The organism is Methylobacterium sp. 142-1Y (assembly GCF_057747795.1).
On record NZ_CM173224.1, the window covers coordinates 2,990,001 to 3,037,500 of the forward strand.

30 protein-coding genes, 3 tRNA genes and 3 rRNA genes (2 of these 36 only partly in view) are annotated in these 47,500 nt (G+C 67.9%); 17 read left to right on the forward strand and 19 right to left on the reverse strand.

Going from position 1 to position 47,500, the window contains the following annotated elements; all coding sequences use genetic code 11:
• Window positions 1-1,320, reverse strand: a 16S ribosomal RNA gene (locus tag AC3AOF_RS13590); it reaches 164 nt to the left of the window's first position.
• A gap of 586 nt (window positions 1,321-1,906) precedes the next feature.
• On the opposite strand from AC3AOF_RS13590, the gene AC3AOF_RS13595 reads away from it, so the two are divergent.
• Window positions 1,907-3,670, forward strand: coding sequence for a methanol/ethanol family PQQ-dependent dehydrogenase (locus AC3AOF_RS13595; RefSeq protein WP_488348800.1), 1,764 nt, complete (start codon window positions 1,907-1,909; stop codon window positions 3,668-3,670).
• Between the two features lie 92 nt (window positions 3,671-3,762).
• Window positions 3,763-4,986 (forward strand): lytic murein transglycosylase, encoded by a 1,224-nt coding sequence (locus AC3AOF_RS13600; protein ID WP_488348801.1) that lies wholly within the window; start codon window positions 3,763-3,765, stop codon window positions 4,984-4,986.
• A gap of 433 nt (window positions 4,987-5,419) precedes the next feature.
• Here AC3AOF_RS13600 and AC3AOF_RS13605 read toward each other — a convergent pair whose 3' ends face one another.
• Window positions 5,420-5,818 (reverse strand): MAPEG family protein, encoded by a 399-nt coding sequence (locus AC3AOF_RS13605; RefSeq protein WP_236990273.1) that lies wholly within the window; start codon window positions 5,816-5,818, stop codon window positions 5,420-5,422.
• Between the two features lie 11 nt (window positions 5,819-5,829).
• Complete coding sequence (locus AC3AOF_RS13610; protein ID WP_488348802.1) at window positions 5,830-6,948, reverse strand: catalase family protein; 1,119 nt, start codon at window positions 6,946-6,948, stop codon at window positions 5,830-5,832.
• Between the two features lie 333 nt (window positions 6,949-7,281).
• On the opposite strand from AC3AOF_RS13610, the gene AC3AOF_RS13615 reads away from it, so the two are divergent.
• Window positions 7,282-7,440 (forward strand): hypothetical protein, encoded by a 159-nt coding sequence (locus tag AC3AOF_RS13615; protein WP_236990275.1) that lies wholly within the window; start codon window positions 7,282-7,284, stop codon window positions 7,438-7,440.
• Window positions 7,441-7,713: 273 nt separating this feature from the next.
• Here AC3AOF_RS13615 and AC3AOF_RS13620 read toward each other — a convergent pair whose 3' ends face one another.
• On the reverse strand, window positions 7,714-8,166 hold the full coding sequence (locus tag AC3AOF_RS13620; protein ID WP_236990276.1) for a MarR family winged helix-turn-helix transcriptional regulator: 453 nt from the start codon (window positions 8,164-8,166) through the stop codon (window positions 7,714-7,716).
• Window positions 8,167-8,344: 178 nt separating this feature from the next.
• Between AC3AOF_RS13620 and AC3AOF_RS13625 the strand changes: the two genes are divergently transcribed.
• The 3 genes from AC3AOF_RS13625 (at window position 8,345) to AC3AOF_RS13635 (ending at window position 11,280) form a co-directional block, all read left to right on the forward strand.
• On the forward strand, window positions 8,345-9,298 hold the full coding sequence (locus tag AC3AOF_RS13625; RefSeq protein ID WP_488348803.1) for an MBL fold metallo-hydrolase: 954 nt from the start codon (window positions 8,345-8,347) through the stop codon (window positions 9,296-9,298).
• A gap of 81 nt (window positions 9,299-9,379) precedes the next feature.
• Window positions 9,380-11,035, forward strand: coding sequence for an FAD-dependent oxidoreductase (locus AC3AOF_RS13630; protein ID WP_488348804.1), 1,656 nt, complete (start codon window positions 9,380-9,382; stop codon window positions 11,033-11,035).
• Entirely contained in the window at window positions 11,035-11,280 is a 246-nt protein-coding gene (locus tag AC3AOF_RS13635) for a DUF2783 domain-containing protein (protein WP_236990279.1), read from the forward strand. Before AC3AOF_RS13630 ends, AC3AOF_RS13635 begins: the two co-directional genes overlap by 1 nt.
• A gap of 235 nt (window positions 11,281-11,515) precedes the next feature.
• On the opposite strand, the gene AC3AOF_RS13640 is transcribed toward AC3AOF_RS13635, so the two are convergent.
• The 8 genes from AC3AOF_RS13640 to AC3AOF_RS13675 form a co-directional block, all read right to left on the reverse strand.
• Window positions 11,516-12,442, reverse strand: coding sequence for an N-carbamoyl-D-amino-acid hydrolase (locus AC3AOF_RS13640; protein ID WP_488348805.1), 927 nt, complete (start codon window positions 12,440-12,442; stop codon window positions 11,516-11,518).
• A 333-nt stretch (window positions 12,443-12,775) separates the two neighbouring features.
• Window positions 12,776-14,434, reverse strand: a complete 1,659-nt coding sequence (gene nikE / locus AC3AOF_RS13645) for a nickel ABC transporter ATP-binding protein NikE (RefSeq protein ID WP_488348806.1) — start codon at window positions 14,432-14,434, stop codon at window positions 12,776-12,778.
• Window positions 14,434-15,300 (reverse strand): ABC transporter permease, encoded by an 867-nt coding sequence (locus tag AC3AOF_RS13650; RefSeq protein ID WP_488348807.1) that lies wholly within the window; start codon window positions 15,298-15,300, stop codon window positions 14,434-14,436. The genes nikE and AC3AOF_RS13650 overlap by 1 nt, the downstream gene beginning before the upstream one ends.
• Window positions 15,301-15,327: 27 nt before the next feature.
• Window positions 15,328-16,359 (reverse strand): ABC transporter permease, encoded by a 1,032-nt coding sequence (locus AC3AOF_RS13655; protein ID WP_488348808.1) that lies wholly within the window; start codon window positions 16,357-16,359, stop codon window positions 15,328-15,330.
• A gap of 1 nt (window position 16,360) precedes the next feature.
• Window positions 16,361-17,959, reverse strand: coding sequence for an ABC transporter substrate-binding protein (locus tag AC3AOF_RS13660; protein WP_488348987.1), 1,599 nt, complete (start codon window positions 17,957-17,959; stop codon window positions 16,361-16,363).
• A gap of 124 nt (window positions 17,960-18,083) precedes the next feature.
• The gene (locus AC3AOF_RS13665) at window positions 18,084-19,472 is read right to left on the reverse strand and encodes an NAD(P)-binding domain-containing protein (RefSeq protein WP_488348809.1); all 1,389 of its coding nucleotides are present in this window, start codon (window positions 19,470-19,472) and stop codon (window positions 18,084-18,086) included.
• Window positions 19,473-19,481: 9 nt separating this feature from the next.
• Window positions 19,482-20,228: an SDR family oxidoreductase gene (locus AC3AOF_RS13670; RefSeq protein WP_488348810.1), complete on the reverse strand. Its 747-nt coding sequence runs from the start codon at window positions 20,226-20,228 to the stop codon at window positions 19,482-19,484.
• On the reverse strand, window positions 20,225-21,211 hold the full coding sequence (locus AC3AOF_RS13675) for an NAD-dependent epimerase/dehydratase family protein (RefSeq protein ID WP_236990286.1): 987 nt from the start codon (window positions 21,209-21,211) through the stop codon (window positions 20,225-20,227). Before AC3AOF_RS13675 ends, AC3AOF_RS13670 begins: the two co-directional genes overlap by 4 nt.
• A 559-nt stretch (window positions 21,212-21,770) precedes the next feature.
• Between AC3AOF_RS13675 and AC3AOF_RS13680 the strand changes: the two genes are divergently transcribed.
• The 4 genes from AC3AOF_RS13680 to AC3AOF_RS13695 all read left to right on the forward strand — a co-directional run bounded on the left by AC3AOF_RS13680 (window position 21,771) and on the right by AC3AOF_RS13695 (window position 27,237).
• Window positions 21,771-23,981 carry a type I secretion system permease/ATPase gene (locus AC3AOF_RS13680; RefSeq protein ID WP_488348811.1) on the forward strand — a complete coding sequence of 737 codons (2,211 nt, stop codon included), beginning with the start codon at window positions 21,771-21,773 and terminating at the stop codon, window positions 23,979-23,981.
• Window positions 23,978-25,489, forward strand: a complete 1,512-nt coding sequence (locus tag AC3AOF_RS13685) for an HlyD family type I secretion periplasmic adaptor subunit (RefSeq protein ID WP_488348812.1) — start codon at window positions 23,978-23,980, stop codon at window positions 25,487-25,489. Before AC3AOF_RS13680 ends, AC3AOF_RS13685 begins: the two co-directional genes overlap by 4 nt.
• A gap of 358 nt (window positions 25,490-25,847) precedes the next feature.
• A tRNA-Glu gene (locus AC3AOF_RS13690) sits at window positions 25,848-25,924 on the forward strand.
• 14 nt (window positions 25,925-25,938) lie between these two features.
• Entirely contained in the window at window positions 25,939-27,237 is a 1,299-nt protein-coding gene (locus AC3AOF_RS13695) for an FRG domain-containing protein (protein WP_488348813.1), read from the forward strand.
• A 314-nt stretch (window positions 27,238-27,551) separates the two neighbouring features.
• Here AC3AOF_RS13695 and garD read toward each other — a convergent pair whose 3' ends face one another.
• The 3 genes from garD to AC3AOF_RS13710 all read right to left on the reverse strand — a co-directional run bounded on the left by garD (window position 27,552) and on the right by AC3AOF_RS13710 (window position 31,183).
• Window positions 27,552-29,135 carry a galactarate dehydratase gene (garD, locus tag AC3AOF_RS13700; protein WP_488348814.1) on the reverse strand — a complete coding sequence of 528 codons (1,584 nt, stop codon included), beginning with the start codon at window positions 29,133-29,135 and terminating at the stop codon, window positions 27,552-27,554.
• A 104-nt stretch (window positions 29,136-29,239) separates the two neighbouring features.
• Window positions 29,240-30,181, reverse strand: a complete 942-nt coding sequence (gene kdgD, locus AC3AOF_RS13705; protein WP_488348815.1) for a 5-dehydro-4-deoxyglucarate dehydratase — start codon at window positions 30,179-30,181, stop codon at window positions 29,240-29,242.
• 96 nt (window positions 30,182-30,277) lie between these two features.
• Window positions 30,278-31,183, reverse strand: coding sequence for a LysR family transcriptional regulator (locus AC3AOF_RS13710; RefSeq protein WP_488348816.1), 906 nt, complete (start codon window positions 31,181-31,183; stop codon window positions 30,278-30,280).
• 120 nt (window positions 31,184-31,303) lie between these two features.
• Between AC3AOF_RS13710 and AC3AOF_RS13715 the strand changes: the two genes are divergently transcribed.
• Both AC3AOF_RS13715 and AC3AOF_RS13720 read left to right on the forward strand, forming a co-directional pair.
• Window positions 31,304-32,257, forward strand: coding sequence for a methyltransferase domain-containing protein (locus AC3AOF_RS13715; protein WP_488348817.1), 954 nt, complete (start codon window positions 31,304-31,306; stop codon window positions 32,255-32,257).
• A gap of 578 nt (window positions 32,258-32,835) precedes the next feature.
• The gene (locus AC3AOF_RS13720) at window positions 32,836-35,106 is read left to right on the forward strand and encodes a TonB-dependent siderophore receptor (RefSeq protein WP_488348818.1); all 2,271 of its coding nucleotides are present in this window, start codon (window positions 32,836-32,838) and stop codon (window positions 35,104-35,106) included.
• 31 nt (window positions 35,107-35,137) lie between these two features.
• Here AC3AOF_RS13720 and AC3AOF_RS13725 read toward each other — a convergent pair whose 3' ends face one another.
• The 4 genes from AC3AOF_RS13725 to AC3AOF_RS13740 all read right to left on the reverse strand — a co-directional run bounded on the left by AC3AOF_RS13725 (window position 35,138) and on the right by AC3AOF_RS13740 (window position 41,126).
• Window positions 35,138-38,839: a glycosyltransferase family protein gene (locus AC3AOF_RS13725; protein ID WP_488348819.1), complete on the reverse strand. Its 3,702-nt coding sequence runs from the start codon at window positions 38,837-38,839 to the stop codon at window positions 35,138-35,140.
• Window positions 38,840-38,850: 11 nt separating this feature from the next.
• Complete coding sequence (locus AC3AOF_RS13730; RefSeq protein ID WP_488348820.1) at window positions 38,851-39,786, reverse strand: CgeB family protein; 936 nt, start codon at window positions 39,784-39,786, stop codon at window positions 38,851-38,853.
• Between the two features lie 264 nt (window positions 39,787-40,050).
• Window positions 40,051-40,641, reverse strand: coding sequence for an IS630 family transposase (locus tag AC3AOF_RS13735; protein ID WP_236993125.1), 591 nt, complete (start codon window positions 40,639-40,641; stop codon window positions 40,051-40,053).
• On the reverse strand, window positions 40,554-41,126 hold the full coding sequence (locus AC3AOF_RS13740) for a helix-turn-helix domain-containing protein (RefSeq protein ID WP_236990882.1): 573 nt from the start codon (window positions 41,124-41,126) through the stop codon (window positions 40,554-40,556). Before AC3AOF_RS13740 ends, AC3AOF_RS13735 begins: the two co-directional genes overlap by 88 nt.
• Window positions 41,127-41,328: 202 nt before the next feature.
• Here AC3AOF_RS13740 and AC3AOF_RS13745 point away from each other — a divergent pair, with 202 nt between their 5' ends.
• From AC3AOF_RS13745 to AC3AOF_RS13765, 5 genes are all read left to right on the forward strand, one after another.
• A complete protein-coding gene (locus AC3AOF_RS13745; protein WP_488348821.1) occupies window positions 41,329-44,160 on the forward strand; it encodes a PAS domain-containing protein in 2,832 nt (943 codons plus the stop codon).
• A gap of 763 nt (window positions 44,161-44,923) precedes the next feature.
• A 16S ribosomal RNA gene (locus tag AC3AOF_RS13750) occupies window positions 44,924-46,406 on the forward strand.
• Window positions 46,407-46,557: 151 nt separating this feature from the next.
• A tRNA-Ile gene (locus tag AC3AOF_RS13755) sits at window positions 46,558-46,634 on the forward strand.
• Window positions 46,635-46,672: 38 nt separating this feature from the next.
• Window positions 46,673-46,748 (forward strand) — tRNA-Ala (locus AC3AOF_RS13760).
• Between the two features lie 267 nt (window positions 46,749-47,015).
• Window positions 47,016-47,500, forward strand: a 23S ribosomal RNA gene (locus tag AC3AOF_RS13765); it runs 2,332 nt beyond the window's last position.

The following is a 47,500-nucleotide window of genomic DNA, read 5'->3' on the forward strand; positions in this document are numbered from 1 at the left end:
GTATTCACCGTGGCGTGCTGATCCACGATTACTAGCGATTCCGCCTTCATGCACCCGAGTTGCAGAGTGCAATCCGAACTGAGACGGCTTTTGGGGATTCGCTCCAGGTCGCCCCTTCGCTGCCCATTGTCACCGCCATTGTAGCACGTGTGTAGCCCATCCCGTAAGGGCCATGAGGACTTGACGTCATCCACACCTTCCTCGCGGCTTATCACCGGCAGTCTCCCCAGAGTGCCCAACCGAATGATGGCAACTAGGGACGTGGGTTGCGCTCGTTGCGGGACTTAACCCAACATCTCACGACACGAGCTGACGACAGCCATGCAGCACCTGTGTGCACGCCTCCGAAGAGGACTGTGGATCTCTCCACATCGCATGCCATGTCAAGGGATGGTAAGGTTCTGCGCGTTGCGTCGAATTAAACCACATGCTCCACCGCTTGTGCGGGCCCCCGTCAATTCCTTTGAGTTTTAATCTTGCGACCGTACTCCCCAGGCGGAATGCTTAATGCGTTAGCGGCGCCACTGACCTGCATGCAGACCAACGGCTAGCATTCATCGTTTACAGCGTGGACTACCAGGGTATCTAATCCTGTTTGCTCCCCACGCTTTCGCGCCTCAGCGTCAGAACCGGACCAGACAGCCGCCTTCGCCACTGGTGTTCTTGCGAATATCTACGAATTTCACCTCTACACTCGCAGTTCCGCTGTCCTCTTCCGGTCTCAAGCCAACCAGTATCGAAGGCCATTCCGTGGTTGAGCCACGGGCTTTCACCCTCGACTAAATCAGCCGCCTACGCGCCCTTTACGCCCAGTGATTCCGAGCAACGCTAGCCCCCTTCGTATTACCGCGGCTGCTGGCACGAAGTTAGCCGGGGCTTATTCCTCCGGTACCGTCATTATCGTCCCGGAGAAAAGAGCTTTACAACCCTAAGGCCGTCATCACTCACGCGGCATGGCTGGATCAGGGTTGCCCCCATTGTCCAATATTCCCCACTGCTGCCTCCCGTAGGAGTCTGGGCCGTGTCTCAGTCCCAGTGTGGCTGATCATCCTCTCAGACCAGCTACTGATCGTCGCCTTGGTGAGCCGTAACCTCACCAACAAGCTAATCAGACGCGGGCCGATCCTTCGGCAGTCAAGCCTTTCCCCAAAAGGGCGTATCCGGTATTAGCTCAAGTTTCCCTGAGTTATTCCGAACCGAAGGGCACGTTCCCACGCGTTACTCACCCGTCTGCCGCTGACCCCGAAGGGCCCGCTCGACTTGCATGTGTTAAGCCTGCCGCCAGCGTTCGCTCTGAGCCAGGATCAAACTCTCAAGTTGAAGAGCTGATCATAGCTGATCACAACATAAACGGAGGCTCACGACCGATCGGCGTTTCCGCCTGATCGTGTGAGCACCGAAACGTTAAGACCAGCATCATCCTACTCGTGATCCCACCCGAAGGCAGGATCCGCAGGGACGACGCCGTCCACGCTTCTCTTTCTCGTATGCACTTGTCAAAGAGCGGGTCGGGCCGGGAGCCAGACCTTGTACCCTGGAGAACAGAAAGCCGAGCCGGGTTTCCCTGGCCTTTGCTTCACCGTCTCTGGGGAAGTCCTTCGCGGCGGCCAGTTCGTCGGCGCCCCGTCGGTGAGCGGCTGTCTAAGGGTAGCCGGCTCGCCTGTCAACACAGCCCTATCCGAGGATCGCGGCCGCGGCCACGGGGCGGGCGGGAGGTTGCCCAAACTGGCGGTTACCTCGAAGAGACCTGGATGCCCGCTTTCGACAGGGGGGGGCATCGGCCATCCCGCGAGCGACCGACGCCCCGGTCGTCCTCCGCGCGGCCCGTCCGGGACGCATGGCCCGTCGCGCCGCGTCCGCTTATGACGGGCGGTGCGATACCGGGGCGGCCGGGGAGGGGACACGCATGAGGACAATGGTGCTGGCGGCTCTGCTGCTCGGCCTCGGCCCGGCTCTCGCGGCAGAGGACGTGGCGCTGCCGACCGTCGATTATGCCAACACGCGCTATTCGACGCTCGACCAGATCACGCCGGAGACCGTCGGCCGGCTCAAGGTGGCTTGGACCTTCTCGACCGGTGTGCTGCGCGGGCACGAGGGAGCGCCGCTCGTGGTCGGCCACATCATGTATGTGCACACGCCGTTCCCGAACACCGTCTATGCCCTCGACCTCGATCAGGATGGCAAGGTCCTGTGGCGCTACGCGCCGCGGCAGGATTCCGCGGTAGTCGCGGTGATGTGCTGCGACACGGTCCATCGCGGGCTCGCCTACAAGGATGGCCGGGTCTTCCTGCAACTCGCCGATACGAGCGTCGTCGCGCTCGATGCCGAGACGGGGCGGGTGCTGTGGTCGGCGCGGAACGGCGATCCGGCGAGGGGCGAGACCAACACCGCGGCGGTGCTGCCGGTGCAAGATAGGCTGATCGTCGGCCTGTCGGGCGGCGAGTACGGGGCGCGCTGCCACGTCACCGCCTACGACCAGGCGACGGGGCGGCGCCTGTGGCGCGCCTTCGCCACCGGGCCGGATGCCGAGATGCTCGTCGATCCCGACAAGACCACGGAGCTCGGCCGGCCGATCGGACAGGATTCCTCGCTGAAGAGCTGGGACGGCGAGCAGTGGAAGACCGGCGGTGGATGCGCCTGGGGCTGGTTCTCCTACGATCCGGAGCTGAATCTCGTCTATTACGGCACCGGCAATCCCTCGACCTGGAATCCGGTCCAGCGCCCGGGCGACAACCGCTGGGCGATGGCGATCGTCGCCCGCGACGCGGATACGGGGATGGCCCGCTGGGTCTACCAGATGACGCCCCACGACCAATGGGATTATGACGGCGTCAACGAGATGATCCTGACCGAGCAGGAGATCGACGGCCGCAAGCGCCGTCTGCTGACCCATTTCGACCGCAATGGCTTCGGCTACACCCTCGACCGGGTGACCGGCGAGTTGCTGGTGGCCGAAAAATTCGATCCGAGCGTGAACTGGGCCAAGCGGATCGAACTCGACCGCGCCTCCCCGACTTACGGCCGCCCGGTGGTGGACGAGCGTTACGCGCCGGGCACGACCGGAGAGGACGAGACCGTGTCCGGCATCTGCCCCGGGGCCCTCGGCGCCAAGAACCAGCAGCCTGCCGCCTACTCGCCCGTGACCGGCCTGTTCTACGTGCCGACCAACCACATGTGCATGGATTACGAGCCGTTCCACGTAACCTATACGCCGGGTCAGCCCTATGTCGGCGCGACGCTGACGCTGCATCCGCCGCCGGGCACCGACCGGACCGGCGCCTTCATCGCGTGGGACAACCGTTCGGGCCGGATCACATGGTCGATCCCGGAGTCGTTCTCGGTCTGGTCGGGGGCACTCGCCACCGCGGGCGGCGTGGTGTTCTACGGCACCCTCGAAGGCTACCTGAAGGCGGTCGATGCCGTGACGGGGAAGGAACTCTATCGTTTCAAGACACCGTCCGGGATCGTCGGCAACGTCACGACCTATATGCATGGTGGGCGCCAATACGTGGCGGTTCTGTCCGGCATCGGCGGCTGGGCCGGAATCGGACTCGCGGCCGGGCTGACCGATCCGGCCGAAGGCTCGGGTGCGGTCGGCGGCTATGCGGCTTTGTCGCATTACACCGCCGCGGGCGGGCAGCTCACGGTGTTCGCCCTGCCGGAGCGATGATACCATTTCCGGACGGGATCGTCCGGACTTCGCATGACAAGGTCCCGGCTTGGCCGCTTCCCTTCCCGAATCGCCATCACGGAGGCTCTTCGATGCGGGTGCCGATCGTGCTCCTGTGGTTGCTCGCGGCGCCGGTCGCATGGGCGCAGACCCCGCCGGCAGCGAATGATCCGGCGATGGCCGCCTGCCTCCTCGACCTCGTCGCCCGGGCGAAGGAGCAGGGGGTGACGCCGGCCCTGGCCGAAGCGCAATTGTCCGGGCTCACCCCCGATCCGGAGGTGCTGGCGGCGACGCACAAGCAGGCGGAGTTCGAGAAGCCGGTCTGGGCCTATCTCGATTCCGCGGTGAGCGACGAGGCGGTGGCCGACGGCCGGGTGAAGCTCGCCGCGGAGGGGAGCCTGCCGGCGATCGAGGCGGCCCATGGCGTCGACCGGCACGTGCTCGTGGCGATCTGGGGCATCGAATCGGGCTATGGCAGCGTCCTGACCGATCCCCGCAAGGTGCGGCCGGTCCTGCGCTCCCTCGCCACCCTGGCCTGCTCCAGGGACAAGCGGGTCGCGCTCTGGACCGAGGAACTGGTTGCGGCCCTGCGCATCCTCGATCTCGGTCGCACGACGCCGGAGCACCTGACCGGCTCCTGGGCCGGCGCGATGGGCCACACCCAGTTCATGCCGACGACCTATCTGCGCCACGCCGTGGATTTCGACGGCGACGGACGCGCCGACATCTGGACCTCGGCGCCGGACGCCCTCGCCTCGACGGCGCATGACCTGCGCAGCTTAGGCTGGCGCCCCGGCGAGGGCTGGGGCGGCGAGGTCGTGCTGCCGGCGGGCTTCGATTATCGCCTCGCCGACGAGACGACCGTTCGGACGCTGGCGGAATGGCGCGGCTTCGGCGTCACGCCCGCCGGCCGGACGATCGGGGCCGACGCCGACACGGCCCGCCTGGTGCTGCCCGCTGGCGCCCGCGGGCCGGCCTTCCTGCTGCGCCCGAACTTCCAGGCGCTTCTCGGCTACAACGCCGCTTTCTCCTACGCTCTGGCTGTGGCGCATCTCGCCGACCGGCTGCGCGGGGAGCCGGGCTCCGTGCAGGGATTCGTGCAGGCTTGGCCCCGGGGCGACCGGCCGCTCGGGGCCGACGAGCGGCGGGAAGTCCAGGCCGCCCTCGAGGCGCAGGGACATCCGGTCGGCGGCGTCGACGGGCGCATCGGTCCGCGAAGCCGCGCGGCGATCCGGGCGTATCAGGCGAGCGTCGGGCTGGTACCGGACGGTTACGCCGATTCCGCACTGCTCGACCGCTTGCGAGCCGGTGGTTGATCCCCCGCGGGCGCCCGATCCGGGGGGCCGTCCACAGCCTGACGGGGAAGGACCCGGTGGCGTTCGGGATGGATGCCGATCTCTGCCTCTCGGACCCCGACAAGTGCGTCACCCTCTCGGACGACATGGTCGACGACCGCACCGGCTTCACCCCCTATGCCGGCCGGATCGTGACCGGCTGCCCTGATTCGGTCCTGTGCCGCGGAAGGGTCGTCTCCGAGGGCGGTGCCGTGACGGTGGAAGCCTGTAGCGCCGCACCGATCCGGCGGGGCCTCCGGACGCGCGAGGGGACGGCGCTGGTCCGGGGCAAGGAGGCAGCCGGGTCGTCGGGACGCCGTGGAGGTGCCCGCCGGCGCATCGGGCGGGGGGCCGGCGCCGGTGATCCCCGGCGCCTGAGGGTGCCGACGACCGCGTCGCGGCCGACCGGGTGCGGTCAGGCGAGCCGCAGCAGCAGCGCCAGCGCCGTCACGATCAGCACCGCGAAGGTCGCCAGGATGCCGCCGCCCCGGCAGGCGAATTGCCGAGGCGAATTCGCCGGCGCCGTCATGCCGAACGGATGCAGCACCCGGCCGACCAGGAGCGCGAGGAGCAGGCCGTGGACCAGGGCCCGGCTCGCCCCATGCGCCTCGAGCAGGCCGACGAGGATCAGGATGAACGGCACGTATTCGGCGAAATTTGCTTGCGAGCGGGCGCGGTGCAGCAGCACGGCGTCGCCGCCGTCGCCGTGCAGCACGTTGGCGGAGAGGCGCCGGGCCATCACCCAGCCGGAGAGCCCGGCGAAGAGCAGCGCCAGCACGGCTCCGTAGGCGGCGGTGAGGGAGGGGAAGATCATGAGAACGTCCTTCAAGCGCGGATCGGGCCGTGGATCGAGGGCTCTTGGATCGAGGGCTCTTGGATCGAGGGCTCTTGGATCGGGCAGCCGTTGTGCCTGGCCCGGAATCCGGCCGAGCGCGGATAGACGGCGCGGCGCGCCCGCATCACCGAGCCGAGGGGCCGGTGCGCCGCGATGCCGTGCCACGGGCTGAAGGCGAGGCCGTCGTCGAGGTCGCGGACCTTCGCGTCGCTCCAGCTCTCCTGCGGCGCAACGGTGATCCGGGCGACCGGACGGTAGGGGCTCCGATCTTCCGGCCAGGGCTGTGAAGCGTCCTCGACCGGCATCGTCGCGCGGTCGGTGAGAAGCTGGACGCGCAGCTCCCACACGCCCTCATGGCCCGAGAAGAAGTCTGCGACCGCCTCGCGCAGGCCGTTCGGCTTGCCATCGATGTCGAGCGACGCGCCGGTCAGCGCGGTGAGTGCCGGCGAGGCCGGGGCGAGGGCGACCTTCGCGACGTAGTCGCCCCAGCGCAGGGCGGCCTGGCTGTAGAAGGTCTCGCCGAGGATATGCGTCTCGGGATGGCCGCCGAGGCCGATCAGCGTTGCGCTCCTGGCGCCCACCGCCTCGAGGGCGGTCTCGACGCCGCGGAGCGCTGCGGAAAGCACCTTCTTGAAAACCTGCGGCGTGTCGGTGGTGGCGGCGAGCGGTTTCAGGCTCTTGAGGAACGCCTTGGCGTCCGGTGCCGTGAAGGCGGGGGCGTTCGCCATCACGAAGTCCTGCGTGTCGCCCTCCGCCCCGGGCAGGCGCTCGCCGGGGACGCCGATCACCTTCAGGGCGAGGCCGCGGGGCGTCGACACGCTGTCGTCCAGGATGTCGCCGGGATTGGTCGAAAGCCGCAGCACCGCGTCATACGTGCCGGGCGTTGCGAACATTCCCTGCGCCAGCGGCACGGGGAGGTCCGGCAGCACGGTGAGACGGCCGGTGAGCAGGCCGTGGCTCTTGGCGTGGACCCCGCGCACCGCGTGGCCGTAATCCTTCAGCGTCGTCTGCTGGATCGTTTCGAAGACCCGGATCATCTCCGCCTGCACCTCCTCTTCGTCGGGCTGCACGCTCTCGAGGGAAGGATCGAAGCGGATCGGCGCCTGCATTCGGGGAGTGACCTTGCTCGTCTTGAGGACGCGGGGGCGCGTCGCTGCGTCAGCGTCAACGGCGCCGCTCCGCCGGTGTTCCGGCGTGCGTCGCGCCACCTCACGGCGGTACGCCGGCTCGCAGGCGACGGGCGGGGATGATCGTTCCCCCGCCACGCGCCGTCGCAGCAATTTCTTCTCGGGTCGATCGGTACTTTGGGAGGCGCGTTCATTGACGGTCGAGCGCAGGCGGGCTTGAATGTGTCCGAGGCGCGACCGGATCGCACGGCCGCCCGCGCCTCCGCGACACCACGCAAGCGGGCGCCGCTCGCCCCTCACCGAGGAGCCCTGACCATGCCCGCCGCCGCCAAGACCCGCACTCTGGTCGCCCGCACCCTGGTCGACCGTAGCCTCTACCTGGCGTGGAATGCGCTCACGGTCCTCGTCTTCGTGATCCTGACGGCCTACGTGGCGCGGGCGGACGCGCCGGTACTCGCCGTCGTCGGGGGTTGAGGCGGCTCGGCCGATCCGAGCGCCTGTTCTATTGTTTTGGTTATTGTCATCCCTCACGCAGCCTCATCCTGAGGCATGAGAGTATTTTCCGGCGAAGTGGATGCCGGTTCGTCGTAGAAAATGCGGCAATATCGAAGACCTGGAGAGCTTCAGACGTCTCGGTGCCCTCTGGAGCCCTCCTTCGACGCTGATTCCGTTCGCACCTCAGGATGAGGTCGTGAATGGGGTGGACGTGCCGTGCTCTGCGGCAAGCTCCTCACTCCTCCAAGCTCCTCACTCCTCTTGGCATCCCACCATCCCGAGCGATGCTTCCAGCACCCCCAGCAGCCGCTCGAAATCCCGCCTCTGCACCTCGCTGAAGCCCGACAGGAGTTGGGCCTCCCGGGCGAGCAGGATCGGCACCAGTTCGGCATAGGTCGCCCGTCCCTGCACCGTGAGCTGCAGCATGATCTCGCGCCGGTCGTCGCCGCTCTCCTGGCGCTCGACGAGGCCGAGTTCGATCAGGTGGCTCACCGCCCGGCTGATCCGGGACTTGTGCGTGCGGGTGCAGCGCACGACATAGGCCGCGCTGCGCGGCCCGTCATGCTGCCCCAGCGTCGCGAGCACCCGCCATTCCGGAATATCGATGCCGAACCGCGCATAATCGGCGGCGAGCGCCTGGCTGAACTCGGTGGCGAGCCGGTTGAGCCGGAACGGCGAGAAGCTGAGCAGGTTCAGGCGGTCCATCGGTGCGAGGCGCGGCCCCTTGACGGTTGCGATCGCAACATCTTACATCAAGTTGCAAGTGCAACAAGCACCGCGCATTCCCGGGGATGCGCCGCACGATGCCGCGCTCGACCGGCACCGGCAAGATGACAGCCAAGATCATTGTCAAGGCAAGATCATTGCCAAGGGAGGCAACCGCATGAGCAAGGGCTTCGCCAGCCAGGGCGACCTCGCCGAGAAGCAGGAGACCTTTTCGGAGTTGGCGCCGGGCGTCTACGCGCTGACCGCCGAGGGCGATCCGAATTCCGGCATCGTGGTCGGCGACGATTCGGTGCTGGTGATCGATGCCCGCGCCACGCCGCGCATGGCCGGCGACTTGGTGGGCAAAGTCCGGGAGGTCACCGACAAGCCGATCCGGCACATCCTGCTCACCCATTACCACGCCGTCCGGGTGCTCGGCGTCGCCGGCTATCCGGACCGGGTCAACGTCATCGCCAGCGACGTCGCCCGGGCGATGATCGTCGAACGCGGGCAACAGGACATGGACTCGGAGATCCAGCGCTTCCCGCGGCTCTTCCGCGGGCGCGAGGAGATCCCGGGCCTGACCTGGCCGACGCTCACCTTCCACGGCGAGATGACCCTGTGGCTCGGCGCGCGCGAGGTGCGGATCGTCCATGCCGGGCGCGGCCACACCGCCGGCGACACCATCGCGTGGCTGCCGCGTGAGAAGGTTCTCTTCTCCGGCGACCTCGTCGAGTACGGCGCCACGCCGTATTGCGGCGACGCGCATTTCCAGGACTGGCCCGCCACCCTCGATCGGCTGGAGGCCCTCGGGCCCGTCGCCCTGGTGCCGGGCCGCGGCGAGGCGCTGACGACGCCCGACCGGATCCGCGAGGGCCTGGAGGGCACCCGCGCCTTCCTGCGCGACCTCTACGCCATCGCCCGTGAGGGCGTGGCGGCCGGCCACGACCTCAAGGCCGTCTACGATCGGGCGATGAGCGAGATGCGGCCCCGATACGGGCACTGGGTCATCTTCGAGCATTGCATGCCGTTCGACGTCAGCCGCGCCTATGACGAGGCCAAGGGCATCGACACGCCGCGGATCTGGACCGCCGAGCGCGACATCGAGATGTGGCGGGCGCTGGAGGGCTGACCTTCCGCCGGACCCGAACGAGAGCGCGACGCCCGGACCAACCGGGCGCGTCCGAAACGAGGAAACCCCGAGAGGCCGCCGATGAGCCCACCCCGCTACGCCTCGGCACCGGCACCGGAACTCGCTGGTCGCGGCCTGCACCGGCCGGTCGTGGTGATCGGCGCCGGGCCGGTCGGCCTCACCTGCGCCATCGACCTCGCGAGCCGCGGCGTGCCGGTCGTCGTGCTCGACGACGACGACACCGTCGCGACCGGCAGCCGGGCGATCTGCTGGGCCAAGCGCACCCTGGAGGTCTGGGACCGGCTCGGCGTCGGGAGCCGCATGGTCGATACGGGCGTGACCTGGAACACCGGCCGCGTCTTCCACGGCGCGCGGGAGCTGTACCGCTTCGACCTCCTGCCGGAGGGTGGGCACCGGCGCCCGGCCTTCGTCAACCTGCAGCAATACTACGTCGAAGAGTTCCTGGTGGACCGGGCCGGCGACTTCCCGGAACTGATCGACTTGCGCTGGAAGAGCACGGTCACCGACCTCGCGCAGGCCGACGACGGCGTATGCCTGACCGTCGAGTCTCCGCACGGTGCCTACGCCGTCGACGCCGCCTGGGTGATCGCCGCGGACGGCGCCCGGTCGCCCACCCGCACCCGGATGGGCCTGCCCTTCCCGGGCCAGTGCTTCGAGGAGCGCTTCCTGATCGCCGATGTGCGGATGCAGGCCGGCTTCCCGACCGAGCGCCTGTTCTGGTTCGAGCCGACCTTCCATGCCGGCCAGAGCGCGCTCATGCACCGCCAGCCCGACGACGTCTTCCGCCTCGACTTCCAGCTCGGACCCGACGCCGATCCCGAATTGGAGCGGCAACCCGACCGGGTGATGCCGCGGGTGCGGGCGGTGGTCGGCGCGGACACGCCCGTTACCCTCGAATGGTGCTCGGTCTACAGCTTTCGCTGCGCGCGGCTGGAGCGCTTCGTCCACGGAAGGGTGATCTTCGCCGGCGACAGCGCCCACGTGGTGAGCCCGTTCGGGGCGCGCGGCGGCAATGGCGGCGTGCAGGATGCCGACAACCTGGGCTGGAAGCTCGCCCTGGTGCTGTCCGGCCGGGCGCCGGAGTCGCTGATCGCCACCTACGACGAGGAGCGCGGTCGGGCCGCCGACGAGAACATCCTGCATTCGAGCCGCACCACCGCCTTCATGACCCCGCGCACGGGCGCGGAACGCACGCTCCGCGACGGCGTGCTGGCACTGGCCGCCGAGGTGCCCTTCGCCCGCGCCCTCCTCAATGCCGGACGCCTCTCGCGGCCCTGCAGCCTCGCCGGCCTGTCGTTGCAGACGCCCGATGCCGGGCCGTTTCCCGGCGGTCCCGAGCCCGGCACCGCCTGTCCCGATGCGCCGATCATCGATGTGGAGGGCCGGCCCGCCTGGCTGCTCGACCGGCTCGGCGGCCCGTTCACGCTCCTGCTCTTCGCCGGAGAGGATGTGCCGGATCTGGCGCCTCTAGCCGGGCTCGACCTGCGCCTCGTCGTGGTGAGTCGCACGCCCCTTGCCGTGTCGAGCGCCGAGACCGTCCACGACCCGGACGGCCTGGCCGCCGCCCGCTACGCCGCCGCGCCCGGCACCGCCTACCTGATCCGACCCGATGCCCACGTGGCGGCGCGTTTCGCAACTCCCGATCCGGTGGCCGTCGCGCAGGCCCTCGCCCGGGCTGCCGGCCGCTCCGCTGCGACGATCCGGGAGGCCGCGTGATGGCGCTCCGGCCGGATGACGGCTTCCGCGGCCGGGCCGACGACGTCTACGAGATCCTGGTCCGCGCCCATCGCGACCTCGACGAGGCCGAGAGCGCGGCGCTCACCACACGCCTCGTCCTGATCCTGGCGAATGAGGTCGGTGACCTCGACGTGATCCGGGAGGCGGTCGCGCTGGCGCGGCGGACGTTGCAGAAAGAGGCGATCGCGGGTTCGGGTTCGGCGAGCGGTCGAGAGCCCGTTTGACCCGATCGACAGTCTTCGTGCCCCAGTGTCATACCAACGGTCGTTGGAAACGACCTTTGGTTCCGCTCTCGAATTTTCGCCAAGCCTCTGGCTTGAAATCGAAAATTCGAGATGGACCAATGGCCCGATGCATCAGCATCTCGGGCCATTGGTATCAGTCCAGGGCCGCGCAGCGGAGCCTGGCGTGACGCGGCTGGTCCGAAATCCATAGGATTCGATCGAACCGGTTCCGACATCACGCGGGTGGCACCGCGCCGGTCTGGGCGGTGATGCGGCCGTAATGCTCGATGCGGCGGTGGCGGGCGAAGTCGAAGATCGTCTCCTTGCCGAACCGGGTCTCGTCGAGGTCGCAAGGCACGACGATGACCCCGTCGGCCTCGCCGGGCAGTTCGGCCACGATCTTCCCGTTGGGATCGCAGATCAGCGTGCCGCCGGTGAGGTGATGGCCGTCTTCCGCTCCGGCCTTGGCCACCGCCACCACCCAGGTCGCGTTCTGGTAGGCACCGGCCTGAACGGAGAGACGGTGGTGAAAGAGCCGCTCCTCCACGCCCTCGGTGCCGCGCTGCGCGTTGACCGACGGGGTGTTGAAGCCGAGGACGATCATCTCGACGCCCTGCAGCCCCATCACCCGGTAGGTCTCGGGCCAGCGCCGGTCGTTGCAGATGCACATGCCGAGGATGCCGCCGAGCATCCGCCAGACCGGGAAGCCGAGATCGCCGGGCTCGAAGTAGCGCTTCTCGAGGTGCTGGTGGCTGCGCTCGGGGTCGAACTCGTCGTGGCCGGGCAGGTGGACCTTGCGGTACCTGCCGACGATGGTGCCGTCGCGGTCGACCAGGATCGAGGTGTTGAAGTGCCGGCCCTCGGGGGTCAGCTCGGCATAGCCGAACGACATCGCCATGCCGTGCTCGCGGGCCCGGTCGAAGAGCGGGGCGGTGGCCGGTCCCGGCATCTCGCGCTCGAACCAGTGATCCGCTTCCGAACGGTCCTCGTGGTACCAGCGCGGGAAGAAGGTGGTGAGCGCCAGTTCCGGATAGACGATCAGGTCGGCATCCTGGCGCTTCGCCTCGTCCATCAGCGCGATCATCCGGGCGACGACGCTGTCCCGATCCTCGGCTTTCTGGACCGGCCCGAGCTGGGCGGCGGCGGTGCGGATCACGCGCATGGAGAAAATCCTACTGAGCCAAGTGATTGAATTTTTCGAACCGTGGATTGCGACAGACGTGTATCCGAAACTCCACCTCATCCTGGGGTGTCATACGGTTTCCGGATTGATCGCTTCGCGATGCGGAAAGCGGCTTCGCTCAGGCGTCGCGCGGGCGGGTGATACGGCTTCCGGAAGCCGTATCAGTCCATCTGATGATGGACTGATCTCGAAGGAGGGCTCCAGGGATCGCGAGACTTCTTGAGCCCTCCTTCGAGGTCGGCCGATCTTCAATCGACTGACACCTCAGGATGCGGTGGAGGGTGGGATGGCTGCGTCTCCGCTGCGTCGACGTCACGCCGCCGGCTCCGCCGTGAGCCCCCGTGTCGGCCCTGGCCGGAAATGCGGGATCGCCGCCAGCAACTCCCGCGTATAGGCGGTGCGCGGCGCCCGAAAGAGGTCGCGGCTGGCGCCCTCCTCGATCACCCGCCCGCCCTGGAGCACCAGGGTGCGCTCGCACATCATCCGCACCACGTTGAGGTCGTGGCTCACGAACAGGAAGGCGAGGCCGTCCTGCCGGCGCAGGTCGTCGAGGAGGCGCAAGACCCCCGCCTGGACCGAGACGTCGAGGGCCGCCGTCGGCTCGTCGAGGACGAGGAGCCGCGGCTTCACGGCGATCGCCCGGGCGATGCCGATGCGGGCCTTCTGGCCGCCGGAGAGCTGGTGGGGCAAGCGGTCGAGGAGGGCGGCGGGCAGGCCCGCCCGCTCGGCGCTCTCGATCACCCGAAGGCGCAACGCCTCGCCGCGGAGAGGGGTCAGGCGCTTCACCGGATGGGCGATGCAGTCGAAGGCGGAGAAGCGCGGGTTGAGGCTGTCGGTCGGGTCCTGGAACACGATCTGGATCGCGCGCCGATGGGCCGAGCGGTGGAAGTCGCGGGCGGGAATCGTGCCGATCGATTCGCCGTCGAACAGGATGCGTCCGGCACTGGCATCGAGCAGCCGGCAGATCATCCGCGACGTGGTGCTCTTGCCCGATCCCGATTCGCCGACGAGGCCGAGGCTCTCGCCCTCACGGAGCGAGAACGACACGTCCTCCACCGCCATGGCACCGCCGAAGACCTTTCCGAGCCCCTGCACCTCGAGGAGCGGCGGGGTGCCGGGGGCGGGCGCCTGGCGCGGCAGGGCTGGCGGGCGAGGGCCCTCCGGCACGAGGTCGGAGAGCGTCGAGGTCGGGGTCGGCGAGGCGGCGACGAGGCGCTTGGTGTAGGGGTGGCGGGGCGCGGAGAACAGGGCGCCCGGCTCGCCCTCCTCGACGAGACGGCCCTGCTCCATCACGGCGATGCGGCTGCAATACTGCGCGGCGAGGCCGAGATCGTGGGTGATCAGGATCATCGCCATGCCGCGCTCGGCGGTCAGCCGGGCGACGAGGTCCATCACGGTCTTCTGGGTCGTCACGTCGAGGCCGGTGGTCGGCTCGTCGGCGATCAGGAGCGCCGGGCGGCAGGCAAGCGCGAGCGCGATCATCACCCGCTGGCACATACCGCCGGAAAGCTCGTGCGGGTAGGCGTCGAGGCGCTTAGCCGCGTCGCGGATGCGCACCGCCTCCAGGCTCTCCAGTGCTCGCTCCCGCGCCTGACTTGTCGAGAGCCCGCCCACCACCAGCACGTCGGCGAGCTGGCGGCCGATCGGGCGGATCGGGTTCAGCGCCGCCCGCGGGTTCTGGAAGATCATGCCGATGGCCTGGCCGTGCGCCGCCCGCAGGTCCGCGGCCGAGAGCCGGGTCACGTCCTGGCCGCGGAAGCGCACTTGGCCCCCGACGATCCGGCCGGCGCGGTCGAGCAGGCGCGCCGCCGCGAAGGCGGTGACGGACTTGCCCGAGCCGGATTCGCCGACGAGGCCGAGGCTTTCGCCGGCTGCGACCGCGAGAGAGACGCCGCGCAACGCCTCGACCGGGCCGCGTCGGGTCGCGAAGGTGACCTTCAGGTCCTCGATCGAGAGAAGGGGGGGCTGCATCAGGTCCGCATCCGGGGATCGAGGATGTCCCGCAGGCCGTCGCCGAGCAGGTTGAAGCAGAGCACCGCCAGCATCAGGGCGAGGCCCGGGAAGGCGACGAGCCACCATTTGCCGGTGGTGATGAAGCGCGCGCCTTCCGCGACCAGGATGCCCCATTCCGGCGTCGGCGGGCGCACGCCCAGCCCGATGAAGGACAGGCCCGCCGCGTTGAGGATCGCCCAGCCGAGATTGAGCGAGATCTGCACCGCCATGGCGGGGAGCACGTTCGGCAGCAGGAAGCGCAGGACGACCGCGAGATGGCCCTCGCCGCCGGCCCGCGCCGCCTCGACGTAGCCGGCATCGCGCCGCACGTTCACCTCGGCCCGGGCGAAGCGGATGTAGAACGGCAGGTTGATGATGGCGGTGGCGATGACGATGTTCTCGACCCGGTTGCCGAGGGCCGCGACCAAAGCCATCGCCAGGACGAAGAGCGGGAAGGCCATCAGCACGTCGACGAGGCGCCCGACCACCCGGTCGAGCCGCCCGCCGGCATAGCCGCTCATCCCGCCGATCACCGCGCCGAGCGCGGAGGACAGCCCGACCGCCGAGAGCGCGATGGCGAGATCGAGCCGCGTCGCCGCGATGATGCGGCTGAGCACATCGCGGCCGAGCTGGTCGGTGCCGGCCCAATGCGCCGCGCTCGGCGGCTGGAGCGCGACCGAGACGTCGGAGGCGACCGGATCGTAGGGAGTGAGCCAGGGGGCGAAGAGCGCGACGAGGCAGAGCAGCGACGCACCTGCCGCCGCGACCGCGGTCAGGGGATTCTCGCGCAGCACGTAGCCGGCATGCCGCAGGGCGCTGGGCGGAGGCGCGAGGGTGGGGGACACGGCATTCATCGGGTGACTCGCATCGGCCTACTCGATCGAGACGCGCGGGTCGGCGAGGCCGTAGAGCACGTCGACCGTGAGGTTCACGACGACGAACAGGCTCGCCATCAAGAGCACGAAGCCCTGGACCGGCGCGTAATCCGAGGCGAGCAGCGCGTCGAGCGCGTAGGAGGCGACCCCCGGCCAGGAAAACACTTTTTCGACCAGCACGTTGGCCCCGAGCATGGTGGAGAACACGATGCCCGCGATGGTCAGCACCGGCAGGATCGCGTTGCGCAAGGCGTAGGTGACGATCACCCGCCGCCGCGGCAGGCCGAGCGACCGGGCGGTGCGGATGAAGTCGCTGCCGAGCACGCCGAGCATCGCCGCCCGGGTGATGCGGGCGAGCGGCGCCAGCACGAACAGCGCCATGGTCAGTGCCGGCAGCACCAGCTGCCCGGCCGCGGCGCGCCAGCCCTCCCAGTCGCCGACGAGCAGAAAATCGATCAGCAGGAAGCCGGTGATGTCCGGCGGGCTCGCGGCGAACACGTCGATGCGGCCGGTCGGGTCGGGCGCGACGCCGAGGAGGTAGTAGAACACGTAGATCAGGAGCAGCCCGGACACGAAGGTCGGCACGCAGACCCCGAGCGCGCACAGGAAGCGCACGGCATGGTCCACCGCCGAGCCCGGCCGGAGCGCCGCCGCGATCCCGAGCGGGATCGCCAGGAGGAGCGCGATGGCGAGCGCCGAGACGGTGAGTTCGAGGGAGGCCGGCAGGCGCTGGCGCAGATCCGTCAGCACCGGCTGGCCGGTGGTCATCGAGCGGCCGAGCTGGCCCTGCGCCACGTCGCCGAGATAGCGCACGAGCTGCTCGGGCACCGGCTTGTCGAGACCCATCTGGCGGCGGATCTCCTCGATCTCCGCCTTGCCGGCATTGGGCCCGGAGGCGAAGAACACCGCCGGGTCGCCGGGCAGCACCCGCATCAGCAGGAAGGTGAAGACCAGGACGCCGAGAAGCGCCGGCAGCGAGGACAGGAAGCGCCGCCCGGTGCGCCGGGCGATGCCGCTGGCGGAGGCCATCCTACTTCCTCGACAGGTCGCGGTAATCGACCTGGCGGTGGAACTGGTAGGTGTAGCCATCGACCGATTGCGCCATCACGGCATCCTGGTTCGGCTGCCAGATCGGGATCTGCGGCATCAGGGCGAGGTGGCGCCGGTTCAGGGCGCGGGCGTCGTCGTCGTATTTCGCCGGATCACGCTCGAACCGTGCCTTGGCGGCGAGTTCGTTGATCTCGGGATCGTCGATCGAGCTGTAGTTCCAGCGCTGGTTGCCGGTGTAGAAGTTGCGGTAGAAGTAATCCGGCGAGGGCAGCCAGGCGACGATGCCCTCGGTGAAGAACGGCAGCTTCTTCTCGCTCACCTGCGTCGACATCTGCGCGTCGGGCAGCTTCTGGATTTCGACCTTGACGCCGATTTTTTCGAGCGATTCGCGGATCAACGCGGCCATCGGCTCGGCGGTGGCGGCCTGGCCGACATTGAAGCTGAAGGTGGTCGAGAACCCGTCCGGCAATCCGGCCTTGGCGAGCAGCGCCTTGGCCCTCGGCAGATCGAGGGTGACCGGCTGCGCCACGGGGAAGACGGGGGCAGGGTCGCCCTCGCCCCAGGTCGCGCCGAAGAGCGGCTTGCCGCGGCCGAACAGGGCGGCCTTGAACATCGAATCGTAGGGCAGGGCGTAGGCGAGCGCCTGGCGCACCTCGACCTTGTCGAAGGGCGGCATCTTGGTGTTGAAGGAGATCAGCGTCACCGCGTTGAATTGCGGCGTGGCGATCACCTTCAGCTTGCCGCGCTCCTTCAGCGCCAGCGCGTCGTTGGCCTGGAGGTCGATGACGATGTCGGCGTCGCCCTTCTCGACGAGGTTGGCGCGGGTCGCCGGGTCGGGGATGGTCTGGGCGATGATGCGCTTGAAGCCGGCGGGCTTGTCCGGCGCGGCGCCCGTCCAGTCGGCATTGCGCTTGAGCACCACCTGCTCGCCGGGCTTGAACACGTCGACGCTGTAGGCGCCGCTGCCGACGGCGTGGTCCTTGAGCCAGGCTTGCGCCCAGGGGTCTTCCGGCGTCGCGTGCGACTTGGCGACCTTGGAATTGATGACGATGGCGTAGACGGTCGCGAGGTTCGGCAGCGCCAGCCGGTCGGGCTTCGGCAGCGTGACCTTGAAGGTGTGGGGATCGACCACCGTGAACTGGTCGGGGCTGGTGAGCGAGCCGGTGAGGAGCTGCGGTGCGGCGAGCGACTTCGCCGAGACGGCGCGGTCGAGCGACCACTTCACGTCGTCGGCCGTGACCGGTGTGCCGTCCTGGAACTTGGCGTCCTTGCGCAAGTAAAAGGTGAGGGTCAGGCCGTCGGGGCTGACCTCGTAACGCTCGGCCAGCTCGCCGCGCACCGAATCAAGGTCGAACACCCAGTTGTCGCCGAGCTTCTTGCGGCCGAAGGTGACGAGGCGGTCATACGTGCTGAGGCTGATCGCGAAGGCCTCGCGGGTGGTGCCCGGCATGGTCGGGTCGAGGGTATTGACCGCGGCTCCCGTGACGTAGCGCAGGGTCTCGGCCCGGCTCTGGGCCCGGGCAGGCTCCGCCACGACGAGGGCCGTGAGCAAAGCCGCCGCGAGGCCGGCCGTCCGCATGCTGGTCTTCGTCACGCCGCTTCCTTCCCTGCATCCCTGATCGGTCGGCCTTCTAGCAAGGGCCGTTCCAGCGGGTGCCATTCGAGACCAGGGACGAGCCGGGGGCAAGAGCTAACGTGAAGGCTCAACGCAGCACCGCCTGGGGCACGTCGTAGGCCCGGAAGTCGGCCCAGTGCCGGTCGAGGTCGGCGGTGAACAGCCCGCGGGTGAGGCCGGAGACGAGGCGGGGCACGGCGGTCGTCATGGCGTTGATCGACGAGCCGGAGGGGCCGTGGCTCACCGTCGAGGCGATGCCGAACAGGTGGATGTCGCGGATCCACGGCGTCAGGCCGGGCTCGCGCTCGGTGAAGGCGTAATCGTCGCCGAGATACGGATAGGCGGCCAGCCGATCGTCGCGCTCCTCGGGCGGCGGGGCGTAGCGGTCGCCCCAGGTGGCGATGTTGTGGGCAAACGCTAACAATTCGGGCCGCGCGGTGTAATCGACAGCGATGCCGGTGGCGGCGATCACGAGGTCGGCGCTCACCACCCCCCGCGGCGTGTCGAGGACGACCGCGCCGCCCTCCATCCGCGCCGCGCCGACGGGGGCGCCGGGGAGGAAGCGGAAATTCGGGTGCCGGGCGCAGCGGTCCCAGGTCGCCTGCGGAAATCCCTCGCGCAGGCCCATCACTGCGCTCATGAAGCGCCAGCGCCAGGCATCGTCGAGATCGCCGAGATGGCGCAGGAAGCCCGCGAAGGTCAGCCAGCGATAGGGCTGGACCACCTGCGCCTCCGCCCGCCGGCACAGCAGGGTCACCGCGGCGGCGCCGGCTTCCAGCGCCGTGGCGGCGTTGTCGAAGGCCGAGGCGCCGGCGCCGATCACCGCGACGCGTTTCCCGGCGAGGCCCGCGACGTCGATCGCGTCGTCGGTGCGGGCGACGCGCTCCGGGGGAAGGTCGCAGAGGGCTTCGGGCAAGGCCCAGCGCCCGGCGCCCTCCTGGCCGGTGGCGAGCACGACCTTGCGGGCATGGCGCACGCTGCCGTGCGAATCCGTCACCGCCAGGAGGCCATCGGCCGGCGCGATGCGCGTGACGGTCACGCCGTTCTCGACCGGCACGCCGGTCGCCTCGCGCACGAAGGCGAGATACGCGGCCCAATCCTCCCGGGGGATCAGGTCCAGCGCCTCCCAGGCGGCCTGCCCGTAGCGGGCCTCGTGCCAGGATTGATAGGTGAGCGCCGGCAGGCCGAGATCGGGTCCCGTAAAATCCTTCGGGCTGCGTAAGGTCCGCATCCGCGCATAGGTGAGCCAGGGGCCTTCGAGGCCCTTACAAGCCCGATCGAGAACCAGGATATTGGTCACCTGCGCCCGCATCAGCCCGAAGGCGATGGCGAGGCCGGATTGGCCGGCCCCGACCACGATCACGTCGTGGGCGGGTCGGCCGTCCGGGCCGGTGCGGGGCGTGAGCCAGGGCGCGCGGGGATGGGCCGTGCGGGCGATTTCGTCGCGGACGCGGAGCAGAAGAGCGTCGAGGGACATGCGGGTCCTTCAGGCGGAGAGCCAGCCGCCCTCCACCGGCAGGGCGGCGCCGGTGGTGAAGGAGGAAGCGGGACTGGCGAGGTAGAGGATGGCCCGGGCGACCTCCTCGGGCTGTCCGAGGCGTCTCATCGCGTGCCGGGCTTCGGAGGCCGCGCGGGCTGCGGCCGGGTCGGGGGCGCGCCGGAAGCTGCGGGCGAGGAGCGGCGTCTCGATGGCGCCCGGCACCACGGCGTTGACCCGGATGCCGTCGCCGGCAAAGTCGAGCGCCATGGTGCGGGAGAGGCTGATCACCGCGCCCTTGGCGGCGATGTAGGCGCTGTTGCCGCGCCCGCCGGCGAGCGCCAGCTGCGAGGCGACCGTGACGATGGAGCCGCCGCCGCGTGCCCGCATCAGGGGGATTGCTGCCTTGGCCCAGAGCCAGGTCCCGCCGACATGGGCGCGGAACACCGCGTCCCAATCTTCGGGCGCGGTGGTCTCGACGGTGCCGCCGACCGAGAACCCCGCCGCCGTTACCAGCACGTCGATGCCGCCGAGGGACGCGACGATGGCCGCCGCATCCTCCGCCACGGTCGCAGGATCGCCGACATCCGAGGCGCGGGCGAGGCCGCCGATCTCGGCCGCGACGGCTTCTGCCGCCGGGCCGTCCCTGTCGATCACCGCCACCCGGGCGCCGGATTCCGACAGAATCCGCGCCGTCGCGGCACCGATGCCGGAGCCGCCCCCTGTCACCACCGCCACCTTGCCGTCGAGCCTCATCGCGGATCCTCCCGGACTTGTGTCTGCCAGGCCAGGAACGCGTCGGCAGATGAATCGAGGCCGTGCGCCGCCTCCCAGCCGAGTTCGTCGCGCAACCGGCCGGTGGCGAGCGGCGGCCGGTCGCGGTCGCCGTGGAGCGACACCGTCGGGGTTTCGCCGGCTTCCGCGAGGCGGCAGACGAAGCCCGGCCGCACCAGATCGCGATTCGCCGCCAGCCGCTCGCCCCAGGCCAGGACCGGCCAGATCGTGGGGCTCGACACGTTGTAGAGAGGATGGGCCGGCCGCTCCGCCGCGATCAGCCGCGCGACCGCTTGCGCCGCGTCCGGCGCGTAGAGCCAGTCGCGCCAGCCCGGCCGCGGCAGCAGGGCCGGGGTGCCTCCTTGCGCGGCCGCCCAGATCTGCGCCTGCGGGCTCAGGGTGTCGCGCAAAGCGGTGTCGCGCTCGAACGGCCCGAACACGGCGCTCAGGCGCACGCTCACCCCGTCGAGGCCCCAATGGCCGCAGAGTCGCGACAGGACTTTCTCGGAAGCGAACTTGGTGGCGGCGTATAGGCTCTCCGGCTGCACGGGCAGATCCTCCGACAGCACCTCCGCCGGCACCGCGCCGTACGCTGCCGCCGAGGACAGGTTCACCACCCGGCGCACCCCTGCCCGCCGGCAGGCCTCGAGGATCGGCACCATCGCGCCGAGATTGACGGCGAGGATCGAGCCCGGATCGGCAGCCTCGCGGGCGGCATCCGCCGTCACCGCGGCGGCGATCACCACCGCGTCGGTGCCCGGCCGGATCGCCGCGGCGAGGGCGCCCGGGTCGGTCACGTCGCCGATGTCGAGGGAGAGGGGGCCGGGCCGTGCGGCGAGTGCCCGCAGGAGCGGCACCGGGGGCGGGGCCCGGTCGAGGACCCGCACGGCGAGGCCGCGCCCGAGCAGGGCATCGGCGAGGTTCAACCCGACGAAGCCGGCACCTCCCAGGATGACGGTGCTCACGCCGGCATCTTTGCGAATGCGTCGTCGTGGTGGGGAGATGCCGGCACGCGCTGTCCTCGTGGTCGATCCGTCACGGCATCATGCACGAAGTGGGCCGGCGAGCAGCCTGCAACCTGTGGGTTCGTCTCTCGATCAGGCGCGGGGTGGGAATTGCGGAAAATCCCGGAAACACCGAGCTGCGTCGTTCTGATATCGAGATGGGACCTCGCCCGACGCTTCTGAGCCTGCGCGACGTTTCGTCCGCGGCCGGCCGCCGCGTTCGTCGCGTCCGCGGCTTGCCCACAGGCCGGCGGATCGCCGCAATTGCGGGAGAGGCAAGTTGCCGGCGCGGCCCGCCGCCGGATTGTCATGAAACCATCACCCGCCCCGGCCAAGAGATTTCCCGACGCAGCCGGCGTGAAACAATCGCGGCCCGCGAACCGTGCGGAACTGTGCCGCCTCGGGCGACTCCAAGCTGGTCACGAACGGTCGGATTCTCGTATACGTTGCGGTCCGGGATGGAGCGCGGCATGAAGCTGGCGTCGGCACGGCCGCGCCGCGGAGCTTGAGGGGACGGGACATGGTGCAAGACGCGGCCGCACAGGCCGGCCCCGGCCAATCGGGTCCCGGACCCGGGGAGCTACCGGCGGCCCGGCCCGATTCCGGTCTCGGCGCCCTCGCCCTCGTCGCCTCGTTCCATCAGATCCCGTGCGAGCCGGCGCAGGTCCGCCACGATCTCGGCCTCGGCCAGAACCCGATGGGCGGCGTCGACATCGTACGTGGGGCGCGGCGGCTCGGCCTCAAGGGCCGCCTGCTGCAGAAACAGAAGCCCGCCCGTCTGGAGAGCATCCCGCTCCCGGCGATCCTCGAGGTCGATGACGGCCATTTCGTCGTCCTCGGCCGCCGCTTCGAGGACGGCAAGCTCCGGATCATCGATCCGGTCGCCCGCACGGCCGAGCATGTCGAGGCCGAGGCCTTCCTGCCCCGCTGGACCGGCACCGTCGTGCTCGTCGCACGCCGTGCCAACATCCAGACGGCACTGCACAATTTCGGCCTGACCTGGTTCGTCCCCTCGGTCTGGCGCTACCGCAAGCCGCTCGTCACGGTGCTGGTCGCCTCGCTGTTCATCCAGCTCTGCGCCCTCATCACCCCGATCTTCTTCCAGATCACCATCGACAAGGTGCTGGTCCACCGCGGCTACTCGACCCTGACGCTGGTCGCGGTCGGCCTCGTGGTGCTCGGCCTGTTCCACGTCGTGCTGCAATACTTGCGCGGCTATATCCTCACCCATACGGCGAGCCGGATCGACGTCGAGCTCGGCGCGCGGCTGTTCGACCACCTGATGCGCCTGCCGCTCGGCTATTTCGAGACCAGGCCCGCCGGCCAGACCGTCGCCCGCGTGCGCGAACTGGAGACGGTGCGCAACTTCCTCACCGGCCAGGCGCTCACCTCGGCGATCGACGTCCCCTTCACCCTGCTCTTCCTCGCCATCCTGTACTTCTATTCGCCGCTGCTCGCGCTGATCGTCACCCTGTCGATCCCCTGCTACATCCTGGTGGCGGTGCTGCTGCGGCCGATCCTGCGCGACAAGACGCTCGAGCGCTTCAACCGCTCGGCCCTGTCGAGCCAGTTCCTGATCGAGTCGGTGGTCGGCATCCACACCATTAAGGCGCTCGCCGTCGAACCCACGCTCAAGAGCCAGTGGGACGAGCGGCTCGCCGCCTACGTCAAGACCTCGTTCGTCGCCGGCCTCATCGCCAGCATCGGCCAGAACGCGATCCAGTACATCTCCAAGGTCACGACCGCGCTCGTGCTGTTCTTCGGCGCCTACGCGGTGATGAACGGCGAGTTGACCGTCGGCAGCCTGATCGCCTTCAACATGATCATGGGGCAGGTGACCGCCCCGATCCTGCGCCTGTCCCAGCTCTGGCAGGACTTCCAGCAGGTCAAGGTGTCGCTGGAGCGCCTCGCCGACGTGCTCAACTGCCCGCCGGAGACCCGGGCGCTCGCCCAGGCCCACCTGCCGCCGGCCAAGGGCCAGGTCACGGTGCGGGGCGTGTCGTTCCGCTACCAGCCCGGCACCCCGGAGGTCCTGAAGGACGTCAGCCTCGACATCCCGGCCGGCCAGGTCATCGGCATCGTCGGGCCCTCGGGATCGGGCAAGTCGACCTTCACCAAGCTGCTCCAGCGCCTCTACGTGCCGGAGAAGGGCCAGGTGCTGGTCGACGGCGTCGATATCGCCCAGGTCGATCCGGCCTGGCTGCGGCGCCAGATCGGCGTCGTGCTCCAGGAGAACCTCCTGTTCAACAAGACGGTGTTCGAGAACATCGCGCTCGCCAATCCCGGCCTGTCGCGGGCGCAGGTGATGCAGGTGGCCCGTCTCGCCGGCGCCGACGAGTTCATCAACCGGCTGCCGCTCGGCTACGACACGCCGATCGAGGAGCGCGGCGCCAATCTCTCGGGCGGTCAGCGCCAGCGGCTCGCCATCGCGCGGGCGCTCGCCACCAACCCGCGCATCCTGATCCTGGACGAGGCGACCTCGGCCCTCGACTACGAGAGCGAGCGGATCATCCAGGAGAACATGAAGCACATCGTGCGCGGGCGGACCGTCATCATCATCGCCCACCGCCTCGCGGCGGTGCGGATCTGCGACCGCATCATCGCGGTGCAGGAGGGGCGCATCGTCGAGGACGGCACCCACCGTGAACTCGTCGAGCGGCCGGCCTCGCTCTACGGCCGCCTCTGGCGCCTGCAATCCGACCACGGCAACGCCCAGGGAGAGGCCGCGTGAGCGCCAACCCGCAACCCGCCGCCAACCTGCCGACGCCGCGGCGCCAGCCCCCGCCGCCGGCCCGCTTCAGCCCGCGCGGGCTCAGCGACCGCGTGCGGCGGCTCGCCGACGATCGCTCCGACCAGGAATTCCTGCCGGCGCATCTCGAGATCCTCGACACCCCGCCCTCTCCCTACGCGGTGGTGTTCACCTGGGTCATGTGCCTGATGTTCGGGGCGGCGCTCGTCTGGAGCATCTTCGCCCAGATCGACATCCACGCGGTGGCGACCGCCCGCATCCAGCCCTCCGGCCGCTCGAAGGTCGTGCAGCCCTTCGACACCGGCAAGGTCCAGACCATCGCGGTCGAGAACGGCAGCCGGGTCCAGGCCGGCGACGTGCTCCTGACCCTGGAGCCGACCGAGGCCGAGGCCGACCTGTCCTCGCGCCAGGGCGACCTCGCGGCGTTGGAGGCCCAGATCGCCCGGCGCCGCGCCACGATCGAGGCGGTGGAGAAGAACCTGCCCACCATCAAGGTCGGCTTCCCGGCCGACATACCGCCGGCGGTGCGGGCCCGCGAGGAGGGCGCGATGCTGGCCGAGATCGGACAGTACATCACCACCCGCGAGGCGTTCGAGGCGCAACTCGCCGAGAAGGTCGCGACGCAGGAGCGCTTCACCGCCAGCATCGCGGCCCGGATGCGCCTCCAGGCGGTGTTGAGGGAGCGTGCCGACATGCGCGAGACCCTGGTCGCCAAATCCGCCGGCACCCGGGCGGCGGTGATCGACGCGGTGCAGCAGGTCGAGCAGGTGGCGGCCGACCTCGCGTATGACCGCGGACAGCTGACCGAGGCCAAGGCCGGCGCCGTCTCGCTCCAGCGCCGCATCACCCAGCTCACCAGCGAGACCGTGGCGCGCCAGTACCAGGCCCTGACGGAAGCGGCGCAGAAGCGCGACGCCCTGGTGCAGGACGTGGTGAAGGCCACGCTCAAGCGCGAGCGCACCACGCTCAAGGCACCGATCTCCGGCACGGTGCAGCAGCTCGCCGTGACGACGCTCGGCCAGGTGGTCACCGCCGGCCAGCCCCTGATGGTGGTGGTGCCGACGGACGGGCCGATCGAGGTCGAGGCCCAGGTCCAGAACAAGGATATCGGCTTCATCCTGCCCGGCCAGGAGGCGGTGGTGAAGATCGACGCCTTCCCGTTCACCCGCTACGGCTCGATCGAGGGCAAGGTGGTGAGGGTCTCGCGCGACGCGGTCGACGACCGCGAGGCGGGCGGCGGCAGCGACGCCTTGTCGGTGGCGCGCGGTCAGGGCGTGAACCCGGTGACGGGCACGCAGAAGACCCAGAACCTGATCTTCCCGGTGACGGTGGCGCTCTCCCAGACCTTCATCAAGGCCGACGGCAAGGAGGTGGCCCTGACGCCGGGCATGACCGCGACGGTGGAGATCCGGACCGGGCGGCGACGGGTGATCGATTATCTGCTGTCGCCGGTAAGGGAGACGACCTCGACCGCGGGGCATGAGCGATAAAGGGAGATAATAAAAATTCATCGCGAAGTCCTTATCATCACAACGATTTGTCTAATTTTCTATTGACTTTACTCATTGTAATTTACTAAATCATATTGCTAATTACTAAATTAAGTATAATGAATTTTGATTTAACGGCAAATAAATAAAATGTATTGTATAATAAATTTGAGGTATTGTGTTATTATCGATTTTTATCAATATCCAGCACGTAAAAGATGTTCTTGCAAGAATTTTTACTTTATGCATGATGCTATTATATCTGCCTTAAACGAGATTTGATTTAATTTGTTCTCATCGTCGGTGTCCGTTAGAAAGCCCCTTTTCATATGCATTTGATGTGATAACGTAGGGATGTGGGCCTGTAGCTCAGTTGGTAGAGCGCCGGAATCTCTAATCCGGAGGGCAGTGGTTCGAATCCATTCAGGCCCACCAGCATAGGAGATTTTGTGATTACTCCTGGCAAGTTCGAGTGGGCAGATTTTTTAGAAGATGTCGACACGGCTCGACGAGAGCTTCGTTGCTCGATATCTAGTGCTTGGTATAGAGGACATCAAGATATTAATTGGCTTCTCTATCCGACTTTGATTAGGCATTTCGTATCATACCCTGAAAGTGTTGAAATAAAAAACAAAGATCGTGAAATCATTATTTATAAATTAACAAAATTAATAAATCCACATTCTCCCGCTTATTTAAATCTTACACTTAGGCAGATCAATCAGGCGGCAGATATCATTGCAGATTACGAGCGGCTAAAAATTGAAGCGAAGGCTTTGAAGCGTGATTGTGATAATATTAGTCGCATCCGTAGCGAAGCAGGCCAGGCCAGTCGCGACCAATCATATATTTCTTACCTTAAATACGACGAATTTTCAGCAATGTGTCAAAAGAATAACTTGTTATGTCGCCCCTTCAGCAACGACAAAATTTCTATTACGGAGGCCATCAAATCTATTAAGAAAGATGACATGGATAAGGCAGAAGATATAAATAGGAAAAAAATATTTCAACTCGATCTTTCTTTAAGTAAAAACATCAATAAAATAAAATCGATCGTATCAATTATTCCCGGAGAGAAAGAAGCTTTTATTGATTTTAATTTTCGTTGGAAGAGTGATTTAGGAAATTCATGGCAAGTTCTCGCTCGGATGCAGCACTATGGCGTTCTTACGCGGTTGCTTGATTGGTCGGAAAATCTTTCTGTTGGAATTTGGTTTGCGTTAGAAAAATATATTGATTTGTATAATAAATTAAAGGATAAATCAAAATCTTTGTCTGACCTAATGGAAGAAATGAATTTTAAGGCCGAATCTCTAGAAATCCCCTGCCTCTGGGTTATGAACCCGTATCGATTGGCGGAGGAATCAACTGGCCGGGATAGCATTATGGACCTTTCTCTAGAGAAAGATTTTGACTATTTTAAAATTTTTCATCAATCAAAATGGCCTTTCAAGAAGCCGGTTCCGATTTATTCTCCTTGGAGGGATGATCGTATAGCTTCACAAAGTGGGATGTTTACTGTTCATGGTGCAAATTTGACAGATTTATACTATCAAGTTGCGGAACGAAGAGAAACTAAATCAAGAGCTGTTATAAGAAAAGTCGAAATAAGCAAGTTCGCAGCGTGCTATGGAGCATTTTTCATATCGACAATGATTCCGTTCGATAAATTCAGCTTGTTTAGAGATATGGATAGTTTGGGGAAATCAATCAATAAAAGGTTTTTGTTGCCAAAAAATTATTAAAATATTGTTATTTAGACAATTTTTGTAACGATATGCACTTATAATTTATCATATTGCAAGCAATTCACTAGTGGCAGATGGTATATATTTCCATATTCTTGAAATATTATTTGATAAGTCGGCGCACACATTATAAATATTGCGTTATTTAAAAATTTTGCAGCATAGTATGGGATCTACAAACGCAAGTGAAAGATAATGAAGCAGAGCGAGAGGCGCTCTGTTCTGAACCATTCGCGGTTCTGAGTTCCTAGCTCCGCTGTGCTATAATGACGAAGAGGGTGTAAATACTGTTGACCAGCTCAAACAGGCTCTCAAGTGATCGGCGCCGGGTTGAACAACGTCAGGTCGTTGTATAGCCCCCAATGATCCGACCACGGCTTCTTGGCGCCGCTCGCCACGTCGAGGATCAGGCGAAACAGCTCCCAGCCGGTCTCCTCGATCGTCGCCTCGCCGGTGGCGATCTTGCCGGCGTCGAGGTCGATCAGGTCGGACCAGCGCTGCGAGAGTTCGGTGCGGGTCGCGACCTTGATCACCGGCGCCTCAGCCAGCCCATAGGGCGTGCCGCGGCCGGTCGAGAAGACCTGGAGGGTGATGCCGGAGGCAAGCTGCAGCGTGCCGCAGACGAAGTCGCTCGCCGGGGTCGCGGCGAAGATCAGGCCCTTCTGGCGCACCCGCTCGCCCGGGGCGAGCACGCCGCGGATCGCGCTGGTGCCGGATTTCGCCACCGAGCCCAGCGCCTTCTCGACGATGTTGTTGAGCCCGCCCTTCTTGTTGCCGGGGGAGGGATTGGCGCTGCGGTCGGCCCCGCCTTGGGCCAGGTAGTCGTCGTACCAGGCCATCTCGCGGATGAGCGCGCGGGCCACCGCCTCGGTCTCGGCCCGGGGGGTGAGGAGGTGGATCGCGTCGCGCACCTCGGTGACTTCCGAGAATAGTACCGTGGCGCCGGCCCGCACCAGGAGATCGGCGGCAAAGCCCAGGGCCGGGTTGGCGGTGACGCCCGAGAAGGCGTCGCTGCCGCCGCATTGCAGCCCGACCACGAGGTCGGCGGCGGGGCAGGTCTCGCGGGTGCGCCTGTTCAGGATCGCGAGGCGGGCTTCCGCCATCGCCATGATGCTGTCGAGCATCATCCCGAAGCCCTGGTGAGCCTCGTCCTGAAGCCGTACCACGCCGTCGCCTTGCCCGGCCGGCAGCAGCCGCTCGGAGACCAGCTTCTCGCAGCCGAGTCCGACCACTATCACCTCGCCGCCGAAATTCGGGTTCCGGGCCAGGCTCTGGAGGGTGCGGATCGGGATCACCGCCTGCGGCGCGTTGATGGCGACGCCGCAGCCATAGGCGTGGGTCAGCCCGATCACGTCGTCGACATTGGGAAAGCGCGGCAGCAGCTCCTGCTTGATCCGCCGGATCGCCACTTCGAGGGTGCCGGCGACGCATTGCACGCTGGTCGAGATCGCCAGGATGTTGCGGGTGCCGACCGAGCCGTCCGGATTGCGATAGCCCTCGAAGGTGTAGCCGTCGAGCGGCGGCAGGGGGGCCGGCACGCGGGTGGCGAGCGGCAATTGGTCGAGGGCGGGCGCGAGCGGCGTCTGCACCCGCGATTCCTCGACCCAGGACCCGCGGGGCAGGGACTGGAGGGCGGTGCCGATCACCTCGCCGTAGCGGCGGATCTCCCCGCCCTCCGGAATGTCCCGGAGCGCCACCTTGTGGCCCTGCGGCACGAATTCCCGCAAGGTGAGGCCGTCGGGAAAGGCCGTGCCGGCCGGCAGCCCGAAGGCATTGACCACGATGGCGACGTTGTCGGCCTCGTGGAGGCGGATCGTGCGCGGCGCATCGCCCCGCGGCGCAAGGGCGGCCTCCGGGGTGGCATGCCCCTCAGGCGTCCGCGGCTCGTCCGGCATCGGCTCCCTCCCGGTGTTGCCGGCGTCGGGTGCGCCGGTTCTTCGCGACGAAGGACGGTGCCGCCCGTCGAGGATGGCACCGCCCGGTTTCTGTCTTTTTAGTCCTACTCGGCCGCGAGCGCCTGCGCCCGATCGATGCGGGCGACGAGGGCGGCGAGGTCCGCCTGCTCGGCGGCGGTCAGGTCGGTGAGGGGGTGGCGCACCGGGCCGGAATCGCGCCCGACCACCCGCATGCCGGCCTTGATGATCGAGACGGCGTAGCCCTTGCGGCGGTTGCGGATCTCGATCAGCGGCAGGATGAAGTCGCGCAGGCCTTTCGCCACCGCCGCCCGGTCGCGCCGGCGCACCGCGGCGTAGAAGTCGAGCGCGAAGCCCGGCACGAAGTTGAACACCGCCGAGGAATAGGTGGTCACGCCCATCTCGAGATAGGGCAGGGCGAAGGTCTCGGCGGTGGGCAACCCGCCGACATAGGTCAGCCGGTCGCCGAGCCGCGAATAGATCCGGGTCATCAGCTCGATGTCGCCGATGCCGTCCTTGTAGCCGACGAGGTTCGGCAGCCGCTCGCAGAGCCGCGCCAGGGCGTCGGGGCCGATCACCGCGTTGTCGCGGTTGTAGACGATGACGCCGAGGCCGGTCGCGCGGCACACCGCCTCGATATGGGCCGAGAGGCCGTCCTGCTCGGAGCCGACGAGATAGGGCGGCAGCAGCAGGAGGCCGTCGGCACCGGCCTTCTCGGCCGCCTGCGCCATCTCGCAGGCGATGGCGGTGCCGTAGCCGGCCCCGGCCAGCACCGGCACCCGGCCGGCGGTCTCGGCCACCGCGACGCCGACGACGCGGGCGACCTCGGCCGGGGTGAGGGAGAAGAACTCGCCGGTGCCGCCGGCCGCGAACAGGCCGGCCACGTCGTAGCCGCACAGCCAGTCGAGGTTGCTGCGGTACTGCGCCTCGTCGAAGGCGAAATCGGCGGTGAAGGGGGTGACGGGGAAGGAGAGCAGGCCGGCGCCGAGGCGCTGGGCGACGTCGACGGGCGAGAGCGCGGTGGCCATCGGGGCGTGTTCCTCATGTCTAGGTCGGGGCTGTCCCCGCTCATCGCGAGGTCTATGCCCGCGCACCATGCCGCTCCAGCACCATGTCGGCATGGTTCAATCCAATTCCGGCATCGATCCGTCGAGCGTGCCGGCGAGCTCGGCCAGGATCAGGATCAGCGGGTTGTCGTTGCCGCGGCGCCAGACGAGGTAGAGTTCGACCGGCCGGCGCGGAGCGGGCACCAGGGGCCGGAGCGTCACGCCGGCGACCCGCAGCGAGGCCGCCGATTCCGGCACCAGGGCGAGGCCGAGGCCCGAGCGCACCAGCGACAGGATGGTGTGGATCTGCGCCAGGTGCTGCACCGTCCGGGGGCTCAGATCGGCCTCCGCGAAATAGTCGCCGACGAGGTCGTGGAAGTAGCGCGCCTCGTCCGGCGCGTAGGCGATCAGCGGCTCGGCGGCGATGTCCTGCGCCGTCACGCTCTCGCCCGCCGCCAGGGGGTGGTCGTCGGGGAGCGCCGCCACCAGGGTCTCGCGGGCGATGCGTAGCCTCCCGTCGGCCGCCGGTGGCAGGGGTGGGCGCATCAGGCCGAGATCGATGCCGTGCGCGCCCAGCGCCTCGGCCTGGGCGGCGCTGACCATCTCCTTCAACAGGATGTCGGCCTCCGGCAGGCGGGTGCGCGCCGCCCGCACCAGGTCGGGCAGGGTGCGGTAGGCGGCGGCCGCCGTGAAGCCCAGGGTGACGCTGCCGGCCTGGCCCGCCGCCACCCGCCGGGCGGTCGCCGCCGCCTCGTCCGACAGGCGCAGGATCCTTCGCGCCTCGGTGAGGAAGCGGCGCCCGGCCGGGGTCAGGCGCACGGCGCGGCTGGTGCGGTTGAGGAGCGCGACGTCGAGGACGCGCTCCAACACCTGGATCTGCCGGCTCACCGGCGGCTGGGTCAGGTGCAGCCGCTCGGCGGCGCGGCCGAAATGCAACTCCTCGGCCACCGCCACGAAGCAGCGCAACTGGCTCAGTTCGAACATCGAAGCCTCCGCGCCTCGGCTCCTGGCGCCTGACCCTGGGGGATGAAGGCCGGGTGCTTGCGCGTTCCACTCCTGTGGTCCCGGTTTTCCGCCGACGGCCCTCCGACACGAAGGCCGCCGATGACCTCGCCGCTCCACCTCGTCCGCCACGCCTTACCCTTTACCCGCTACCCGTACCGGGGCGAGGGGATGGCGTGCAATCTCTGCGGCGGCACCGAGACGCTCGTCGTGGCCGAGACCGACCGGCGGCTGAAGCGCCTGCGCTCCGTCGCCTGCACCGGCTGCGGGCTGATCCGCACCGACCCGATGCCGAACGCCGCCGAGCTCGACGCCTATTACGCTTCGGCCTACCGCGCCGCCTACCAGTTCGCCCTCGGCCGGCGCCCGCCGCGCCATCACTTGAATCGCTCCCGGCGCGAGGCGGTGTTCCGGGCGGACCTGCTGGCCCCCGCCTTACGGCCGGGCGCCCGGGTGCTGGATTTCGGCGCCGGATCGGGCGAGTTCCTGGCCGCCGCGCGGGGGCGGGGCTGCGATGCGACCGGGATCGAGCCCGGCCGCACCTATGGGGCTTACGCCCGCGCCGAGCACGGCGCGCGGGTGCTCGACCGGCTCGACGACCTCGCGCCCGGCGAGAGCTTCGACGTCGTCACGGTCCATCACGTGCTGGAGCACCTGCGCGACCCCGTCGACATCCTGGTCCGTCTGGCCGGCCGGCTCGCGCCGGGGGGCGTGCTCTACGCCGCGGTGCCCAACATGGCGGCGACGGGCAAGCCGCCGCACGAGCGTTTTCACTTCGCCCATGTCCACGGCTTCGTCCGCGAGACCCTCGACCGCGCCGCCCGCCGGGCCGGGCTGGTGCCGCACCCGGCCTATCGGCGCGAGGACACGACGGTGGTGTACCGGCAGGCCGACGCGTCGGACGGGCCGGACCTGCCGACGACCGGTCTTGCCGAGGATCTCGCCGCCGCCCTCGGGACGGTCCGGCCCGGCGCCTATGTCGCCTCGGGTGCCTGGCTCCGCCCGATGGTCCGCCGCAACGCAAAGGCGATCCGGGATACGTTTGCCGCGCGGTAGGGCCGATCCGGCGCGATGGAGCGCCGACAGGCGGCAGATTTCTGCTCCCTGACTGGTTCTCTCGAAGAAAGACTCGGCGCGGATTCTCCTCTCCCCGCGGGTGCAAGGCTATCCGGGGAAAGAGAAAAAGCGCGGGTTTCCCCTCTCCCCGCGGGCGGGGAGAGGGCCGATGACACCTTGTCGTGTCGTCGGCAAGCGGAGGCGGAGCCGGAGCGAGGGTGAGGGGGTGTTTCCGGGTGTGGCTCCTCTGGAAACACCCCCTCACCCTCGCGGCGAACCTGCGGTTCGCCGCTCCCTGAGCCCCTTCGGAGCTCAGGCCTCTCCCCGCCCGCGGGGAGAGGGGATGTCCTGCGCCGCGTCTTCCCCGATGCCGGCCCCGCACCCGCCCCCCGTCGTTGCGGATATGACACGGGCACTAACATCCACCGCGCAATCCGGGCTTCCACCTTCGCACGCCGATCGGACGTGATAGAAAAAATCGAACGATCTCAACAGGTTAGTTTCATTCTAAAGAACGGCGTCAGCCTGGGTGGCCCTGAGCCCCCGGGGCAGGCGAGCCGTTGCCCGAAGGTCACGCCATGCGTCCCCATCCCCGCGTCTCCACCTCCTCCCGCCGCCTCGTCGCCGCGCTCGTCGGCGGTGTCTCCCTGCTCGGCCTGGCCGCCGCGGCCCAGAATGCGGCGGCGCAGGAGGCGACGCCGCCCCGCCAGGGCGCCGCGGCCGGCGGCACGATCCAGCTCGAGCAGATCGACGTCGCAGGACGCGGTACGCCCGCCGGGGCTGCCGTCGCCGCGGCCCGCCCGAAGGAGGACCCGCGCGGCCCGATCGAGGGCTACGTCGCCAAGCGCACCCTGACCTCGACCAAGACCGACACCCCGCTGATCGAGACGCCGCAATCGATCACCGTGATCGGCCGCGAGCAGCTCGACGCCCTCAAGCCGCAGCAGCTCGGCGACGCGATCAGCTACTCGGCCGGCGTCTTCGGCAACGTCTTCGGGCCCGATCCGCGGGTCGACTTCTTCCTGATCCGCGGCTTCACGGCGAACGATACCGGCCTGTACCGGGACGGCCTGCAGCTCTTCAACTACGGCTTTGCCGCCTACAAGGTCGACACGTTCGGCCTCGAGCGGATCGACGTGCTGCGCGGGCCGGCCGCGGTCTTGTTCGGTCAGGGCGGCCCCGGCGGCCTCGTCAACATGATCAGCAAGAAGCCGCCGCTCGAGCCCCTGAACTATATCGAAACAGGCGGCGGCTCGTTCGGCCAGAAGTACCTCGCCTTCGATCTCGGCGGGCCGGCCGACAAGGACGGGAAGTGGTTCTATCGCCTGACCGGCATCGGCCGGCAGGGCGGCACGCAGATCGACGGGCTCGACGAGAACCGCGGCACCATCGCCCCGGCCTTCACCTACAAGCCGGACGGCGCCACCACCTTCACGCTGCTGTCGAGTTTCCAGTACGACGATACCGGCCGGCTCAACGCGTTCCTGCCCTATTACGGCACGGTGCGGCCGACCGTGCTCGGGCTGCGCATTCCGCGGCACGACAACGTCTCGGATCCGTTCAACAACACCTACCGGCGGACCCAGGCCAGCGTCGGCTACGAGTTCGAGCACGTCTTCGACGACACCTGGACCTTCCGGCAGAACCTGCGCTACGCCTTCAGCGAATCCCTCGACGATGCGTTCCTGGGCGGCCTGTTCGGCCTGAACGGGCTCGGCTACGCCGATGTGAACCAGACGGAGATCGCCCGCTATCGCTTCCGCGCCTCGTCGCGGGCGCGCCTGTTCAACGTCGACAACCAGGCGGTGGCCCGGTTCGACGACGGCCTGTTCAAGCATACCTTCCTGATGGGCCTCGACTACAAGAACTTCCAGCTCAACGACAACCAGGCCACCGGCGGCTTCGTCGGCCCGACGGTCGCGAACTTCAATATCATCACGCCGAATTACGGCAGCCCGAGCGTCCCGGTCGCGCCGTACCTCGTCAATTACGACGTGTTCCAGCAACTCGGCCTCTACTTCCAGGACCAAATCAAGCTCACGCCCGAGCTGACCCTGGTCGTGTCCGGCCGCGGCGACTTCACCTCGAACGAGGTCAACAACCGGCTCGCCAGCACGCAGACGCGGCAATCGGCCAATGCCTATACGCAGCGCTACGGGCTGATCTACAATTTCGATTTCGGCCTGGCGCCGTACATCAGCTACTCGACCTTCTTCAACCCGCAGGTCGGCACCAATTTCTACAGCCAGCCGTTCAAGCCGACCACCGGCGACCAGTACGAGGCCGGCGTCAAGTACGAGATCCCGGGCGCGAACGCCTTCCTGACGCTCGCCGCCTTCGACCTGGCGCTGGCCAACACCCTGACGGCGGACCCGACCAACGCCCTCAACCAGCTCCAGCTCGGCGAGACCCGCTCGCGCGGCTTCGAGGCGCAGCTGGTGGCCAACATCACCAAGGACTTCAACGTCGTCGCGTCGTTCACGAGCTACAACCTCGAAGTCACCAAGGGTGATGTCGGCGTGATCGGCCGGACGCCGACCAACACCCCCGAGACCCTGGCCTCGGTCTTCGCCGACTACACCATCCCGACCGGCGACTGGGCCGGCTTCGGCTTCGGTGCGGGCGTGCGCTATGTCGGCCGCTCGTTTGCCGACGTGAACAACACCCTGACGGTGCCGGAACGCGCCCTGTTCGACGCGGTGATCCATTACAGCCGCGACAACTGGCGCTTCGCCATCAACGCCGCCAACCTCGCCGACAAGCGCTTCGTCTCGTCCTGCCAGTCGGTCACCGCCTGCTTCTACGGCGAGCAGCGCCGCATCACCGCGAGCCTGAGCTACAAGTGGTGAGAGGAGGGGCGGGGCTTGGCTCCCCGCCCCTTCATCCCGGGATCATCCCGAGGACGTGGCGCGGAAAATCCGGCAGGGCGACCGCGCCGCGCTCGTAGACCTGGAACACCCGCAGGCTCCCGTCCCGCAAGGCGGCGAGGGGGACCTGGATCTCGAAGCCGGCGGTCAGCGCGTCGGCATCCTTCAGATGCGCTGCCACGTCCTGGCGGGCGAAGCTCTCGGCGATCATGAAGCGGCGCTGGCCCCGCTCGCCCCAGCGGGCGATCCAGGCGAGCGGCCGGCCGCGCCCGGGCGTGAAGCCCCAGCCCGAGACCGTGACGGGAGTACCGAGCAGCGCCGAGGCCTCGCCGAGCGTGACGGCGTCGAGGCTCGGGCGGCTGCGCACCCGCGTGATCCAGGCCCGGCGCAAGGCGGGCGGCGGCACCGCCGTGACCAGGCAGGGGCGGGCGGTGGGCGCGACGAAGAGCGTGGCGCCGGTTTCGTGCAGGTCCGCCCCGGCCTTGGGTAAGTCCGCCCCGGCCTTGGGTAAGTCCGCCCCGGCCTTGGGTGAGTCCGCCCCGGCCTTGGGTGAGTCCGCCCCGGCCTTGGGTGAGTCCGCCCCGGCCTCGTCGCCGATCAGGGCGCTGATGCGATAAGGTCCGGGCGGGATGTTGCGGATCTGCGCTTCGGTGCCGATCCGCTCCGTTCCGTTCTCGTCGTGCCACACGGCGCGGGTCCAGGCCGTGCCCGCCTCGCCCTCCAGGACCAGGAAGGCCGGTCCGCGCCGCGTCCCGGGCGGCAGCGCCACCGCGAGGCGGGTGAGGCCACCCTGGCGCGCCACCGGCACGCCCTCGATCACCTGCAACCCGTGGCCGGCGAATCGGGCGGGCGCCGCGCCCCTGCGGACCGCGCCCTCCGGCACCGGCAGGCCGGCCCGCCACGGCGTGACCGGCCCCGGCGCCGCCAGCTCGGGCGCGACGACGTGCGCGATCTCCTGGGCCACCGCGACATGGTCGGGAAAGACCTGGAGCAGGTCGATCGCGTAGCACCCCCCCGGCAGGTCCGCCATGCGCAGTTGCGCCGCGAAGCCGGCCTGCTCGGCCCGTCCGCTGCCGAACCGGCCGGCGAGCTCGGGGCGGCGCTCGGGGAGGGCTGTGACGAAGCGGGTAACGCTGCTCGAGCGCAGGCGCAGCCAGGTCCGGGCCGGCCGCCCGGCCTCCGGTCGCCAGATCCAGCCGCGCAGCGAAAGGCTGTCGCAGGCCGCGCAGGCGCCGATCCGGCCGGGCAGCCGCTGGCCGTCGACGACGAGATCGGCGATCTCCCAGGACAGGCCCGGCTCGTTCGGCGCCAGCACCCGCTCGGGACGTTCGGCGACCGCGGGCGGCAGGCCGTCGGTGATCGCGCTCGTCTCCTCCGTCCCGTCCCAGACGATCGCCGGATCGGTCCAGTCGGGATGGTTGAGGCGGTAGCCGAGTTCGAGGGCCGAGAGGGTGAACGGGGCCGCCGGCTCGTCCGGCGTGGCATGCGGCGCGGGGCGGGCCGCGATCAGGTCGCCGTAGAGCGCCGCCATCTGTGCGGCATGCCCGGCCACGCTCGGCAAGGTCTTCCGGGCGATTCCCGCGCGCAAGGTGGCGATGAGGCCTGGATCGTGGCTCAGCCGCCGCAGGGCCTGGCGCACGGCGCCCGATTCGCCGGGTTGGACCTTGAGTCCGTCGACGCCCTCCGTGACCCGCTCACCGGGCGCGCCGAGATCGGTGACGATCGGGATCAGGCCGGCCCGCCACGCCTCGGTCAGCGAGATCATGTAGGTCTCGGGCCAGAGCGAGAGATGGAGCGACACGTCGCAGTTGCTGAGCAGGGCGGGCACCTCCTCGCGGGTGTAGCCGCCGCGCAAGCGCAGCCGCTCGCCGGCCTGCGCCTCGAAGGCCGCGACGAGGTAGGTCTCGATGTAGCCGAACACCTCGAAGACGAAGCCCTCGCCCTCGGTGGTGCGCACGAGTTCGAGCAGGGTCCGGGCGCCCTTGTGATCGACGACGTTGCCGAGCACCGCGACACGCAACGGGCGGCGCGGCTCGGGCGCGCCCGTCTCGGCGGCGTCCGGGGACGGGAGGGCCGCCGGCTCCGCATCGACCATTTCGATCACCGCCACCCGGGCCCTCGCCTCGGGGTAGAAGGCCCGGACGTAGTCGGCGGTGGCGGGCGTGCTGGTCACGAAGGCGTCGACGCTGCCGAGCATCCGCGCCACGAACCCGTCACGCCGCGCCTTGGCGCCGGCGGGCCGCCCCTCGGTGGTGGCAAGGCAGCCGTCGCACTGCGCCTCGCCCCGGTTCACCACGTCGCAGAACCGGCCGTGCTGGTTCATCAGGGTGTAGCGGTGGCAGATCAGGAAGAAGTCGTGCAACTGGGCCACCACCGGCACGCCGTGGGCCCGGGCGATCGCCGGCAGGCTCAGGGGCAGGCCGAGCAGGTGGTGGACGTGGACGAGGTCGACCCGGCGCCCGACCAGGATGCGTTCGAACAGGGCCTCGATCTCCGGGCTGGCGAGCAGTGTCTCGGCCGGAGGGATCGGCAACGATTCCGATGTCTCGCCCTCGTCGAGGCGCAACACCCAGGAATCCTCCTCGAAGGAGGGATAGAGGAACAGGGGTTCGAACCCGTCGAGCGCCTCGGCCAGCTGTTCCTGGTAGAACTCCACCCCGCCGCCCTGGCGCCGCCCGGCCCGATTATGGGCGACGAAGAGGATTCGGGGTTTGGTGGCGGCGGGCACTGGCGCCGCCGGAACGGTCTCGTGCTCCATGACCGCCCGCACGATCACGTCGACCCGGTGATCGTAGAGGTGTTCCGCGAGGGTCCGCACCCGCGCCCGTTCGGCCATGGCGATGCGCTCCTGCGGATCGGCGAGCATCGCGGCGACCGCGGCGACGGCGTCGTCCTCCGAGCAGGCGCGGATTTCCCGGTCCGCCTCGTAATAGTCGAAGGTTTCGGGATCGGTGCCGACCACGAGCTGCGCCCCGCCGGCCAGCGCGACCTCGAACAGCCGCGGCGGCGGCGTCGTGCCCGACGGCGTCTCGCCGGCGCCCGCGGTGAAGACCCGCGGCAGTGTCAGCACCACCCGGCTGGCATTGGCGAACCGGGCGAAATCCTCGTTGCCGCAGCGCCAGTCGACGATGAGGTCGTCGCGCACCGGCACCGCTTGCGGCAGGTAGGCATTGGCCGGCAGCGCGATCTTCACCCTCAGGTCGCGCGGAAAGGCCGACACGATCCGATTGAGCGTCGCGACCCGGTTCGGCCAGGCCGTCCCGACGAACAGGAGATCGTAGCGGTACTCGGCATCGTCCGGCCGGACGGGGAGATCCTGGAACAGGGTCGTGGCCGCCAGCGGCAGGTGCCGGGCACCGGCGCGATAGCGCGGGAGCGAGCCGCGATCGTTGGTGAAGACGAGGTCGAAGCAGCCCGAGAGCCGGGCATTCGCGGCACCGAGGTAAGGGTCCTCGGTGGTCCAGAGCGCGCTGGTGCCGGCGAGCGCGCAGAGGCGGCGCAGCAGCGCGTGGTGGCGGCTCGCCCCCCCGAACGCGAGGACGAGATCGAACCGCTCAGCCTGCGCCAGCGGGACCGCGTCGGCATGGGTCGCCCGCACCACCCGGGCGACGGCAGGATGGCGCCGCAGGGCGTCGGCGACCGCGAGCGTGATATAGGCGTTGCTGGTCCGCGGCTCGGTGTCGAGCAGGAGCACCGAGAGAGGCTTGCGGGGCATGGGGTGTCCGGTCACGCGGCCATCACCGCCAGGATGGTCTCGGCCCGGTGGCGGTAGGTATGGGCGCCGAGCGCGCGGGCGCGGGCGCGCTCCGCCATCGCCGCGAAGGCGGCGGGCTCGCGGTGGGAGCGGGCGATGGCGTCGGCGATCTCCCGGACGTCGTCGAAGAGCAGGATCTCCCGGCCCTCCTCGAAATAATCCAGGATTTCGAGGCCGGCAGCGAAGCAGAGCTGCGGCGCCCCCGCCAGGGCCGCCTCGAAGACCCGCGGGCCCGGGGTCGAGGCCGGCAGCCGGAAGCGCCGGTTGGCGATGTCGAGGTCGCGGCCGACCGCCAGGGTGAGGCGCGAAGCGCTCGCCCGGTCGGCCATCGCGGCGGGCGCCAGGCGGATGTTCTCGGCGAAGGGCAGGGCGGCCGGCCACCCTGCGCCGCGCACCTCGACCCGGTACCCCGACAGGCTGCCTTGCGCCCTCTCCAAGAGCGCGATCCGGTTGGGAAAGGCGGCGCCGCAGAAGAACAGGTCGAGGGAGCGCTCCGGGATCGGCCGCACCGGGCGGTCATGGGTCCGGCGGCAGGCGGCCAGCGGCAGATGCGAGACGGAAGGATGCCGGTAATGGGGCAGGGCCCAGCGGTCGTTGGTGAAGATATGGTCGGCCAGAGCCTCGGCCTTGGGCGCGTAATCGAACTCGTAGGGGTCGTCGTGGAGCCAGAAGGCGAGGCGCCCCCCCACCTGACGGACGCCGCGCGACAGGGCGCGCAAGGGTGCCGCATCCACCGCGACGCTGCCCAGCGCCACGACGAGGCTCGGGTGAAACGCCGCGATGGCCTCGCCGGCGAGTTCCAGCGGGCTTGCCCGCACGGCGACCGCGCCGAGCACCTCTTCGAAGCCGTCCCGGAGGGCGTCGCGGATCGGCACGTTGTGGTTCACCGCGTCAGGGCTCGTGCTCACCACCAGGACCTTCGCGGAGGACGAGCCTTTCAGGAGCATGCGGACCGGTGCGGCGAGGGGGCGAATGGGGAAAGGATGGATCGGGAGATGCCGAACACGCAAAAGCCGCCGAGATCAAGGCCTCGCTCGGAACGGCCGCATGATACGGAATTCGGACGATCACGTCCGGATTCCGTGTCATCAGTCCGCGCGGCGCCTGAGCGAAGCCGCGTTCCGCATCGCGAAGCGATCAATCGGAAAGCGTATGATACGCTTTCCGGTTGATTAGGCCAGCTTGGGCTTTGGCTTTGCGGTTTTGGGCAGCCAGTGGAAGCTTGTGCGTGAGCTGATGAGGCCGGGCTGCTCGCTTAAGGTCGCGCACCGCTGCTCGACCACGCGTTCCAACTCATCCAGGTTGGCGATGTACCGATTGACCACCGGCTCATCGACCAGCGGCCACAACGTCTCGGCCGGCTGCAGTTCGGGCGTATAGGGCGGCAGGTAGACGAGCCGCACACCCTCGGGCACGCTTAGATTGGGCTGCGTGTGCCAGCCGGCATTGTCGAGCATCACCACCGCCCGGCAGCGCGTGCCGGCTCCGACCTCGCGCGCGAAGTCGGCCAAGAGTCGCTCGAAGAACGGCTTGGACAGGCCGTTGGAGAGGTACCACACCGTCTCGCCCATGGCCGGCGCCACGAAGGCGGTGACGTGCAGCCACTTGAAGCGATGCTGGCCCAGCGCCACCGGCCGCTCTCCCGCCGGCGCCCAGACCCGTCGCGTGACCGGCTTCAGGCCGAGGCGGTGCTCGTCCATCGCGTAGACGACGACCGGCAGGCGCGGCTCACGGGCCTCCTCCTCGTCGACGGCCTGCGCCAACTTTTTTTAAAAGCCTGCGCAGCCTCGGGCGTGGCCGCGCGCGGGTTGCGCGGGCGCGGCCGTTGCAGCGACCAGCCCAGCGCCTTGAGCGCCTCCCAGCCGCGCTGCACCGCCACCTGCTCGCGCCCCAGGTCCTGGGCCAGGACGTCCGCCACCGTGCGGCTCGTCCACACGCCCCCGTCCGGCGGCGGCTCGGCCAGGCGCTGACGCAATCGCTCGAGGACATCTGGCGTCAGGAGGCTGGCCGCGGCCCCGTTGTGGCGGCGCCGATCACCCAGCGCCTCGACCCCCTCAGCGTTGTAGCGCTCGCACAAACGGCGCACCCAGCGTTCGCTGAAGGCGGTCGCCGCGGCGGCTTCTGCGAAACTGTGGCCCTTGGCCAGAAGCCAGATCGCCTGGGTCTGGCGGGCGGTGCGCGCGTCACGGCAGGCCGTGAAGCGCTCCGCCAACTCCGACACGCTCAGGTGGGCTACCGGGCCAGCCATCGCCGCCTCCTTCGACAAACAGCATGACCGACCAATGCGCCAGCACACCCGTCAGTTCACAGCTAAGCTGATCGAATCATACGGAAATCGTATGAGAGGAGGAAAGGCCGCGGTTGCCCGAACGGTGCCGCCGCGCCATCTCTGCCGTATCCGAGGCCGATCCGGGCCGATCCCCTCCATTGACCGATGGCCCGTTGACCGCATGATGGCCCCTCCGCCGGCCCTGGATTACCGGAGCCTCTTCGACGCCTCGCCGCATCCCTGCCTGGTCCTCGACCCGCAGGGCCGCGTCATGGCGGTCAACCGGGCCTATCTCGCCGCGCGCATCGGGCGCAGCCCGGACGACCTCGTCGGGCGGCATTTGCAGGAGGTCTTGCAGGACGTCTCGCGGGACGCGACCCTCGGCGCGCCGGACCGGATCGCGTCGATCCGGTCGTCGATCGCGCGGGCCGTCGCGACCGGCCGGCCCGACACGGTCGCCGGTCCCACGGAGGAGCCCGGCTGGAGCGTCACTCATGTCCCGGTACACGACGCCTCCGGCGCGGTCACCGCCGTGCTCCATCACCCGGTCGTCATCCGGCCCCTCCCCATGGCGGCCCCGCCGCCCGGTCCGGACGCGGCGGCCGGCACGTCGACGAGGGGCGGAACAGGGAGCGGGATCGTGGGACAGGTCCCGTCCCAAGGGCCGCCCTTGTCCGAGGCCGCCCTGTCCCTGCACGAGGCGCACCGGCGCCGGGAGCAGATCTTCCAGCAGATGCCCGGTTTCGTCGCGGTCCTGCACGGGCCCGCCCACGTCTTCGAATACGTCAACGACGCCTATGTGACGATCGCCGGCGCGCGCGACTTCCTCGGCCGCACCGTACGGGAGGTCTTTCCGGAACTCGCTGGGCAGGGCTTCTACGAACTCCTCGACACGGTCTACCGCACCGCGCAGCCCTTCGCGGCCCGCGCCATGCCGATCCGCCTTTCCGGCGACACGGCGGAGCGCGCCATCGACCTACTGTACCAACCGCTGCGGGACGAATCCGGCGCGGTCACCGGCATCTTCGTGGGCGGCTACGACGTCACCGAGCAGGTCCGCTCGCAGGCGGCGCTCCGCGACAGCGAGGAGCGCTACCGCACCCTGCTCGACAGTATCGATGTGGGGTTCTGCATTCTTGAGATGAAGTTCGACGGCGAGGGAAGGGCGATCGATTACCGGATCGCCGAGGCCAACCCCGCCTTCGCCCGCCAGACCGGGGCCGACGTGGCGGGCCTGTGGGTGAGCGAGTTCGCCCCCGACCTCGAGCGGCACTGGTTCGACACCTACGGCCGCGTGGCCCTGACCGGCGAGCCGGTGCATTTCGAGAACCAGGCCGACGTGTTCGGGCGGTGGTTCGACGTGCGGGCGCTGCGGGTCGGCAACCCGGCGCTGGCGAAGGTCGCGGTCTTCTTCAGCGACATCTCCGAGCGCAAGCGCATGGAGGAGGCGCTCCGGGTCCTCAACGCCTCGCTGGAGGCACAGGTCGCCCAGCGCACTGCCGAGCGCGACCAGATCTGGCAGGCCTCCACCGATCTGTTCTGCATCGCCACCCCCGAGGGCCGTCTCCTCAGCCTCAACCCGGCCTGGACGGCGCTCCTCGGCTGGAGCGAGAGCGAACTCGTCGGCCGCTCGTTCCTCGATCTCGTCCATCCGGACGACCGGCCGCTCGCGGTCGCGACGGCCGAGGGCCTCGCCCGCGGCGAGGCGCAGGCCCATTTCGAGATCCGCACCCGGCACCGCGACGGCTCGCATCGCTGGCTGTCCTGGAACGCCGTGCCGCGGGACGGGCGCGTCTATGCCACGGTGCGCGACGTGACGGCGATCAAGGCGCAGGCCGCGGCCCTGGCCCAGGCCGAGGAGGCGCTGCGCCAGTCGCAGAAGATGGAGGCGGTGGGCCAGCTCACCGGGGGCGTCGCCCACGACTTCAACAACCTGCTCACCATCATCCGCTCCTCGGTCGACTTCCTGCGCCGGCCGGAACTGCCGGAGGCGCGCAAACGCCGCTACCTCGACGCGGTCTCCGACACGGTCGACCGCGCCGCCAAGCTCACCGGCCAGCTCCTCGCCTTCGCCCGCCGCCAGGCGCTCTCGCCGGCGGTGTTCGACGTCGGCGAGAAGGTGCGCGGCGTGGCGGACATGATCGACACGGTCACGGGCGCCCGGGTGCGGGTGGCGGTGTCGTTGCCGGACGAACCGTGCTTCGTGCGGGCCGATCTCAGCCAGTTCGAGACCGCGCTCATTAACATGGCGGTCAATGCCCGCGACGCGATGGAGGGCGAGGGCACGCTTACCTTGAGCCTGACCGGCGGCGTTCCGATGCCGCCGATCCGGGGCCATGCCGGCTCGCAGAACGCCTTCGCGGCGATCACGCTGACTGATACCGGGCCGGGCGTGCCGCCGGAGCTCCTCGGCCGCATCTTCGAGCCGTTCTTCACCACCAAGGAGGTGGGACGCGGCACGGGCCTGGGCCTCTCCCAGGTCTTCGGCTTCGCCAAGCAGTCGGGCGGCGACGTCGACGTGGCGAGCCGTCCCGGCGACGGCGCCACCTTCACCCTCTACCTGCCGGAGGCGCCGGAGGCGGCCTGCGACGACGATGGAACCGCCACCGATCCCTCGGCCTCGCCGATCGGCGCCGGCGAGAGCGTGCTGGTGGTCGAGGACAACATCGAGGTCGGCCGCTTCTGCACCCAGATCCTCCAGGATCTCGGCTACCGCACCACCTGGGCGACCAACGCCGAGGAGGCTCTCGACCGGATCGGCGCCGACGGGGCCGGGTTCGACGTGGTCTTCTCCGACGTGGTCATGCCCGGCATGGGCGGCCTCGCACTCGCTCACGAGTTGCGCCGACGCCTGCCGCGCCTACCGGTGGTGCTCGCCTCCGGCTACAGCAACGTCCTGGCCAAGGACGACGCCCACGGCTTCGAACTCGTGCACAAGCCGTACTCGGCCGAGCAGCTCGGTCACATCCTGCGGCGGGTCACTCGTCAGGGTGCGCGGCAGCGGGTGGGATAGAGGACCCTCCGGCGAAGCGGATTGTGGCTCGTCGGAGAAAATGATGTAGCGAGATCAAAGGTCCGGAGCAGCACCGTCGTTGCGGGGGCGAGGCAGGCCCAGCCTCACGCTTCCATTCCATAATGCTGCTTATGCGAATTGCGAGATAAGGAATGGGGATGCATCGCCCGAGCCCATGCGGCCTGCCCGCTACGCGCCGGCTTCGGCCACGGCATTCTCCAAATGGTCCGTCCTCGTGTTCGATTCTGTGCCGGCACCGCGGACCGTCCGCGTCGCTGCCCGCCATCACGAACATGGCCGGAAAAATATGAGAGCATCGCAGGCTCGTTCACACGACCCGCACGCTTCTCAACCGCGCGGAATCGCCGTCGATATGCCGCTGTCAGTTCGGCCGTGCTCTTCGGATCGCAGCCGTGTTGACAGGCGAGCCGGCTACCCTTAGACAGCCGCTCACCGACGGGGCGCCGAGCAAACGGCCTGCCTCGAAGGACTTCCCCAGAGACGGTGAAGCAAGGGCCAGGGAAACCCGGCTCGGCTTTCTGTTCTCCAGGGTACAAGGTCTGGCTCCCGGCCCGACCCGCTCTTTGACAAGTTCATACGAGAAAGAGAAGCGTGGACGGCGTCGTCCCTGCGGATCCTGCCTTCGGGTGGGATCATGAGTAGGATGATGCTGATCCGACGTTTCGGTGCTCACACGATCCGGTGGAAACGCCGATCGGTCGTGAGCCTCCGTTTTAGTTGTGATCAGCTATGATCAGCTCTTCAACTTGAGAGTTTGATCCTGGCTCAGAGCGAACGCTGGCGGCAGGCTTAACACATGCAAGTCGAGCGGGCCCTTCGGGGTCAGCGGCAGACGGGTGAGTAACGCGTGGGAACGTGCCCTTCGGTTCGGAATAACTCAGGGAAACTTGAGCTAATACCGGATACGCCCTTTTGGGGAAAGGTTTACTGCCGAAGGATCGGCCCGCGTCTGATTAGCTAGTTGGTGAGGTTACGGCTCACCAAGGCGACGATCAGTAGCTGGTCTGAGAGGATGATCAGCCACACTGGGACTGAGACACGGCCCAGACTCCTACGGGAGGCAGCAGTGGGGAATATTGGACAATGGGGGCAACCCTGATCCAGCCATGCCGCGTGAGTGATGACGGCCTTAGGGTTGTAAAGCTCTTTTCTCCGGGACGATAATGACGGTACCGGAGGAATAAGCCCCGGCTAACTTCGTGCCAGCAGCCGCGGTAATACGAAGGGGGCTAGCGTTGCTCGGAATCACTGGGCGTAAAGGGCGCGTAGGCGGCTGATTTAGTCGAGGGTGAAAGCCCGTGGCTCAACCACGGAATGGCCTTCGATACTGGTTGGCTTGAGACCGGAAGAGGACAGCGGAACTGCGAGTGTAGAGGTGAAATTCGTAGATATTCGCAAGAACACCAGTGGCGAAGGCGGCTGTCTGGTCCGGTTCTGACGCTGAGGCGCGAAAGCGTGGGGAGCAAACAGGATTAGATACCCTGGTAGTCCACGCTGTAAACGATGAATGCTAGCCGTTGGTCTGCATGCAGGTCAGTGGCGCCGCTAACGCATTAAGCATTCCGCCTGGGGAGTACGGTCGCAAGATTAAAACTCAAAGGAATTGACGGGGGCCCGCACAAGCGGTGGAGCATGTGGTTTAATTCGACGCAACGCGCAGAACCTTACCATCCCTTGACATGGCATGCGATGTGGAGAGATCCACAGTCCTCTTCGGAGGCGTGCACACAGGTGCTGCATGGCTGTCGTCAGCTCGTGTCGTGAGATGTTGGGTTAAGTCCCGCAACGAGCGCAACCCACGTCCCTAGTTGCCATCATTCGGTTGGGCACTCTGGGGAGACTGCCGGTGATAAGCCGCGAGGAAGGTGTGGATGACGTCAAGTCCTCATGGCCCTTACGGGATGGGCTACACACGTGCTACAATGGCGGTGACAATGGGCAGCGAAGGGGCGACCTGGAGCGAATCCCCAAAAGCCGTCTCAGTTCGGATTGCACTCTGCAACTCGGGTGCATGAAGGCGGAATCGCTAGTAATCGTGGATCAGCACGCCACGGTGAATACGTTCCCGGGCCTTGTACACACCGCCCGTCACACCATGGGAGTTGGTCTTACCCGACGGCGCTGCGCCAACCGCAAGGGGGCAGGCGACCACGGTAGGGTCAGCGACTGGGGTGAAGTCGTAACAAGGTAGCCGTAGGGGAACCTGCGGCTGGATCACCTCCTTTCTAAGGATGCTGTTTGTCAGGACGATCGGGTGACCGGTCCTCTCCTCGTACGGCGTCATTGGAATCAGGGCTCAGTCAGAGCCCATATGGCGGGACGCGCCGTCTTCGTTTCTCTTTCTCATCATCCGGACACGCTGGTGGAACCAGCGACGGGCCTGTAGCTCAGGTGGTTAGAGCGCACCCCTGATAAGGGTGAGGTCGGACGTTCGAGTCGTCCCAGGCCCACCAGGATCAGGAGATGACCTCTGCCAACGAGTAGCGCCCACGGGGCTGTAGCTCAGTTGGGAGAGCGCGTGCTTTGCAAGCATGAGGTCGTCGGTTCGATCCCGTCCAGCTCCACCACCCTCCCCTGCCGATCGGCAGTGAGGTCGAGGGTCGTCCGGATCAAAGAGCTTCGCACCATCGACGCATATCGCGGGTGGCTGCGGATATCTGACATCGTGAAGAGGGAATGTGCCCTGGCCGTTGCGAAAGCGGCCGGCCGGGGTGCGTTCGGCAAGCATAAGGCAGCGGGTTCGAAAGAACCTGCTGCCGGTCTTTATCGTGACCGTGGATGGTCGTGGTCGAAGCCAAAGGCTTTCGACCACACCGGACACCGATCATGAGAGCGATCAAGTGCCTTAAGAGCATCTGGTGGATGCCTTGGCGCTGAGAGGCGATGAAGGACGTGGTACGCTGCGATAAGCCTTGGGGAGCTGCGAACGAGCTTTGATCCGAGGATCTCCGAATGGGGAAACCCACCTTCAGCCACCGTATCGTAGGTCCAGGAGCGATCCTGGGTCTGCGCTACGATGGTTCGAGAAGGTATCAAATCCTGAATCCATAGGGGTTTGAAGCGAACCCGGGGAACTGAAACATCTCAGTACCTGGAGGAAAGGACATCAACGAGACTCCGTCAGTAGTGGCGAGCGAACGCGGACCAGGCCAGCGCCTGGCATGACGCTTACCGGAACGGCCTGGAATGGCCGGCAGGATGGGTGACAGCCCCGTACGGGACAAGCCAATGCCAGGACACGAGTAAGGCGGGACACGTGAAATCCTGTCTGAAGATGGGGGGACCACCCTCCAAGCCTAAGTACTCCTCAGCGACCGAT

Bases quoted from the DNA above. Each gene is read 5' to 3' on its own strand.
- AC3AOF_RS13655 (WP_488348808.1), bottom strand. From the start codon at position 16,359: ATGGCCTCCGCCAGCGGCATCGCCCGGCGCACCGGGCGGCGCTTCCTG.
- AC3AOF_RS13620 (WP_236990276.1), bottom strand. From the start codon at position 8,166: ATGGACCGCCTGAACCTGCTCAGCTTCTCGCCGTTCCGGCTCAACCGG.
- AC3AOF_RS13625 (WP_488348803.1), top strand. From the start codon at position 8,345: ATGAGCAAGGGCTTCGCCAGCCAGGGCGACCTCGCCGAGAAGCAGGAG.
- AC3AOF_RS13610 (WP_488348802.1), bottom strand. From the start codon at position 6,948: ATGCAGGCGCCGATCCGCTTCGATCCTTCCCTCGAGAGCGTGCAGCCC.
- AC3AOF_RS13670 (WP_488348810.1), bottom strand. From the start codon at position 20,228: ATGAGGCTCGACGGCAAGGTGGCGGTGGTGACAGGGGGCGGCTCCGGC.
- AC3AOF_RS13740 (WP_236990882.1), bottom strand. From the start codon at position 41,126: ATGGCTGGCCCGGTAGCCCACCTGAGCGTGTCGGAGTTGGCGGAGCGC.
- AC3AOF_RS13715 (WP_488348817.1), top strand. From the start codon at position 31,304: ATGACCTCGCCGCTCCACCTCGTCCGCCACGCCTTACCCTTTACCCGC.
- AC3AOF_RS13660 (WP_488348987.1), bottom strand. From the start codon at position 17,959: ATGCGGACGGCCGGCCTCGCGGCGGCTTTGCTCACGGCCCTCGTCGTG.
- AC3AOF_RS13595 (WP_488348800.1), top strand. From the start codon at position 1,907: ATGAGGACAATGGTGCTGGCGGCTCTGCTGCTCGGCCTCGGCCCGGCT.
- AC3AOF_RS13745 (WP_488348821.1), top strand. From the start codon at position 41,329: ATGATGGCCCCTCCGCCGGCCCTGGATTACCGGAGCCTCTTCGACGCC.
- garD (WP_488348814.1), bottom strand. From the start codon at position 29,135: ATGCCGGACGAGCCGCGGACGCCTGAGGGGCATGCCACCCCGGAGGCC.
- AC3AOF_RS13615 (WP_236990275.1), top strand. From the start codon at position 7,282: ATGCCCGCCGCCGCCAAGACCCGCACTCTGGTCGCCCGCACCCTGGTC.
- AC3AOF_RS13630 (WP_488348804.1), top strand. From the start codon at position 9,380: ATGAGCCCACCCCGCTACGCCTCGGCACCGGCACCGGAACTCGCTGGT.
- AC3AOF_RS13605 (WP_236990273.1), bottom strand. From the start codon at position 5,818: ATGATCTTCCCCTCCCTCACCGCCGCCTACGGAGCCGTGCTGGCGCTG.
- AC3AOF_RS13710 (WP_488348816.1), bottom strand. From the start codon at position 31,183: ATGTTCGAACTGAGCCAGTTGCGCTGCTTCGTGGCGGTGGCCGAGGAG.
- AC3AOF_RS13600 (WP_488348801.1), top strand. From the start codon at position 3,763: ATGCGGGTGCCGATCGTGCTCCTGTGGTTGCTCGCGGCGCCGGTCGCA.
- nikE (WP_488348806.1), bottom strand. From the start codon at position 14,434: ATGCAGCCCCCCCTTCTCTCGATCGAGGACCTGAAGGTCACCTTCGCG.
- AC3AOF_RS13640 (WP_488348805.1), bottom strand. From the start codon at position 12,442: ATGCGCGTGATCCGCACCGCCGCCGCCCAGCTCGGGCCGGTCCAGAAA.
- kdgD (WP_488348815.1), bottom strand. From the start codon at position 30,181: ATGGCCACCGCGCTCTCGCCCGTCGACGTCGCCCAGCGCCTCGGCGCC.
- AC3AOF_RS13720 (WP_488348818.1), top strand. From the start codon at position 32,836: ATGCGTCCCCATCCCCGCGTCTCCACCTCCTCCCGCCGCCTCGTCGCC.
- AC3AOF_RS13725 (WP_488348819.1), bottom strand. From the start codon at position 38,839: ATGCCCCGCAAGCCTCTCTCGGTGCTCCTGCTCGACACCGAGCCGCGG.
- AC3AOF_RS13665 (WP_488348809.1), bottom strand. From the start codon at position 19,472: ATGTCCCTCGACGCTCTTCTGCTCCGCGTCCGCGACGAAATCGCCCGC.
- AC3AOF_RS13680 (WP_488348811.1), top strand. From the start codon at position 21,771: ATGGTGCAAGACGCGGCCGCACAGGCCGGCCCCGGCCAATCGGGTCCC.
- AC3AOF_RS13635 (WP_236990279.1), top strand. From the start codon at position 11,035: ATGGCGCTCCGGCCGGATGACGGCTTCCGCGGCCGGGCCGACGACGTC.